The sequence below is a fragment of the Cohnella sp. 56 genome, from assembly GCF_037963805.1.
Taxonomy (GTDB): domain Bacteria; phylum Bacillota; class Bacilli; order Paenibacillales; family Paenibacillaceae; genus Cohnella.
Map to the genome: position 1 here is coordinate 57,672 of NZ_JAZDQE010000001.1, position 57,671 is coordinate 115,342.

The 57,671-nt window shown below is 59.1% G+C and carries 47 protein-coding genes and 4 tRNA genes (2 of these 51 cut by a window edge); 41 read left to right on the top strand and 10 right to left on the bottom strand.

The window, feature by feature from the left end; all coding sequences use genetic code 11:
- Both VQ071_RS00300 and VQ071_RS00305 read left to right on the top strand, forming a co-directional pair.
- Window positions 1-314, top strand: partial view of a class I SAM-dependent methyltransferase gene (locus VQ071_RS00300; protein WP_340511836.1) — the 3' end only. It extends 952 nt beyond the left edge of the window; 314 of the gene's 1,266 nt are visible here — the last part of the coding sequence; the start codon falls outside the window, past its left edge; it ends in the stop codon at window positions 312-314.
- A gap of 3 nt (window positions 315-317) precedes the next feature.
- Window positions 318-2,903, top strand: coding sequence for a metallophosphoesterase (locus VQ071_RS00305; RefSeq protein ID WP_340511837.1), 2,586 nt, complete (start codon window positions 318-320; stop codon window positions 2,901-2,903).
- 292 nt (window positions 2,904-3,195) lie between these two features.
- Here the strand turns inward: VQ071_RS00305 and VQ071_RS00310 are convergent, their stop codons facing one another.
- A complete protein-coding gene (locus VQ071_RS00310) occupies window positions 3,196-5,358 on the bottom strand; it encodes a heavy metal translocating P-type ATPase (RefSeq protein ID WP_445293240.1) in 2,163 nt (720 codons plus the stop codon).
- A gap of 212 nt (window positions 5,359-5,570) precedes the next feature.
- Between VQ071_RS00310 and VQ071_RS00315 the strand changes: the two genes are divergently transcribed.
- The 9 genes from VQ071_RS00315 to VQ071_RS00355 all read left to right on the top strand — a co-directional run bounded on the left by VQ071_RS00315 (window position 5,571) and on the right by VQ071_RS00355 (window position 23,701).
- Complete coding sequence (locus tag VQ071_RS00315) at window positions 5,571-5,936, top strand: ArsR/SmtB family transcription factor (protein ID WP_445293241.1); 366 nt, start codon at window positions 5,571-5,573, stop codon at window positions 5,934-5,936.
- 499 nt (window positions 5,937-6,435) lie between these two features.
- Window positions 6,436-12,474 carry a CBM96 family carbohydrate-binding protein gene (locus VQ071_RS00320; RefSeq protein WP_340511839.1) on the top strand — a complete coding sequence of 2,013 codons (6,039 nt, stop codon included), beginning with the start codon at window positions 6,436-6,438 and terminating at the stop codon, window positions 12,472-12,474.
- A gap of 257 nt (window positions 12,475-12,731) precedes the next feature.
- Window positions 12,732-15,029, top strand: coding sequence for a helix-turn-helix domain-containing protein (locus VQ071_RS00325; protein ID WP_340511840.1), 2,298 nt, complete (start codon window positions 12,732-12,734; stop codon window positions 15,027-15,029).
- 206 nt (window positions 15,030-15,235) lie between these two features.
- Window positions 15,236-16,210 (top strand): ABC transporter permease, encoded by a 975-nt coding sequence (locus VQ071_RS00330; protein WP_340511841.1) that lies wholly within the window; start codon window positions 15,236-15,238, stop codon window positions 16,208-16,210.
- 2 nt (window positions 16,211-16,212) lie between these two features.
- Window positions 16,213-17,097, top strand: a complete 885-nt coding sequence (locus VQ071_RS00335) for a carbohydrate ABC transporter permease (RefSeq protein ID WP_340511842.1) — start codon at window positions 16,213-16,215, stop codon at window positions 17,095-17,097.
- A 65-nt stretch (window positions 17,098-17,162) separates the two neighbouring features.
- The gene (locus VQ071_RS00340; RefSeq protein ID WP_340511843.1) at window positions 17,163-18,770 is read left to right on the top strand and encodes an extracellular solute-binding protein; all 1,608 of its coding nucleotides are present in this window, start codon (window positions 17,163-17,165) and stop codon (window positions 18,768-18,770) included.
- A gap of 71 nt (window positions 18,771-18,841) precedes the next feature.
- A complete protein-coding gene (locus tag VQ071_RS00345; RefSeq protein ID WP_340511844.1) occupies window positions 18,842-20,599 on the top strand; it encodes a hypothetical protein in 1,758 nt (585 codons plus the stop codon).
- A gap of 29 nt (window positions 20,600-20,628) precedes the next feature.
- Window positions 20,629-21,672 (top strand): glycoside hydrolase family 88/105 protein, encoded by a 1,044-nt coding sequence (locus VQ071_RS00350; protein ID WP_340511845.1) that lies wholly within the window; start codon window positions 20,629-20,631, stop codon window positions 21,670-21,672.
- A 580-nt stretch (window positions 21,673-22,252) separates the two neighbouring features.
- The gene (locus tag VQ071_RS00355) at window positions 22,253-23,701 is read left to right on the top strand and encodes a DEAD/DEAH box helicase (protein WP_340511846.1); all 1,449 of its coding nucleotides are present in this window, start codon (window positions 22,253-22,255) and stop codon (window positions 23,699-23,701) included.
- A gap of 198 nt (window positions 23,702-23,899) precedes the next feature.
- Here the strand turns inward: VQ071_RS00355 and VQ071_RS00360 are convergent, their stop codons facing one another.
- Both VQ071_RS00360 and VQ071_RS00365 read right to left on the bottom strand, forming a co-directional pair.
- A complete protein-coding gene (locus tag VQ071_RS00360) occupies window positions 23,900-24,751 on the bottom strand; it encodes a WYL domain-containing protein (protein WP_340511847.1) in 852 nt (283 codons plus the stop codon).
- Window positions 24,726-26,039: a helix-turn-helix transcriptional regulator gene (locus VQ071_RS00365; RefSeq protein WP_340511848.1), complete on the bottom strand. Its 1,314-nt coding sequence runs from the start codon at window positions 26,037-26,039 to the stop codon at window positions 24,726-24,728. Before VQ071_RS00365 ends, VQ071_RS00360 begins: the two co-directional genes overlap by 26 nt.
- Before the next feature lie 332 nt (window positions 26,040-26,371).
- On the opposite strand from VQ071_RS00365, the gene VQ071_RS00370 reads away from it, so the two are divergent.
- The 9 genes from VQ071_RS00370 (at window position 26,372) to VQ071_RS00410 (ending at window position 31,484) form a co-directional block, all read left to right on the top strand.
- On the top strand, window positions 26,372-26,569 hold the full coding sequence (locus VQ071_RS00370; RefSeq protein WP_340511849.1) for a hypothetical protein: 198 nt from the start codon (window positions 26,372-26,374) through the stop codon (window positions 26,567-26,569).
- 243 nt (window positions 26,570-26,812) lie between these two features.
- Window positions 26,813-26,887 (top strand) — tRNA-His (locus VQ071_RS00375).
- A 5-nt stretch (window positions 26,888-26,892) separates the two neighbouring features.
- A tRNA-Gln gene (locus VQ071_RS00380) sits at window positions 26,893-26,966 on the top strand.
- A gap of 23 nt (window positions 26,967-26,989) precedes the next feature.
- A tRNA-Glu gene (locus VQ071_RS00385) sits at window positions 26,990-27,067 on the top strand.
- A gap of 6 nt (window positions 27,068-27,073) precedes the next feature.
- Window positions 27,074-27,149: transfer RNA gene (locus VQ071_RS00390), tRNA-Asn, on the top strand.
- A gap of 50 nt (window positions 27,150-27,199) precedes the next feature.
- Window positions 27,200-27,796, top strand: a complete 597-nt coding sequence (locus VQ071_RS00395; RefSeq protein WP_340511850.1) for a ribonuclease H-like YkuK family protein — start codon at window positions 27,200-27,202, stop codon at window positions 27,794-27,796.
- 352 nt (window positions 27,797-28,148) lie between these two features.
- Window positions 28,149-29,648: a TROVE domain-containing protein gene (locus VQ071_RS00400; RefSeq protein ID WP_340511851.1), complete on the top strand. Its 1,500-nt coding sequence runs from the start codon at window positions 28,149-28,151 to the stop codon at window positions 29,646-29,648.
- Between the two features lie 66 nt (window positions 29,649-29,714).
- Window positions 29,715-30,941: an RtcB family protein gene (locus VQ071_RS00405; protein WP_340511852.1), complete on the top strand. Its 1,227-nt coding sequence runs from the start codon at window positions 29,715-29,717 to the stop codon at window positions 30,939-30,941.
- Between the two features lie 213 nt (window positions 30,942-31,154).
- Window positions 31,155-31,484 (top strand): helix-turn-helix domain-containing protein, encoded by a 330-nt coding sequence (locus tag VQ071_RS00410; RefSeq protein ID WP_340511853.1) that lies wholly within the window; start codon window positions 31,155-31,157, stop codon window positions 31,482-31,484.
- A gap of 373 nt (window positions 31,485-31,857) precedes the next feature.
- Here the strand turns inward: VQ071_RS00410 and VQ071_RS00415 are convergent, their stop codons facing one another.
- Window positions 31,858-32,025, bottom strand: a complete 168-nt coding sequence (locus tag VQ071_RS00415; protein ID WP_340511854.1) for a hypothetical protein — start codon at window positions 32,023-32,025, stop codon at window positions 31,858-31,860.
- Between the two features lie 86 nt (window positions 32,026-32,111).
- Between VQ071_RS00415 and msrA the strand changes: the two genes are divergently transcribed.
- The 11 genes from msrA to VQ071_RS00470 all read left to right on the top strand — a co-directional run bounded on the left by msrA (window position 32,112) and on the right by VQ071_RS00470 (window position 42,703).
- Window positions 32,112-32,741 carry a peptide-methionine (S)-S-oxide reductase MsrA gene (gene msrA, locus VQ071_RS00420; protein WP_340511855.1) on the top strand — a complete coding sequence of 210 codons (630 nt, stop codon included), beginning with the start codon at window positions 32,112-32,114 and terminating at the stop codon, window positions 32,739-32,741.
- Window positions 32,742-32,924: 183 nt separating this feature from the next.
- Window positions 32,925-33,125, top strand: coding sequence for a cold-shock protein (locus VQ071_RS00425; protein WP_090117032.1), 201 nt, complete (start codon window positions 32,925-32,927; stop codon window positions 33,123-33,125).
- Between the two features lie 104 nt (window positions 33,126-33,229).
- Window positions 33,230-33,469, top strand: a complete 240-nt coding sequence (locus VQ071_RS00430) for a cold-shock protein (RefSeq protein WP_340511856.1) — start codon at window positions 33,230-33,232, stop codon at window positions 33,467-33,469.
- Window positions 33,470-33,623: 154 nt separating this feature from the next.
- The gene (locus tag VQ071_RS00435) at window positions 33,624-35,012 is read left to right on the top strand and encodes an MATE family efflux transporter (RefSeq protein WP_340511857.1); all 1,389 of its coding nucleotides are present in this window, start codon (window positions 33,624-33,626) and stop codon (window positions 35,010-35,012) included.
- 201 nt (window positions 35,013-35,213) lie between these two features.
- Window positions 35,214-36,038: a ribose-phosphate pyrophosphokinase gene (locus VQ071_RS00440; protein ID WP_340511858.1), complete on the top strand. Its 825-nt coding sequence runs from the start codon at window positions 35,214-35,216 to the stop codon at window positions 36,036-36,038.
- The gene (locus VQ071_RS00445) at window positions 36,035-37,531 is read left to right on the top strand and encodes a nicotinate phosphoribosyltransferase (protein WP_340511859.1); all 1,497 of its coding nucleotides are present in this window, start codon (window positions 36,035-36,037) and stop codon (window positions 37,529-37,531) included. The genes VQ071_RS00440 and VQ071_RS00445 overlap by 4 nt, the downstream gene beginning before the upstream one ends.
- Window positions 37,532-37,556: 25 nt before the next feature.
- Window positions 37,557-38,324, top strand: a complete 768-nt coding sequence (locus tag VQ071_RS00450) for an NUDIX hydrolase (RefSeq protein WP_340511860.1) — start codon at window positions 37,557-37,559, stop codon at window positions 38,322-38,324.
- A 47-nt stretch (window positions 38,325-38,371) separates the two neighbouring features.
- Complete coding sequence (locus tag VQ071_RS00455; protein ID WP_340511861.1) at window positions 38,372-39,250, top strand: ADP-ribosylglycohydrolase family protein; 879 nt, start codon at window positions 38,372-38,374, stop codon at window positions 39,248-39,250.
- 210 nt (window positions 39,251-39,460) lie between these two features.
- Window positions 39,461-40,441 carry a cell wall hydrolase gene (locus VQ071_RS00460; RefSeq protein ID WP_340511862.1) on the top strand — a complete coding sequence of 327 codons (981 nt, stop codon included), beginning with the start codon at window positions 39,461-39,463 and terminating at the stop codon, window positions 40,439-40,441.
- Between the two features lie 122 nt (window positions 40,442-40,563).
- The gene (locus VQ071_RS00465) at window positions 40,564-41,463 is read left to right on the top strand and encodes an aldo/keto reductase (RefSeq protein ID WP_340511863.1); all 900 of its coding nucleotides are present in this window, start codon (window positions 40,564-40,566) and stop codon (window positions 41,461-41,463) included.
- Between the two features lie 229 nt (window positions 41,464-41,692).
- The gene (locus VQ071_RS00470) at window positions 41,693-42,703 is read left to right on the top strand and encodes an Rpn family recombination-promoting nuclease/putative transposase (protein ID WP_340511864.1); all 1,011 of its coding nucleotides are present in this window, start codon (window positions 41,693-41,695) and stop codon (window positions 42,701-42,703) included.
- Between the two features lie 70 nt (window positions 42,704-42,773).
- Here the strand turns inward: VQ071_RS00470 and VQ071_RS00475 are convergent, their stop codons facing one another.
- Window positions 42,774-43,586, bottom strand: a complete 813-nt coding sequence (locus VQ071_RS00475) for a YheC/YheD family protein (RefSeq protein ID WP_340511865.1) — start codon at window positions 43,584-43,586, stop codon at window positions 42,774-42,776.
- A gap of 191 nt (window positions 43,587-43,777) precedes the next feature.
- Here VQ071_RS00475 and VQ071_RS00480 point away from each other — a divergent pair, with 191 nt between their 5' ends.
- The 3 genes from VQ071_RS00480 to VQ071_RS00490 are packed head-to-tail and all read left to right on the top strand — an operon-like array spanning window position 43,778 to window position 47,008.
- Window positions 43,778-44,989, top strand: a complete 1,212-nt coding sequence (locus VQ071_RS00480; RefSeq protein WP_340511867.1) for a CoF synthetase — start codon at window positions 43,778-43,780, stop codon at window positions 44,987-44,989.
- A 13-nt stretch (window positions 44,990-45,002) separates the two neighbouring features.
- Window positions 45,003-45,998: a 2,3-diaminopropionate biosynthesis protein SbnA gene (sbnA, locus tag VQ071_RS00485; RefSeq protein WP_340511868.1), complete on the top strand. Its 996-nt coding sequence runs from the start codon at window positions 45,003-45,005 to the stop codon at window positions 45,996-45,998.
- Window positions 45,995-47,008, top strand: a complete 1,014-nt coding sequence (locus VQ071_RS00490; RefSeq protein WP_340511869.1) for a 2,3-diaminopropionate biosynthesis protein SbnB — start codon at window positions 45,995-45,997, stop codon at window positions 47,006-47,008. The genes sbnA and VQ071_RS00490 overlap by 4 nt, the downstream gene beginning before the upstream one ends.
- A 2-nt stretch (window positions 47,009-47,010) precedes the next feature.
- Here VQ071_RS00490 and VQ071_RS00495 read toward each other — a convergent pair whose 3' ends face one another.
- Window positions 47,011-47,145: a hypothetical protein gene (locus tag VQ071_RS00495; RefSeq protein ID WP_340511870.1), complete on the bottom strand. Its 135-nt coding sequence runs from the start codon at window positions 47,143-47,145 to the stop codon at window positions 47,011-47,013.
- Window positions 47,146-47,159: 14 nt separating this feature from the next.
- On the bottom strand, window positions 47,160-49,088 hold the full coding sequence (locus tag VQ071_RS00500) for a beta-N-acetylhexosaminidase (protein ID WP_340511871.1): 1,929 nt from the start codon (window positions 49,086-49,088) through the stop codon (window positions 47,160-47,162).
- Between the two features lie 263 nt (window positions 49,089-49,351).
- Between VQ071_RS00500 and VQ071_RS00505 the strand changes: the two genes are divergently transcribed.
- Window positions 49,352-50,353 (top strand): DUF4917 family protein, encoded by a 1,002-nt coding sequence (locus tag VQ071_RS00505; protein ID WP_340511872.1) that lies wholly within the window; start codon window positions 49,352-49,354, stop codon window positions 50,351-50,353.
- 212 nt (window positions 50,354-50,565) lie between these two features.
- Here VQ071_RS00505 and VQ071_RS00510 read toward each other — a convergent pair whose 3' ends face one another.
- A complete protein-coding gene (locus tag VQ071_RS00510) occupies window positions 50,566-50,796 on the bottom strand; it encodes a hypothetical protein (RefSeq protein ID WP_340511873.1) in 231 nt (76 codons plus the stop codon).
- A gap of 4 nt (window positions 50,797-50,800) precedes the next feature.
- Here VQ071_RS00510 and VQ071_RS00515 point away from each other — a divergent pair, with 4 nt between their 5' ends.
- The 3 genes from VQ071_RS00515 (at window position 50,801) to serS (ending at window position 54,362) form a co-directional block, all read left to right on the top strand.
- Complete coding sequence (locus VQ071_RS00515; protein WP_340511874.1) at window positions 50,801-51,631, top strand: Rpn family recombination-promoting nuclease/putative transposase; 831 nt, start codon at window positions 50,801-50,803, stop codon at window positions 51,629-51,631.
- Window positions 51,632-51,949: 318 nt separating this feature from the next.
- Window positions 51,950-53,047 (top strand): 3-phosphoserine/phosphohydroxythreonine transaminase, encoded by a 1,098-nt coding sequence (gene serC / locus VQ071_RS00520; RefSeq protein ID WP_340511875.1) that lies wholly within the window; start codon window positions 51,950-51,952, stop codon window positions 53,045-53,047.
- Between the two features lie 13 nt (window positions 53,048-53,060).
- Entirely contained in the window at window positions 53,061-54,362 is a 1,302-nt protein-coding gene (serS, locus tag VQ071_RS00525) for a serine--tRNA ligase (protein WP_340511876.1), read from the top strand.
- A gap of 22 nt (window positions 54,363-54,384) precedes the next feature.
- Here serS and VQ071_RS00530 read toward each other — a convergent pair whose 3' ends face one another.
- Window positions 54,385-54,981: a TetR/AcrR family transcriptional regulator gene (locus VQ071_RS00530; RefSeq protein WP_340511877.1), complete on the bottom strand. Its 597-nt coding sequence runs from the start codon at window positions 54,979-54,981 to the stop codon at window positions 54,385-54,387.
- An 87-nt stretch (window positions 54,982-55,068) separates the two neighbouring features.
- Here VQ071_RS00530 and VQ071_RS00535 point away from each other — a divergent pair, with 87 nt between their 5' ends.
- From VQ071_RS00535 to VQ071_RS00545, 3 genes are all read left to right on the top strand, one after another.
- On the top strand, window positions 55,069-55,608 hold the full coding sequence (locus tag VQ071_RS00535) for a hypothetical protein (RefSeq protein WP_340511878.1): 540 nt from the start codon (window positions 55,069-55,071) through the stop codon (window positions 55,606-55,608).
- Between the two features lie 104 nt (window positions 55,609-55,712).
- Complete coding sequence (locus tag VQ071_RS00540; protein WP_340511879.1) at window positions 55,713-56,804, top strand: glycosyltransferase; 1,092 nt, start codon at window positions 55,713-55,715, stop codon at window positions 56,802-56,804.
- Entirely contained in the window at window positions 56,801-57,421 is a 621-nt protein-coding gene (locus tag VQ071_RS00545) for a glycerol-3-phosphate acyltransferase (protein WP_340511880.1), read from the top strand. Before VQ071_RS00540 ends, VQ071_RS00545 begins: the two co-directional genes overlap by 4 nt.
- Window positions 57,422-57,503: 82 nt before the next feature.
- Here VQ071_RS00545 and VQ071_RS00550 read toward each other — a convergent pair whose 3' ends face one another.
- A protein-coding gene (locus tag VQ071_RS00550; RefSeq protein ID WP_340511881.1) for an MFS transporter crosses the window boundary here: on the bottom strand, window positions 57,504-57,671 show its end. It continues 1,095 nt past the right edge of the window; 168 of the gene's 1,263 nt are visible here — the last part of the coding sequence; its start codon lies beyond the right edge, outside the window; it ends in the stop codon at window positions 57,504-57,506.

A 57,671-nucleotide genomic window follows, 5' to 3' on the forward strand; every position in this document is an offset into this window, starting at 1 on the left:
ATGTAATTTTGACGGAAGTCATCGAACACATGGACGCGGCAGCGGCAGCGGCGCTTATTCGCCAAGTTTGCAGTCAAGTGAATTATGACCGACTGATCATCACAACGCCGAATGCCGATTTCAACCGTTACTATGAACTGGACGGATTCCGGCATGAGGATCACAAGTGGGAGATGGACCAGGAGGCGTTCCGGCAATGGTTCGCAGTCACGGTTAGCGGAGTGGATATGGTTTATACGTTTGTGATGATGGGCGATTGTGTGGACGGCGTTCACACGACACAAGGCGTCATCGTTCAAGGGAAGGAGGAATAGCGGATGGAAATTGTAACTCGAGTACACACCATTTTTATGCTTGTCGGAGCAACAGAGTGCGGCAAGTCTACGTTTGCCAAGGAAGTGCTGATTCCTCAGCTTCGTCTGGCGGACGCGTCGCGAGGACTACGTACGAATGTGCAATACTTGTCTTCGGACAGCATTCGTCAGGAGCTGCTGGGCTATGATTACGATAAATACGATCAGGTGATGCTGGAGGCAAGCTCGCATACGTTCCAACTGCTGTTCGAGCGGCTGAAGCTGGTCACCTCGTTCCCGCTGAATGCCGAGTTTGTCGTCGTAGACACGATCGGGCTTGCGGAAGACTTCCGTAGCAAGGTGCGCGAGATTGCCCAGGAGAACAACTACAATGTGGAGGTTATTCTGTTCGATTACCGCCAGCGCGACGATTATTATGCTTCGGAACGGTCGAAGAAGCTGATCTCGAGTCATCTGAACCGACTGCGGAAGGACGTTCTGCCCGTATTGTCCCGCGAGGGCTACGGCAAGATTCATAAGCTGCGGGCCAAGGACTTCTACTCTCTCGAGGATGGAGGGGCCAATCCGGATTACCGGGTGACGGTTGAGAACTGGAGCGACTACTTGGCCGCAGTGCTGCCGCAGGGACAGGCGTATATCGTTGTTGGCGATGTGCACGAATGCGTTCGCGAGCTTCAGGGGCTGCTGTGCGACTACGGCTATCGGATGGAGGACGGGAAGCTGTATGCTACGGACAAGGTGCAGAATACGCAAATCGTACTGGTCGGCGACTGGATCGATAAGGGGAAGCAGACGCGCGAGATCGTCGAGTTTCTGTACGAGAACCGGGAGCATTTTCTGTTCGTACTCGGCAACCATGAGAACTTCGTCTACAAGTATGTGAAGGGTGAAATAGCGGGCGTGGATCCTGAACTGCTGCAGACGTATTTCGATTCGACGCAGGTGCTCATGAGTGATCCTGCATTGTTCGGGAAGTTCGCGCAGCTGGTGGAACGGTCACAGCCATTCTACCGCTTGGTTGGTATGAACGGGCCATCCTTCTATGTCACGCATGCGCCCTGCCGCAACAAGTATATCGGCAAGCTGGATGCCAATTCGGCCCGCCACCAGCGCAGCTTCAGGCTTGATCGCGATGTGTCCATTGAAGAGCAGCTTGCGTTTTTGCGGGAAGAGGCTGTGGGTAATCACCCGTTTCATTTGTTCGGTCACGTGGCGGCCAAGCAAGCCTTTCGAATCAAGAACAAGATTCATCTCGACACGGGCAGCGCGCACGGCAATGTGCTGACGGCTGTACGTATTTCGAACAGGCCGATTTTCAGAAGTCACAAGTCGCAGTCCGCAGCGGTTCAGGAGGAACTGCCGGTACTGTTCCGGGAAGAGAAGAAGGTGTCTCTACAGGAGCTGGATGACGAGGCGATTCGCCGGTTGAATTATTGCTCGCGGAACCGGATCAACTTTATTTCGGGTACGATGTCTCCGGCGGACAAGGATGTTGCGGCCGAAGAGCTGGAGTCGCTGCGCAAGGGGCTCGACTACTTCGCGGATCGTGGCGTCACTGAAGTCATATTGCAGCCGAAGTACATGGGGTCGCGTTGCAATGTGTACCTGTATCGGGAGATCGATCAGTGCTGCGCGGTCAGCCGCAATGGGTATAAAGTGCAGGCGGTCGATATGACGCCCGTGTACGAGCAGTTGCAGCGGAAGTTCGGGACGTACATGGCTGAACGGGGAATTGAAGTGCTGCTGCTCGATGGAGAGCTGCTGCCTTGGAAAGCGCTTGGAGACGGGCTTATTGAAAGGCAGTTCCGTCCGATCGGGAAAGCACTGGAGACGGAGTTGGGCTTCTTACGCCAGCATGGCTTTGAGGAAGCATTCGGCAAGCTCGCTAGGGATGCCGAAGCAAGCGGATTCGAGAAGGATCAGCATCATCTGTCCAAGGCGGCGCTTAGCGACAAGTACGGCGCGCATGCCTATCAGAACTATAAATATGTGCGGGAGATTCGCGAGGCGAGTGTTCCGCTCGATCGGCATGATGAGGCGTACGAGGTATACAAGCGTCAATTGGAATTGTACGCCGGGGAGGCGGAGCTTGCCTACAAGCCCTTTGCGATTCTGAAAGAAGTGCTGGCGGATGGACAAGAACGCATGGCGGATGGCCGGACGTCGGAGATGTACCGTTTGCTGACGGATGACGAATATTTGGTGCTTGATCTGCAGGAGTCGGACGCATATGAAAAGGCTGAACGCTTCTTCTCCAGGTTAACGTTGGAGAACGGGATGGAGGGTATCGTCATTAAGCCGGAACAGGAAAAGCGAGGCGTAGCTCCTTACTTGAAAGTTCGCAATCCCGGCTATTTGTCGATCATTTACGGGTATGATTATAAGTTCCCGCGTAAGTATGGGAAGCTGTTGAAGCAGAAAAATACGGCTTCCAAACTGCGTACCTCCATGAACGAGCATCGACTGGGCGGGCAAATGCTGGCGGTCAAGCTGAGCGACATCACGCCGGGGAATGAAACCTACAAGCAAATCGCGGCGAATCTGCTGTTCGAGGTCGCCAAGGAGAAGGAGATTGATCCTAGACTATGAGACTGCGTCTGGGGCAATTAAAATAAAAGGGGTGATCCGTATGGACAAATCGCCTTACAATCCATATAAGGATGATTCACTTCATACAACCGTCGATGGGAATACCTCCGCCCAAGAGGATCGAACTGCATTTAATGATGTAATCAAAAATGCGGATATCATATCCGGATTCCAACGACCCAAGCAAATGAATCAATTCCCCAAATGGTATCGAACGTATTGTTGTGTCCAAAGGTGAATGAATAGAAACAGCAAGCCCTGACGATGCTTACGCATGCCAGGGCTCTTTGTCTTATGAACGTTTCTGAACTAAGATTGTCAGGCTGACCAGGGTGACAAAGATCGTAGCGCCCATGTCGGATAGTATCGCGATCCACAGCGTCAGCCATCCGGGGATGGTGAGCAGCAGGGCAATCAGCTTAAGTCCCAATGCCACGCTAATATTAAAACGAATAATCCAGTTCACTCTGCGCGCGATACGGACCGCTGCCGGCAGCTTGCCCAGATGATCCTGCATCAGTACGATATCAGCGGTCTCGATGGCACTGTCCGTTCCCTTGCCCATGGCAATTCCGAGCTGCGCGGAGGCCAGAGCAGGGGCATCGTTGATGCCGTCGCCGATCATGCCGACCGTTCCCGTGGCGGCCAGCGCTTTAACCTTCGTTACTTTGTCCTCCGGAAGCAGGCCGCCGTAGTATTCGCTCACGCCGACTGCTTTTGCCACCTTTTCTGCGGTTCTCTGGTGATCCCCGGTGAGCATGACGGTGCGGCGGATGCCGCTTCGGTGAAGCGCTCTGATCACGCCGGCGCTCTCCTCGCGAATCTCGTCTGCAATGCCGAACATGCCCAGCACATTGCTTTCGTCAGCCAGCAGGACGAGCGTCAATCCGTCTTCTTTCAGGCTTTGAACGGCGGAGCGCACTTCTTCCGTGAAGGCGAGATGGGAGATGCTCTTCTCATTGCCCAGCCAGTACTTGCGCCCTTCATACTTCGCCGTTATCCCTTGGCCGGAGACGGTTTGGATGTCGTCAGCTTCGCCGGCAGCTATGCCGAGCCGATCCATTTCCTTCATCACGGCTTTGGCCAGCGGATGAATAGAGGACTTCTCGATCGCGCCAGCGATGACGAAGAACTTTTCTTTGTCGTATACGACAGTCTTCTCTACATGCGGCTCTCCTTTGGTCAGCGTACCGGTCTTGTCGAAGGCGAGCGTGTCCAGCTTGCCCAGCTGTTCCAGGAAAACCCCGCCTTTAATTAAGATTCCGTTCCGAGCATTGCGGGTAATGCCGGACACGATCGCTATCGGCGAGGACAGAATCAGTGCGCACGGGCATCCGACAATCAGAACCGCCAAGCCCTGATAGAGCCACTTTTGCCAATCGCCCCCGAACAGCAGGGGAGGAATGAGCAGAACCAGAAGAGCCACCATAATGATCAGGGGCGTATAATACTTCGAAAACTTGTTGATGAACAATTCCGTAGGCGTCTTGGTCTCCTGTGCCTCTTGGACGAGGTGCAGTATTTTGGCCAGCGAGGAGTCCTGATAAGCTTTATCAATACGGACTTGGAGGACGCCTTCGTTATTGATGCTTCCGCCAAAAACGGACTGTCCGTTTGTTTTCTCCACCGGGAGGGACTCGCCTGTGATCGCGGCTTCGTTAACGGAACTCTTGCCGCTTGCGACGGTGCCATCGGAAGGTATCTTCTCGCCGGGCCTCACGATGACGATATCGCCGACCATCAGGCTGGCGATAGGCACCACGGTCTCGATGCCGTGTTCCAGCTTCACAGCTTCTTTGGGCGCCACTTGCAGCAGGGTCTCCATCGACTTGCGCGCCTTCTCCATGCCCATGCCCTCAAGCAGCTCGTTGAGTCCGAATAAGATGGCGACCAACGTCGCTTCTTTCCAATCTCCGATTGCCGCCGCTCCGATGAGAGCTATCGTCATGAGCGTGTCGATATTGAACTTGAACTTCGCAAGATTTTTTAAGCCGCGCCAAAATGTCGAGTAACCGCTAAGGAGCGAGGCAACGATATAAAGCGAGATGGAAACGGCCGTCGGCAGCATGTCCTGTGTGGACATCGTGCCAATGTACAGAACGGTAGAGATGCCCAGCAGCCGGATCATTCGTATGGTGCCACCGGCGCCATGTTCATGGTCGTGTCCGTGATCATGGCCTTCATGATCTGCATGGGCCTGCTGTCCATGGTCGTGATGATGGTTATGGTTATGATTATGGGTATGGTCTTTCTTAGGGGGGAGCTCCAGAGAAGCACCGTCCGATTTCAGGATTTTTTGTATTTGGTCCAGGTCGATCTGCTCATCCACTGTCAGTTTGCCGGAGTTGTAGCTTAGCTTTGCCGTCTGCCCGTGCTCAAGCTGCTTGATTTCCTGTTCGAGCTCGTTCGTACAATTCGGACAGGATAATCCTTTTACCCGAAGCTCCATCGTCATCTATGCCCAACTCCATTCTCATTGCCAACGTATGAGTATATGTTCATATAATATGCTGAATAAATGAAGATGTCAAACATTTCACTCCAAGCATGAACAAATAATCATTTGAATGAAGCCCCGCGATAAACGCGGTTAATTGTAAACTTTCCTAATTAAATGACCGTCTGTTATAATGAAACATCGCTTGTGAAATTCAAGAGGTGATGAGCATGCAGCAGCATATAGCGGATGAGTGCGAGGTTCCATGCGGAGGCTCTGATGCAGACCTGGCTCAAATAAAATCTGAGATGATCGAGGAATCGCGGATTCACGATATCGCAGATTGGTTTAAGGTTCTCAGCGATCCTACCCGGGTTAAAATGATAAGCGCGCTAATTCGCCGTGAATTATGTGTTCACGATTTGTCGCGATTGCTTGAAATGGGACAATCCGCAGTCTCGCATCAGCTGAGGTATCTGAGGAATATGCGAATGGTCAAAAGGCGAAAGGCCGGAAAAACCGTCTATTATGCTTTGGACGATTCACATATCGAGGAAATCATCCAGGCGACCTTGGCACACATGGATCACAAATAAGACGCTTTCAGTATAAGCGATACGAAGAAGAGGTGCCCACGCCATCGGAATGGCTGGGGCGCCTCTTTTTGCTGCTGCGCATCACATTAAGCCACCAACCATAGAAATTGTCGCCTTACTTTTCAATGAAATGAAACCTAGCGCATAACGCGTCTCTTCTCGCAGCGCCGGAGCCTGCCATACAATTCATCTCGTACCGCACAACAGGGAAGGCGTGGCTCACGGTAAAAGGAGGGAGGTCGGCTCATCTTTGAAAATGCGCTTATGTAAGCGTTTGCCGTTAAATTTTCCTTTGCCGCGGGTTGACCAGCAAGCTACTACAAAAAGGAGGTAATAAAAGATGCCATTATCGGCAATCAAACAAATGCACCTGAATCGCGCGTTAAGAGCGAGAATCGCAGTCCTGCTCTGTGTGACTTTACTGTTCGCAAGCTGGTTCGGCGCATATCCAGGCCGGGTGTCCGCTGCTGCAGGCGGAGCGGAGCCGACCTCTGTCACCATGCAAGTCTATGCATCGGACGATGCCTTCGTCAGAGGCGGCACCAATGCGGATACGAAGTTCGGGACAACGACGCCCAATGAGCTGCAAGTCAAGAACATCAACACAAGCATTGACAATGACAAGCGGGAATCGTATCTGAAATTTGACCTAAGCGCCGTTCCGGGATTGATCACCGGCGCGAGCCTGAACCTGTACGGCGCGGTCAACGATGGCGGGCAAGCGACCGGCAAGTCGGTCAGCTTGGCCGTCTACAGCGTAGCCGACGATACATGGTCGGGAGCCGGGATTACCTGGAGAACAAAACCTGCCAAGGACGCTGCGATCGCGAGTCCGATGACGCTGCTGAACAAGCAAGCGGCGAAATGGTACTCCACCGACGTGTCGGCCTATATGGGCGCGCAGCAGCTCGCCGACATGACGGCAAGCATCGGATTGATCGACGAGAGCGTGGCCAACTGCCTGATCTCGCTGAATAGCTCGGAGGCTGCGAACAAGCCTTACCTGACGGTTACATACTTGCCGGCCGCAGCGGGGGACGTTCAGTCTCCGACCTGGGCGAACAACGCTCAGCTAAGCGCCGTCCTTCAAGGGACGAGCACCGTGCGCCTGGAATGGCCGCAGGCGGATGACCCATCGGGAATAGCCGGTTACCGCATCTATGCCAACGATGTGCTGAAGGCCAGCGTTCCGGCGTCGGTCAACACATATACGGTCGCCGACCTGCTGACAGGCACGGACTACAGCTTCCGCATCGAGGCTGCCGACTATGCCTGGAACTGGACGCAGGGTGGACTGCAGAAGCAAGTCTCTCTGTCGCTCACGGAGCAGAAGCTGTCCCCGACGGATGACGCCTACGTCAATGCCGGTGCCAAGGCGGACCTCAATTTCGGCAGCGAGCCGACGATGATCGTTAAAAAGAACAACGCGGAATTGACCCGGGAAACGCTGATGAAATTCGATCTCGACTCCGCCATGGAGGACATGGGATCGGCCGTCTTGTACGTTTATGCTACATTAACAGATTCCGCCGGTACGGATATCGTGAACCATCTGTACAGCACCGATACGGAGCAGTGGAGCGAGCAGGAGGTAACCTGGAATACGCGGCCTGGCGTGCGCGACTATCTCCAGGCCTTCACCGCGAACCGCACGCCTCAATGGTATGCGCTGGATGTCACCGCGTACGTGAAGGGGCAGCGAGCGGCGAACAAGGCTGCCAGCTTCCTCATTCGCCAAGAGGTGGAGGCCGGACTCAATGTCGGCATCAACAGCAAGGAGAATGCGGCCAACAAGCCTTATCTTCGCATCACCAGGACAAAAGCGAATCCGTCGGCTCCGGTGTGGGGCGCAGCCTCGAAGTTGACGATGAACCATGTCGAAGAAGACTTGATTGAGTTCAGTTGGGCGCCTGCAACCGGTGCCGATGCATACCGCGTGTATGCGAACGGCATCCTGGTCGACACGGTAGGCGCCGACACGACGAGCTACAAAGTATCCGGTCTTGCCGTCGGCAAGTCGTATACGATCAGGGTGGAAGCCGGCAAAGGCGCGGACTGGAGCGCCGACGGTCCGTATGCCACGGTGAACACGCTGGAAACGAAGCTGCTGCAAAGCCATCTCGGCAACGTCTATCTGAGCAATGAAGCGCTGAGCATGAAGGTGCAGACAGGCAGGACGTCCGTCTCGTGGACCGCAACCGACGTGTGGGGGAGCGCAGCGGCATCCGGCGTCGCATTGACGCAGAACGGTGAAGCCTTGATCACTTTCCCGTCGACGCTTCGCGGCTACTTCACGCTGACGGCTTCGGCCGAAGCGGACGGCCGCACGCCGATCGTGCTGGAGACAGCCTTTGCGGTATTGACGCCATTCGATATGAGTCAACTCAGCGATTCCCCGTTCGGCGTGAACTCCCATCTGGCGAGAACGTCGACAGGCTGGGATGCGAGCTTGACGGAGCTGGTCGTCAGAGCCGGCATCAAAAACGTCAGAGACGCCTCCGAATGGAATTCCGTCGAGCCGCAGAAGGGCGTCTACACCGTCCCGTCGTCGCCCGCGGCAGCCGCGTACATGGACGCTTTCCGCAGAGAAAAAATCGATCAGCTATGGGATGTAGCCTTTAACAATCCTTTGTACGACCAGAACAGCACGCCGTATACCGATGAAGGCCGCGAGGGCTTCGCGAATCATGCCAGAGCGGTTCTGGACGCGTACAACGGGGCGAATCCCGCAGATCCGGGATATACCCGCTTTTTGAAACAAATCGAGGTGTTCAATGAATTTAACATCGGGTTCGGGGACCGAGGGACGGGGCCGGCAGATTCCAAGCCGGAGTATTACTTCCCGCTGCTCAAAAAAACCTATGAAACGGTGAAGGCCTCTCATCCGGATACGACCGTCGTGGGGATGTCGACGGCAGGCGTGCCGTTGTCCTGGATGGAGTCCGTCATGAAGCTGGGCGGATTAAACTATATGGATGTCGTCTCGTTCCATCCGTATGTGTATCCGAACGATCCCGAGCTGATCGTGAAGTCGATTGACGATGTGAACGCGCTGGTCCGCAAATACAACGGCGGGAAAACGAAGCCGCTCTGGATCTCCGAAATTGGCTGGCCGACCCACGCGACGCTATCGGGCGTCAGCGAGAAAAAATCGGCCGACGATCTCGTGCGCGCCTTCGTGCTGTCTCTCGCGAACGGCATCGAGAAAGTATATTGGTACGATCTGATGAACGACGGTACGAATGCGACGTACAACGAAGACAACTTCGGGCTCGTGCGCAATAAAAACGATAAGCTGGGCGTCTACACGCCTAAACCGTCGTACACGGCATTTGCCGTCATGATCCGTCAGCTGTCGGAAGCTGTATTCGATAAAAATCTGTCGGCGGCGGGCTCGTACTATCACTATTTGTTCAAGCAAAAAGGCGAGGATGTGCGCGTCGTCTGGGCGACACAGCCGAAATCCGTCGTCATTCGCTCGCAGTCTCCGGTTCGCGTCGTCGATTTTATGGGCAACGAGACGGTCTATACGCCGGTTCAAGGCAAGGTGTATATGACGCTGAACGGAGAACCGTCCTACATTCGCGGCGCGATCGACGGCATCGCGGAGAACGGCACCTTTAAGCTGACCGGCGAGTCGTCCCTGATGCGGGAAGACGGCAAGCTGAAGCTGACCGTCGACAACAAAGAGAGTGCCGCGGTCTCGGGAACGTTTGACATCGGCGGACACAGCTATCCGTTCGATGTGGCGGCGGGCGCCGTGAAGACGATTGACATTCGCGTACCCGGCATGGACGGGGAGGGCAGTCTGTCCGTCCGCGGGAAGCTCATGTCCGCAGAGGGGAAACAAATCGGTCTGCTTACCGCGGACATTCCGTTCCGCAAGCCTTACAACATTCAGGTGAAGCCGGTCGTGGCGGCAACGCCGGGAGCGGATCCGTCCGTGCAGATCCTGATCGACAACAATTCGGCCGATATGCCGCTCGGACTGGCCAAGATCGATTGGTCGATCGGCGGCGCATCCGGTTCTATTCCGTCGAAGACGATTGCGCCGACCCAAGTTGACGTGCACACCGTCGTCCTGCCGGGCCTTCAGGAAGGGAAGTCCTATCCGCTGGACGTGACCGTCTATTTGGACAGCTACAATCCGGTCCATATCGTCAGCTCGATCGATTTCAACCGGGTCGTCTATAAAGAGGAGGGCGCGGTGCCTGCTCCGATCGATGTGACGACCGGCACGAATCGGATTGCGGCGGACAGCTACACGGGCAAGGACGATTTGAGCGGTACCTTCAGTCTGTCCTACGACGAGACGAATTTCTACTTGGACGCGGATATCGTGGATGACACGTTCCAGTATCCGTTCGTCGGGCAGGAGATTTGGAAAAACGACAGCATTCAATTCGGCGTAGAGGACAGCATTCCGGGAATGGCGACCTTCTACTACGAGATCGGGATCTCGATGACGAACCAGGGGCCGCAAATTTACTTCTTTAACGGACCTGCGGGCACGACGCTGGGCGTACACGACAACGGCGATATGGATCTGAAAATTACCCGCGACGAGGAGCAGCATATTACAAAGTATCGGCTGAAAATGCCTTGGCGGGAGCTCACGCCGATCGTGCCCGCAGCAGGCAACACGCTGAGCTTTTCGATGCTGGTCAACGAAAACGATAACGGCATCCGGGACGGCTATTACGAATGGGGCTCCGGAATCGGAGGCGGGAAGGACCCGACACTGTTCCGTGCCTTTCAATTGATGGCGCCAGTCGGCGGCAAGGAGCCCGAGACGGAGCATAGCGCCGAGCTGAAGGCATTGTCCGTCTCGGCGGGCGAGTTGACGCCGGCCTTCGACGCGGCGCAGCTGAGCTACTCGTTAAGCGTAGCGAACGACGTAGACAAAACGAGCGTATCGGCGAGCAGCGTCGATCCTACAGCGATGATCGGCATCAATGGCGCCAGCCCGGCCGTCGGTGCGGCAACGGCGCAGGTCGACCTGCAAGAGGGCGACAACTCGATTACCGTTGCCGTCACGGCGCAAGGGCAGCCAAGCAAAACCTACACAATCACCGTAAACCGTAAAGCCGGCGAAGACAACGGCAACGGCAACCCGGACAACGGCAACGGCAACCCGGACAACGGCAACCCGGACAATGGCAACGGAAACCCGGACAACGGCAACCCGGACAATGGCAACGGCAACCCGGATAACGGCAACGGTAATCCGGACAACGGCAACCCGGATAACGGCAGTCCTGGCCCAGGCTCGAGCGGCCCGGCAAGCACGCCTGCACCTGATGCGCCGACCAGCGTCGAGCAGCCGGACCAGGTAATCACGACAACCGAAGTCAAGAGCACGACGGATGCCGAAGGCAAAGCTACGGCAGCCGTCTCCAATCAGCAAATTACGGATGCCCTAGCGAAGCTGGCCGCCGTACGCAACAAAGACAAAGCCGCCGTGCTGGAAATCAAGGCGACGGTCGATGCGGCCGCGAAGCAGGCCATCGTGCGCGTGCCCGCGGAAGCATGGACCAAGATCGCCGATAGCGATGCGGACACATTGACGATATCCGCGGGGCTTGCCCGGCTGTCGCTGGACACAGACGCGCTGAAGGCTGTTCAAAGCAGTGCGGGCAGCGGCACGGTCGACGTATCGATTCAGAAAGTCGATGCCGCCGCCGTCGCGCAAGGATGGACGCCGCAAGCGAAGCAAGCGCTGGAATCGGCCGTAGGCGGCCGTCCGATCTTCGACTTGACGATTACCGCCGGCGGCACCCAGGTAAGCTCCTTTAACGGCGGCTCGGTCAAGGTGAACATCCCTTATCAGCCGGCAGCCGGCGAAGATGTCAACGCGATCCTGGCCTACTATGTGGCAGCAAACGGCGAGCTCGTCAAAATTACGAACAGCATTTACGACGCAGCCGGCGGCATGCTGATGTTTAACGTCACTCATTTCTCGCCATATGCGGTAGGCTACGACAAGGTGCGCTTCCGCGATACGGCGGCAAGCTTTGCCCAAGACTTCATCACGTATCTGTCGGCACGCGGCATCATCAACGGCACGGCGGCCGGTCAATTCTCGCCTGCGGCCTCGATCACCCGCGCCGACTTCACGCTGATGCTCGCGCGCATGGCCGGCGCGAAGCTGGACGGCACCGAAGCGTCCGCATTCCGCGACGTGGCGCCGGGCAGCTACTATGCCCAATCCGTGCGATGGGCGACCGCCAACGGCATTACCAATGGCGTGACCGCCGACACGTTTGCGCCGACAGCGAACATCACGCGCGAGCAGATGGCGACGATGCTCGTTCGCTACGCGGCGCTGATGAAGCTGAGCCTGCCGCAGGCGGTGCCTGCGAGCGACTTCGCAGATCGCGCCGACATTGCCGCCTTCGCAGCGGAGGCGGCCCGGACGATGCAGCAAGCCGGCATCATCGGCGGCAAGTCCGGCGGCCGCTTCGCACCGAAGGATATGGCTTCGCGCGAAGAAGCCGCGAAGCTGCTGGGCATGCTCCAGCAGCTGACGATCCGTTAAGCAGCGCCGCAGAACCCTTTAACAGAGAAGGTACCGCTCCTCGATTCCATGGAGAGAGCGGTACCTTCTTTATGTCTATGACCTAAAAATAATGCACGCAGTGCAAGTTCTGTGAATCGATCATTTTCAAATTATGGGACACGCCTCATAATGAGTCTATTCCATACGGTCATCATCCGCATTAGAGTGATTACAATGATCTATATTTAAATCACGCCTGGATTTGACAAACTTTTGTAGAATCGAGGTTTTGTTCATTGAAGCTTAGCATATCAAGCAAAAGCATGCTCATCTACGGCATCGTACTTTTTACGATCATTTCGCTGACGTTTTTGTTGTCTTACCGGGGGGCTGTCGGGCCCCTGCAAGGTCAGCTAAAAAACACGAATATCGCTTTGCTCAAGCAGATCGATCAGAAGCTGGATATGGAGTTTCAACGGGCGGAGGAGGATCTGCTTCAGCTCAGCAACGAGCTCGAGATCGTCTATTACATGAACAACAGCTACAACGACGACTCGCATCGGTACACCAACTTTTACGCGCTGAACACGAAGATCGGCACCTTCATGAACCGCAATCTCCGGTTCTCGTCGATCATGCTGTACTCGGATGTCAGCGGTCAGATCTTGACGGAGACGACGTTCGAGCAGAAGGAAATGTCCGAATACGGATGGTTGACCGACTATATCGATATGTCCGGCTATTTCAAATGGCTGCCGACCCATCCGATCTCGAACGGGGCGGTGAAGCAGGATGTGGTCACGCTCATCCGCCCGTATCCCGCGCTGAGCGCGCCCGGATTCAGAAAAGGCTTGCTGGCGCTTAATATGAAGGAAGACGTACTGTATCAATTGGTTCACGACGTCTTCGACCGCAATTTTGAGGGCCATGTGTTTGTTTTGGACAACAAGGGCAATGTCGTCACCCATGACGACAAGAGCAAGCTGTACAGCAATATGAAGGAACTGCCTTACATACAGAAGCTGCTGGCTGCACCGGAAGACGGCTCGATTAATATTAAGCTGGATGGCGTGAACCAATCGGTGTTTTATCACCATTCTCTGAAGACGGGCTGGAAAATTGTCAGCATCGTGCCCGAGAACCAGGCCTACCGTCCGTTAACGGTGATGAGAAACTTTCTGCTCGTATTTGCGGCCATCATATGCGTGTTTGCGTTCGGTCTGCTTTTTTACGTCAACCGCTGGACGTTCAGACCGGTGGATCGTCTGCTTCGCAAACTGTCGAAGACGCATGCGGGGAAGCAGTATGGCGAACGGATGTCCGATCTGGAGCATATTTTTGAGCAAATGTTCGAGGATCGGGCGAATCTGGAGCATCAGGTGCGGAACTCCAGGCCGATCTTAAAATGGCGAATGATCATGGACATTCTGGTCGGTTACCGGAAAGAATACGCGGTAGTCAAGCATCAGTTGGATTATATCGGCGTTCGTCTGCTGCCCGAGTGGTTCGTCGTAAGTACGATCGAGATCACCAAAGAAGGCGGCATGAAATCGAAGGACGAAGCCCTGTATACGTATGCGGCCTGCAACGTCGCCGAAGAAATCATTAACCGGGAAGTGTCGTGCGCGGCCATCGACGTCGGCGAAGGGCGCGCCGCGATCGTCTTCAGCTTTCCGGACGGGGACGAGGCGCACAACCACCTCCGGGCCATCGCGCTCCTCGAGCAGATTCTGGATGTCATGCACAAGCAGTTCGGTCTGATCGTAACGGCGGGCGTCGGCAAATGCTACAAGGAGATGGAGCATGTCCCCTTGTCCTATGAGGAATCTCAGCAGGCCCTGAGGTACAAAATGCTGACAGGCAGCCACACGGTCGTCTCCATTGAGGACTTGCAGGTGCCGGACAATCAGGATTACTACAAAATCATGCAGTTGATCGGCCAGATCCAGGACGCGCTGAAGCTGACCGACGCGAAGAAGCTGTTGTCTTTGCTAGGCAGCATGTACCAGGAAGCCGTGCGGGTCAATCTCTCTCCGGACCTGATTCGCCAGTTCTCCTTCGAATTGGTCATGCGTTCCATGCAGACGGCGGAGTCGGTCGGCATCGATCCGGGGGCGCTGCTGGCCGAGGCCGGCAATATGTACGAACGAATCCTGCAATGCGAGAGCTGGCGGGAAACCGAGCAATTCGTAGGCGGCGTCCTGACCGACTTGTCGGGCAGCATCGAGAAGAGGCGCAGTCAACGCGGAAAAAACGATACGATGACCAAAATATTGGCGTACGTGCAAGCGAATTATCAGGATAGCGGCCTCTCTCTCGATCTGCTGGCGAATGAATTCAATCTCAATCCGACGTATATCAGCAAGCTGTTCAAAGAGCATGCGGAGGGCAACTTTATCGATTACCTCATCGAGATCCGCATTGAAGCTTCCAAGCTGCTGCTGAGGGATCGCAATATCAAGATCAATGATATATCGGAGTCCGTGGGTTACGCGAACAGCCGAAGCTTCATGCGCACCTTTAAAAAGGTCACGGGGATGACGCCTACGGAGTACAGGGAATGGGTTCTTAGCCACAGCGACAAAGCGAACTGAACGATATTTGCGGGACAGCTCTTCTCCAAAGAAGGGCTGTTTTTTTGTCAGACGATAAAAATGAACCTAGCGTAAGTTTTGTTACACGCCATTTATTCAATTTTTGCGACCGACCTCATAACAAGTCTGTATCGCACAGCTCCGATCTTGCCTATGATTAGGCTCGTTGGCAGAGGAATTCCAACCAGCCGAAAGGAGGATCATGCATGCAAGAGGGCTTGCCTGTATCCACAAAAGAATCGTTGATCATACATAAAGGTTCCACGCTTTCCAAAGGGCAGCTCATGCGGCGCAGATTGATGCGGGACAAAAACTTGTATCTCATGCTGCTGCCAGTTGTCGCGTTCTACTTCATTTTCAAATACGCGCCTTTGGCTGGCGAGATCATCGCGTTTAAGGATTACCGGTTCGCGGACGGCATCTGGGGCAGCGATTGGGTCGGCCTGAAGCATTTCCGCTCGCTGTTCCATAGTACGGACTTCTGGCGAATTTTGCGCAATACGCTGCTGCTGAATGTGTACAGTCTCGTATTCGGCTTTCCCGTTCCGATCGTGCTGGCCTTGCTGCTCAATGAAGTCCGCATCGAAGGCTACAAAAGAATCGTGCAAAATTTGCTGTACGTGCCTCACTTTATTTCCTGGGTCGTGCTGGGCGGCATCCTGATCGCCATGCTGTCCCCGAGTACGGGTGTCGTGAACGGTCTCCTGAAGCTGCTGGGGATCGAGCAAATCTACTTTATGGCGGATTCGACCTGGTGGCGGGTATCGTATACGGCGTCTTCCATCTGGAAGGAAGCGGGCTGGGGCACGATCCTGTATCTGGCTGCGATGGCTTCGATCGACCCTCAGCTCTATGAGGCATCCCGTATCGACGGCGCGTCGAAGCTGCGGCAGATTTTCCACATTACGCTGCCCGGCATCAGAGGCACGATTGCGATTCTGTTGATCTTGCGCATGGGCAGCATGATGGACGCCGGGCTTGAGCAGACGCTGGCGCTTCAGAACGATGCCGTTCTGGATGTGGCGGACGTCATCAGCACCTATGTGTACCGGATCGGTCTTCAGAATATGAACTACAGCTATACGACCGCTCTGGGGCTCTTCCAGTCGCTGATCGGACTGATTCTGATTGTCGGCGTGAACAAGATTATTCGTTTGTTTGGTGAAAGGGGGCTATGGTGACCGTGGGACTATCGAGAAAAAGCGTGTCGCTATGGGAATGGGGCAACTATGTGTTGCTCGGTCTGCTCTCTTTAATCGCACTATTTCCATTCTGGTACGAAATCTCCGCATCGTTCAGCAGCAGCCGCGCGATCTCCTCGGGCGAGGTATTGTTCAGGCCGGTCGAGTTTAACGTAGAGGCGTACAAACGGCTTTTCGAAGACGGTCAACTGCTGCGCTCCATGGTGAACACGGTCATCGTTACCGTCGTAGGCACCTTTCTGAATATGATTATGACCGTGCTTGCCGCATTTCCGTTGTCCCGCCGCAGACTGTACGGCCGCGGTCCGCTGCTCATGTTCATTACCCTGACGATGATCTTTAGCGCGGGCATCATTCCGAGTTTTATTTTGGTCAAGTCGCTTGGGCTGATGGATTCCTTCTGGGCCTTGTGGCTGCCTGCGCTGATCAGCACCTATAACATGTTCGTCATGAAGTCGTTTATGGAGGGCCTGCCGGAAGAGATTATGGAATCGGCCTCCATCGACGGCGCGGGGGATTGGAGAATACTGCTGCAAATTGTCCTTCCGTTATGCAAGCCGATTCTGGCGGCCCTGTCGCTCTTCTATGCGGTCGGCTGGTGGAACTCCTATTTTAATGTGATGCTCTACATCACCTCTTCGAACCTGCAGACGATGATGCTCAAGCTGTATCAGATGATCAAGCAAGTAGACGCCAGCCTGCTGAACGGCGGAGCGGGCAGCGAGGGCGCTGCGCAGGTGATGCTGACCCCCGAAGGGATCAAGGCGGCGGCTGTTGTCATCGTGCTGACCCCGATCCTGTGCCTCTATCCGTTTCTGCAGAAGCACTTCGTCAAAGGCGTATTGATCGGCTCTGTCAAAGGTTGATATCATGATGAGGATAATCTCCTCACTAGATATAGATTCTAACAAATTTAAAGGGGATGAAGGGTTTGAAGACTTCTAAAAAGGTGCTCACCATGCTGATGGCTGCCGGGTTGACCGCTTCGGCACTGACAGCCTGCAGTTCGAATTCGAATGGCAATGACTCGTCTTCGCCGTCCGCAGGGGGAGCAAGCAGCGCGGCAACGAGCGGTGGGGGAAAGGCAAGCGGCAAAAAGGTCGATATCAGCGTCTCCATGTTCGACAGAGGCCAGGTTGCGGCTGACGAGGGAAGCTACGAGAACAACCGCTGGACCAAATGGATTAACGAAAATGCGCCCGCCGCCGTCAAGTGGGTGCCCGTCCCCCGCAACGAAGCGCAAACCAAATTAAATACGTTAATCGCCTCCGGCAGCGCGCCCGATCTGATGTGGGACTATGACCGGAACTACATCGCGCAGCTGGCGAACAACGGCGCCATCCAGCCGATCGGCGATTATATCGAGAAGTACAGCACGACGTATAAGAGCTACCTGAATGAGCATCCCGAGCTTAAATCGTATCTGAACATCGACGGCAAAATGTATGCGGTTGCAAGCGTTCGCGGACCGGAATCGATCGCCAATCACGGAATTTGGATTCGGCAGGACTGGCTGGATAAGCTGAACCTGAAGGCGCCGACGACGATCGAGGAACTGATTGAAGTCGCCCGCAAGTTCAGGGACGGGGACCCGGACGGCGACGGCAAGAAAAATACCGTTCCGATCGTGTTCAACGGCAACGGCAACACCATTATGCGATCGTTTTTCCAAACCCACGAGAACCAGTGGTACCTGGAAGGGGACAAGCTGGAGTTCGGCAGAGTAAACGACCGGACCAAGGATTATCTGGCATTCCAGAAGCAATTGTTCGACGAAGGCTTAATCGACAAAGAGTACATTACGGACAAAAACTTCCAGCGCGCCACGCAATTTTGGACGACCGGGCAAGCGGGCATCATGTTGGGCGCCTGGAACATGGAAAATGAATTTATGGACTTGAAGAAAAACGTGCCGACCGCCAAGATGACGGCCATGGAGCCGGTCGCCTCCAAGTACGGCAAGTCCGGCCTGTATCAAGAGACGCCTGCCAACATCTATGTGACCTTCAACAATCAGATGAAGGAAGACAAGATCGAGGCTGCCATCAAGTATTTGGACTGGATGCTGGACGAGGGCTGGAAGCCGCTGAAGTACGGCGAGGAAAACGTGCATTACAAGCTGGTCGACGGCGTGCCTCAAACGATCGATGCCGCGAAGTTTAAACAAGAGGTCGCCTATGCGTCCGAATACGCGGTCGTCAATCAGTATGCGCTGAAGCCCGAATGGTTCCCGACGATGGCGGCTGCCGATGCGATCTCCCAGGAATATGCGCAGGAAAAAGCCAATTCGCTCAGCGTCGCCATGAAAAACAAATATCGCCGCGATATCGCGTACAATCCGTCTCTGCCGGAAGTAAGCGAACTGGTCGCCACCTTCGCGCCGATCGCCGTGCAGATCGAGACGAAGGTCGTGACCGGAGCCATGACCCCGGATGCCGGCATGACCGAGATCCGCAAGGAATGGAACCGGCTGGGCGGCGAGAATGTGGAGAAGCTCGTGAACGAATGGTATCAAGCCAATAAGGATCAATTGAAGTAAACCAATAAAGTAAACCAGAAAGTGAGCCGATCTGCCCTTCGGCTCACTTTTCTATAGGAGCGGAGCCAAAGATGACATTTAACAACGGGAATATAGAAAACCTTGAATCCGATGCAAAATGGCTGCCGTTTTTTGAAAAAGAGCTGGTCAAGCTGCACGATCGGTACAATTCCGACAACCGGATGCTGCGCTGTCCCTTTTCCAGTCCGGGCTACCATACGACGATTAAGAGCGCGGAGCATATTCATCCGACGAGAGAAACGACGGATTATGCGCTTGCTTTATTGGATGCGGGCGGGGAGAAGTACGAACAGCGCGCGTTCGACATCATTAATGAGATTGTGGGCCTGCAAGATCAAAATCCCGAGTCCCCTACCTATGGGATATGGTCATGGTTCTGGGAGGAGCCGCTCGCGCGCATGGCGCCGCCGGATTGGAACTGGGCCGACTTCATCGGCAAAAGACTGCTGTTCGTGCTCATTCGTCATGGCGAGCGGCTGCCGGAAGATTTGCATGCTGCGGTCCGTCAGGCCATTTGCCATAGCTGCGAAGCCATCATAAGACGCAATGTCGGTCCCGCGTATACCAATATCGCGATCATGGGGGCATTCGTCACGCTCATTGCCGGAGAAAGGTTGGGTGTCTCCCGTTATTTCGAATACGGCTTAGCCCGTTTGCAGCGATTGTATGCGTATACGATGGAAGCAGGCGCTTTTTTAGAGTACAATAGCCCGCCCTACAGTACGATCGCCATCCTTGAACTCTCGGCGCTTGCCACGTATACGCTGACGGAGTCGGCTTACCGCATGACGTCCGAGCTGCTGGAATCGACATGGCAGATGATTGCCGAACACTTCCACCCCATCCTCAAGGAATGGTCCGGTCCTCATGCGCGTTCGTATTCCTCCTTTTTGGATCCGACGCATTTGTCGTTTTTGTACGCGGCTTGCGACGGAGAGGTCCCGCTTATTCGCGAGGCGGATTTCCGGTACAATCCCGAATGGTTCGGCCACGGCGTGCATTGTCCGCACCCATTCAGAAGCTTGTTCACCGACTTGCCCTCGGCACGCGAGCTGAGCCAGGACCTGCCGCCGAGCCCGGAATTCCGGACGCGTACGGCTTACACGTATATGGCCGAAGCATATGCGCTGGGAACCTTCAATCATAATGTCATGTGGAATCAATGCCGCAATCTATTGGCTTATGCGGGAGCGGAGAATAACGAACGCAGCTATATTCGTCTGCGCGTTCTGCATGACGGCTACGATTTCTGCTCGGCTGTATTCAAGGGCACGCAACAAGGCGGTTCCGTGCTGTACGGCATTCAGTTCGCGCTCGATGGCGGCGACACGCATGTCAATCTCGATCCGATTCACGGGAAGATGAACGCCGCCGATCTGCGAATAAGACTGGAGATCGGCTGTACGGGGCGGGCCCCTGCGTGGACGCAGCGCGGTGAAGACATGTATGAGACGGTCATCGGGAAGACGAGTTTGATCGTCAGCGGGCTGTACGGCGCGATGTCGGGCTTTGGTCCGTTCCGGTGGGAGACGCGTACGGAAAACGGGACTTCATGTCTCGATTTGGTCCTGTACGAGGGAAGCGTCAGAGAGGTTGACTTCCACGGCATGAACGAAGCGCTGTTTCTTTTTGCACTGTCCTTATCGGATGAAGCGAATGAAGCGAATGAACGGCCGGCGGGTCCGGAAGTATTCCTTCTTCCTCGCGAACTTACCGTGCAGGCAACGAGACAAATGCCGGAAGGCCAGACTGCTCTAAGTCTTGAATTAGCCAAAAAACCGGCCAGTCGTCTTGAGCTGTTGGTGTAAGTGTCGCAATATTAAGAAGGACGGTGGGCATGATGGTTGAAGCTTATGCGGAAAAAGTATGGCGGCAAATGATACAGGATCATTCGGGTAATTGGGGCATGGATATCGATCACTGGGATTGGGTCCCGGGCGTGGGTGTGGTCGCGCTGCTGGAATATTACGAGGCGACACGCGACGAGCGGGTGCTTGCGTACTTGCTGGATTGGGTGCAGCGCAATGAGGCGAAGGCCAAAGGAAAAGCGGTCATCAACGCCATCGCACCGTTTGCCATCTTCCCGGGCCTGTACCGGCTGACGGGCGATGCCGGATTCAAGGAGGAAGCGGTGCGCGTCGCCGAATGGCTGCTGCATGAAGCGCCGCGTACGCGTGAAGAAGCGTTCGAGCATACGGTGACGGAAAACGTGGCATTTTCCGAGCAGGTGTGGGCGGATACGATCTTCATGGCCGTGCTGTTCCTGGCGCGAACCGCTTCGCTCCTCGACAGCAAGGCTTACGCCGAGGAAGCGCTGAAGCAGGTGCTCATCCATCTGCGCTTGCTGCAGGACCCGCAGACCGGCGTGCTGTTCCACGGCTGGAACTGCACCTCGGGCGACCATATGTCGGGCGCGCGCTGGACGCGGGCGAACGCCTGGATTGCCGCAGGCGTCCCGCTGATCGTAGCGGAGATTGCCGGACTGGTGGACATGCCGCAGGAGCTGAAGGAGCGATTCGGCCGTTTGATGAGCGGGCTCATCAGCTGCCAGCAGCCGGATGGGCTGTGGAGCACGGTGCTGGACCGGCCCGACTTTTACAGGGAAGTGTCGGGCAGCGCCGGCATCGCTTATGGCCTTCTGAAGGCGATCGAGGTGGAGCTGATTCTCCATGAAGAGGAATACGCGGCCCGGGCGGAGCATGCCTATCGCGCGATTGTTCCTTACATTACGACAGAAGGATTGGTCACGGGAGTATCCGGCGGCACGCCGGTAATGCCGACGATCGAGGCCTATCAGAATGACGTCCCGAGATATCCGACGCTGTACGGGCAAGGCCTGGTGCTGATGCTGCTCGCCCAAATGTCGCAAGAGCGCGAGTAGACCATGCAACGTTATCAACAGGATATAAACAGCCTATGCACATGGTTGTGCACAGACTTATGCACATGTGGACGCAGTTAAAAGCGCCGCCTCCTTTCAGCTGTGTACGCCTTATCCATTCTTCGCCTTACAAACTCGACTACGTCGGCGAAAAACACGATTTTATTCATCGGCGATTGAGGCGCTTCGGACCGCTACAAGCTGGCCAATATGCATCTCCTCGTAAAAACGAGAAAGGTCCTCCCGCAAACGCGGCTTGTGCTGTGTGAGCCTTTTATTTTGCGTACGGGTTCCCTTGATGAGAAGTTGGCGGCCTGGGAAACGAAAATGTCGGCATACCGGCAGATCGTGCGAGAACCGGCGAAACGCTACTCGGCGATGTTCGTACCGCTTCAGCACCTGTTCGGCGAAGCTGGCGAGCGGGGGCGCCCCGGGAGCACTGGGATGCCTTGATCGAACAGGCCCGGCAGAGTCGGTGGTAATCGTTAAGCAGCAGCTTGTCCGTCTTTAGATGGTAAAGCACAGGGATTTATCGTATCATGAGGAACCGACAATCGTAGATTTACAAAGGGGAATCAGTATGAGCGAGCCCAGCTTTAACGACTATAAACTAAGCGATGACATACGCCGGGCTTTGGACAGCATGGGTTATGTCAAGCCGACCGAAGTGCAAAGCAAAGTCATTTCCGTCGCACTGCAGAAGAAGGATATGACCGTTAAGTCTCACACAGGCAGCGGAAAGACGGCCGCGTACGGGATTCCGATCTGCGAGATGGTGGAGTGGGAAGAGAATCGTCCGCAAGCCTTGATCCTGACGCCGACGCGCGAGCTGGCCGACCAGGTCAGGGAAGATATGATGAACATCGGCCGATTCAAACGGATCAAGGCGACCGCGATTTACGGCAAACAGCCCTTTGCCAGGCAAAAGATTCAGTTGGCGCATAAAAATCATGTCGTCGTCGGGACGCCGGGGCGGGTCATGGATCACATCGAGCGAGAAACGATCGACCTCGAGCAAGTGAAATACCTGGTCATCGACGAAGCCGACGAGATGCTGAGCATGGGGTTCATCGAACAGGTAGAGAAGATCATTCGCGAGCTGCCCAAGGATCGTGTGACGCTGCTGTTCTCGGCGACACTGCCGAAGGATGTCGAACGCCTGTGCCACAAGTATATGAAGCAGCCGCTCGATATCGAGATTCGGACGGAAGGCAGAACGACAAGCCAGATCGAACACGCACTCTACACGGTGAAGGACGACGACAAGCTGAATCTGCTCAGGGACGTCGCCACGGTTGAGAACCCGGACAGCTGCATCATTTTTTGCCGGACGCAGGTCAGGGTTGACGTCGTGTTCAAGGAACTGCAGAAGCACGGATACCCCTGCGACCGAATCCACGGGGGCATGGAGCAGGACAATCGCTCTCAGGTAATGAGCGAGTTCAGACGCGGAGCATTTCGTTATCTTATAGCGACGGACGTTGCCGCGAGAGGAATCGACATCGACAATATTAGTCTTGTGATCAATTACGACTTTCCCCAGGAAAACGAGAGCTATGTGCATCGGACCGGCAGAACCGGACGCGCCGGCAACCGGGGGAAAGCGATCTCCTTCGCCACGCCGAACGAAGAGAAATTCGTAACCAACACGGAGCGGTATGTCGGCTTTGAAATTCCAAGGAGAAACAACCCCTCCAAGGACGCGGTCGCGTATGCCAAGGCGTCTTTTGAAGCGAAAATCAGGAGCAAAGCAGGCGTCAAAAAAGACGGGAAATCCCGGTTGGACGAGGAGATCCTGAAGCTGTACTTCAACGGCGGGAAGAAAAAGAAAATCCGCGCGGTTGACTTCGTGGGCACGATCGCCAAGATCGAGGGCGTAGCGGCGGAGGATATCGGGATCATCACGATCGAGGACAACATGTCCTATGTGGATATTCTCAACGGCAAAGGCCGCCTGGTGTTGAACAAGATGCAGGAGACGACAATCAAAGGCAAATTGCTGAAGGTTGGCGTAGCGAACAAGAAATAGAAAGACGCTTCAGCTTCGCAGCTTATAAAATTTGAGCTTTCCAAGCGCGGGCGAAGCGCGGGCGAATAAGGTTTGATGTAGTTAATATTTCCAGCGGTGAAGCACACCCTGACAGAACGTCTGCGGACGTTTTGTCGGGGTGTTTTGTTTTGCCCGGGACATTGTGAGGAGGCGTGCGGTATGGCTATACCCGTTGCGTCATGATGCGGAGCCGGCATCTCCTTGCGGCTGGGAGTCAGGCTGGGAGTCAGGCGACCCCTCGTACCTCGCCAGCGCCCATGCAGCCGATTCGCGCATGCGCCTCTGCAGCTGCTCGCCCTCGACGATGCGGACCCGGCGTCCGAGGAAGCGGATCTTGGACAGCAGGAACTCGCTCTCGTCGGCCAGGCAGGAGATCCGGATATGATACAGATCCCGATCCTCGTCATAGCTGACGGTTTTGTCAAAGCAGGAGAAGGCATACAGAATCCGTGACAGCTCCGCGTTGTACTCGCGGACGATCTCGATCACGGCGCAGGTCCGGCGCTCCTCGAGAATAGCCGATGCCAGGTCCCGCAGCGCCGCGGCGCGTGCCGGTTCGAGCACGATAGGTTCAGCGGCGACGATATGCTGCAGCTTGGTCGACATGAGGCCGCGGCCGCGCATGCTGAGCCAGAGCAGGTACCATTCGCGCTTGACCATATTGTACTCCAGCTTGATGGGCAGTCCGCTCTGGTTCGCCTGTACGCCGCCATGCTTGAGTTTTGACGTGAGCCGTATGCCGTGCCCTTCCTGGATCATGCGGCGAAGGGGGCGAAGCAGGGGATGATAGACCTGCCTTTCCCGGCTTCTGGCTTTCTCCGCGATATATTCGCGGCTGTCGATGGCGGTCTCGCCCCGCAGCAGGTCGCGCAGCCCGGACAGCGTCTCCGCGGCGAAGGCATCGCTTGAAGCGGGATGCTCCAGCATCGTCTTGAGCCACGAACGCTCGTGGGCGGTGAGCGCGATGGAATCGGCCGCATCCAGCCGCGACAGAATCTGATAGTTAAAGATCTTCTCGAACGGGTTCATAATAAGCCTGAATCTCCTTCCACTCGGCGATCAGCTCCCGACGCAGCCATACCGGCTCCAGCACCTCGCAGCTGGAGCCGAAGCTGCGCAGCCACGGCTTGATCTCGTAGATGCCGTTGACCTCGATCTCGTACAGGAATGTCGCGTCCGACTCGTCCGTCACGACGCCCCATTGGCCCTGCGCCTCGACGCGCTCGCGCACGAAGTTCGCGCCAGCCCGGCCGGGATTGTAGAACCGCGCCCGAATTTTCACGCGCCGGTGGGTGTCCGTCACCCAGCTGTGCGCCAGCTCCTGCTCAACGACTTCAAGCCGCCGGTCGAAGGCTTCCGCATCCGCGGCATCGCCCAACTCTATCTGCGTGACGCCTTCCATGCGGTATTTCATCGTGCCGAGCCTTGCGTTATGTCCGATCAGATACCAGCGTCCGTATTGATGGTCGTAGATCACGCGCAGCGGCAGCGTCGTCTCCACCCGGCCCTCCGTCTCTCGCTCGAACAGCGGATTCGTGTTCTTGGAGGCATAGTTTTTCCCCTTCTTGGGCGACAGGTAGAGGAAGGTGAGCTGCCTGCGTTCTCGAATCGCCTCGAACACCGTGTACAGATGCGCCTCGTCGAGAATCCGCGTGTGATAGTGATATTTGTACAGATGGACATCGAAGACGTCGGGGCCGAAGCCACGCCTCGCCAGCGCTTTTTTCAGCGTATCCCTCAGCAGATAGCCCTGTACGGCCGGTACCTGCGTATTGGCCATCACATCGACGAAGTCGTACAGATCGAGCAGCTCCTCGTCCGCCAGCCGATCGATCAGATCGATGTCGGCCCGGTACCTGTACGGCCGTCCGCCGTCCAGGCGGCGGATGACGCCGACCTCCTCCAGATACTTGAGGTCGCCGCGCACCGTCTTCTCGTCCGGGCAGGCATACTCGTCCGGCATGCCGTCGCTGCAGGCGTCCAGCAATTGCTTGGCGGTCAGCGCTTCGCCCTGCATCAAGCCGATCAGCACCGCGAGCCGGACGCTCTCCGAATCCTTCAGCGATTTGGACCTGAACAGGAAGAGCAGCACCGGGTCCGCCGATTCGTAATGGTTGTAGCGCAGCCCTTCGGCCAGGTCGCCGCTTGCGTCCGAGGACAGCGTCGTCCGCATATCCTTGATATAGCGCAGCGTCTTGTCGTACGTATGCACCGAGATGCCGAGCCGGTCTGCGAATTGCTGCCTGCTGTAGGCGCCGCCCGCCAGCGCCAGCATGCGAAGAAACTGAACCTCTTTGTCGAAGCTTTCCCGTGCCATGCGCGCACCTCCAGCCGTTCTTTGCTCCATTGTAACAAGCGGAAGATCAGGGGAATATGGAAACTTTTTACGCGTTGCCATACTTTCACCCTGTTCGAACGATACGAATGCTGAGAAAATCAGGTTGTGAAGCCGGGCCGAGAGGCAGCGGGGTCACGGCATCATGGAGGCGCACGGAAGGGTTACTTCGTCCACCGGCAATGTTAGGTTTGACACCCTAACCGCTTCGATCGCAGTTGCAAGGTCGAGGCGCGCACCACCTTTCCAACCTATTTCCTCCGTGATATCCGTTAAATCCATTGTTAATTTCATTAAAGAAAGGAGTGCAAACCATGCGCGAGCCAAACTTTATTTATGAACGCAACGAACATCACGAACATCACGATCATCTCAGCCAGATGTCCCGCATCAACGGAAGCCAGCGAGAGACCAATGAATGGAACCCGCACAATTTTGATTTCCAATCTCATAAGGGCATTCTTTACAGGCGCAGCCCCGCTTCGGTTCGTCGGTTGTTATCTACAGCCTGACGCCTCCGGCGACGGCATACATATGCGTACCCGTAAAGACTGCTTGTAGCCGAGCGGTCTTTTTCTATGGCTGAATCCAGCCTTAGAGGAAGATCCGAGGGCGACAGGGGTCTTTTTTTCATACCCAATGGCCCCTGCAAAGTACATACCGCTCCAAGCGATATTAAAAACGTAGAAAGGAGGCGGCGCGCTCCTGCCATCGGGCAGGGGCGGGGCCGACGGCAGCAATCGCATTTTATTATGGAGATCATGGCGAAAAGGCGAACGCAGCGGACTGTGAATCCGCCAGTACCGGTTCGAGTCCGGTTGGTCTCCCCATACGATGCCCGGTAGCCAAGCGGCAAGGCAGATGACTTTGACTCATCCACCGCAGGTTCGAATCCTGCCCGGGCAGCCACTTGATTTATGCAAGACCGCCGCGGCGTGGTGGTGAAACTGGTTGAACACACGGGCCTTTCAAGTCCGGATGTGCGGGTTCGAGCCCCGTCCACGCCTCCACTTCATAGGGTTGTAGCTCAGCAGGTAGAGCGCCCGACTGTTAATCGGACGGTCGCAGGTTCGAGCCCTGCCAACCCTGCCAATATGACAAACAAGAAAGGAAGAAGCCGCATTGCGCTACAGGTGACTCTTATGAAAAGACACGCCTATCCCATGCTTCACGAGCAAGTCTTCCGCAATCTCTCCGAACAGAATCTGCCGCTGGACGAAGTCTTCGAACGCATCCGAAGCTTCATGGCGCGCGACCCGCGCGCAGCGTACCAGCTCGTCGTCGGGACGGACGCGCAGGTGCACGCCGGACATACGAAGTTCGTGACATCCGTCGTCATCCTCCGGCCGGGCCGGGGCGCCTGGTTCTGCTACCGCCAGGTCATCGTCCCGCGAGAGCTGCGCTCGCTGCGGGAAAAGCTGAGCCTGGAGACGACGTACAGCCAGGAGATTGCAGCCTACTTCGATACCGGGAGACGGGCGGCATTGGAGGATATCCTGCTGCCCTATGCCTACCACGGCGCGAGCCTTGCGATGTTCGTCGATATCGATGCAGGTACCGACGCGAGGCGCAACCGCACATCGGCGATGGTCGCGGAGCTGGTCGGAAGGATTGAGGCGATGGGGCTGTCGGCCAGAGTGAAACCGGAGGCGATCGCGGCTTCGTCCGTTTCCAACCGCTATACGAAAACGCCGTACAGAGGATCGTCGATCCCGAAGGCGGCAGCGAATTGCACATAAATATGGCAGTCGTCATACTTGCGCCATGTTCGAAATGCCGGGCATGCGCGATGATAAGAGCAAGGCAAGTGCAAAATGGTACGCATTCGTTGAGGCGTATGGAAGGGCTACTTCGACTTCTAATCGGCCTGTCGTTGGTTCGAGTCCAACTCCCGCTGCGGCGGGATAGCTCAGATGGTAGAGCAGCATGCCTTTCCGCACCTTTTCCTCAACGATTGTAATGAACAGACGGAGCGAGGCGAACGAGAGGGATACTTCGGTATAAGGGACGGACGCGGCCTTTAGCAGGCCTTCCGTGAACCTTCTCGGCCACTTTCCTCGTCTCCGCTCTCTTTTAGGAGGTTGAATTTCCATGAGTTTTGCAAAAAAGCTGTTCTCGGCCGTCAGGCCGACGACGCTCAACAGAGAAGGCTACCCGGCTCACGAACGTTCCCCCGAGGAGCGGTACGTGCAGACGCTGGTCACCAATACGATGGGCAATACGTTCTACGCGGACGGGCAAACGCTGCTGGCGGAGGCCGAAGCGCTCCACCGCGAGATGGCGGAGCGCGATCCGCAGTTCATGGCCAAGGCGCTCGTCTATGCGCGGGGCGAAGGCTACATGCGGCTCCAGCCGCTGCACGGTCTGGCGATTATGTCGCTGTACCGGCCCGACCTGTTCGCGAGAATCTTCCTCAAGGTCGTGCAGATTCCTTCCGACCTGTCCGATTTCCTGACCATCCTTCAGGGAATGGGACGGGGCGAGGGCGGCCGGGCGGTGAAGCGGCAGGTGAACCGGTTCCTGGCCGGCGTATCCGAATATTGGGCCGTCAAGTACAACGGCCGGGGCCGGGGCTACAGTCTCGGCGACGCGATCGCGACGGCGCATCCGAAGCCGGCGGATCTGAAGCAGCAGGCGCTCTACCGCTACCTGCGCGGCATGGAAGCGAACTTGTCGCTGCTGCCGCAGGTCCATGCGCTGGAGCAGCTGAAGCGGGCGGCGACCGAGGCCGAGCGGCTGTACTGGATCGAGACGGGCAAGCTGCCGCACGAGGTCGTGACAGGGGCGGTGAAGCCGACCAAGGCGATCTGGGAAGCGCTGATCGCCCAGCTGCCGACGTTCGCGCTGCTCCGGCACCTGAACGCGCTCGAGCGGGCAGGCGTGCTGGAGGATAATCACCATCTGCAGACGGTGATCGAGCGGCTGACCGACCGGCGCGCGCTGCGCAAGGCGAGGATCATGCCGTTCCGGTTCGCCAAGGCGTACCGGCAGGTGGCGAACCCGGTGCTGCGCGATGCGCTGCGTGACGCGGCGGAGTATACGTTCGACCATCTGCCGGATCTCGAGGGCCGCACGGCGATCTTCCTCGACATCTCGGGCTCGATGAACGGCGATTACTTGCAGATCGGCTCGGTATTCGCGCTGGCTTTGTACAAGAAGACCGAAGGCGACTCTCTGTTCTGGCTGTTCGACACTGTCGCCGAGGATGCGAGGCCTTCGCGCAGGGACAGCATTCTGTCGCAGGCGGAGCGCATTCATGCCCGAGGCGGCACGGATACGGGCGCGCCGTTGCGCAAGCTGCTGGCGGAGCGCCGCAAGGTAGAGCAGATCGTCATCATCACGGACGAGCAGCAAAATACGGGCAGTCCGTTTTACGAGGCGCTGGCGAAGTACAGGGCGAAGGTGAACCCCGGCGTGAAGGCGTTTATCGTCGATGTCTCGCCCTATCGCGGCGCGATGGTGCCGCAGCGGGATGCGGGGACATTCTACATCTACGGCTGGAGCGACACCGTGCTGAGCTACATCGCGCAGTCGGCCAAGGGCTACGCGTCCATGGTCGAACGGATCGAAGCGATCGCTATCGACAGCTAACCAACATCGATGACGAGCAGACGGTGCGGGGAGCATAGAACACGCCCGTAAAAGGAGCTAACTGCAATGACATATCAAACGATAGACGGCGTGCGCGTCTGGGGGAAGCCCGACGAGAGCGCGCTGTCGCAAGCCGTAACCTGCGCCGGGCACGGGAACGTCGTCCAGGCGCTGCTCATGGCCGATCATCACAAAGGCTACAGCCAGCCGATCGGCGGCGTGGTCGTATACGACGGGCAAATCTCGCCTTCGGGCGTGGGCTACGATATCGGCTGCGGCAACAAGGCGGTGCGGACGAACCTTATGGCAGCGGATGTGATGCCGCGGTTGTCTGCGATTATGGATCAGGTTGCCCGTAAAGTGTCGTTCGGCGTAGGGCGCGTCAACAGCGAGAGAGTAGACCACGAGCTGTTCGACGATCCCGCTTGGGACGTATACGCGGCGGTCGGACGCCAGGAGCACGACAAGCTGAAGCGGCTGGCGCGCGACCAGCTCGGCACGGTAGGCAGCGGCAATCACTTCGTGGACCTGTTCGAGGAACCGGAGACGGGCAGGCTGTGGATCGGCAATCACTTCGGAAGCCGGGGATTCGGTCATCGGACGGCCAGCGGATTCCTGAATCTGGCGGCAGGGCGCGCGTTTTTCGCGAATGCGCCCGGCGAGAAGATGGATCAGCCGCCGGTGCTGCTTCAGCTGGACAGCGAGCTGGGGGATATGTATTACCGCGCGATGAAGCTCGCCGGACGGTACGCATATGCCGGCCGCGACTATGTGCTCGCCCAGGTGCTGGCGATTGTGGGCGCGGAGGCCGACTTCGAGGTGCACAATCATCATAACTACGCGTGGCGCGAGACGCATGGCGGCAAGGATACGATCGTCGTCCGCAAAGGCGCCACCCCTTCGGCTCCGGGCCAGCTCGGGTTTATCGGGGGCAGCATGGGCGATATCTCGGTTGTCGTGCGCGGCAAGGATACGGCAGACAATCGCGATGCGTACTACAGCACGGTGCACGGCGCGGGCCGAATCATGAGCCGGACGCAGGCCGCCGGCAAGATGAACTGGAAAACCCGCACCCGTACCGGAGGCCAAATCTTGCCGGCGCGAATGCTGCAGGCGGTCCGCGACTACGGCGTAGAGCTGCGGGGCGCGGGCACAGACGAGAGCCCGTTTGTGTACCGCAAGCTGCAGGAGGTGCTGGACGCGCATGCCGGGACGATCGAAGTGCTGCATGTTCTGAAGCCGATCGGCGTGTGCATGGCGGGCGCGGACGAATACGATCCGTACAAGGATTGATCGGCAGCTCGCACACGCACGAGTGCTCCAGGCTTTTCGTCTGCGGGAGGCCGGCCGGTTTCATGGATAAAAAGCGATAAGACGCCAGGAGTCCTGCCTGAATGGGAGCCTGGCGTCTTATGTTGCGAATTAATCAACCTATAAGTAGATGTTGACGCAACGTGCATGTTAACCTCCGTCCTGCCTTGCTATAGTCGGGTTGGGTGATGACGATTGAGCTTCGACGATCAAGCCATAGGCAGCAGAATTCGCAAGGCTAGAGAAGAAAAAGGGATAACGCAGGATTATCTTGCGGAGCGTCTCGAAGTATCCAACGCATACATAAGCAAGATTGAGCGCGGCAAAACGACGGTCAATCTCGCAAACCTGAATAAAATATGTACCGTGCTTGAGAAGCCCCCCGAATATATTCTGAGCGGGACGAACAAATCGTCGGGCGATTATTTGCGCAATGAGATCATGGAGATGCTGGACGGTTGCCCGCCCGCCAAGATCAAGCTTATCGCATCGGTAATCAAGCAGATTCTCGAATACGAGGACTGACGCACAGGCAGAGGGCGCAGCATGACCGACACCCGCGTCTAAGATCGGGCAGGGTGGGCTTCGTTGCGGCGATCGTTCATGGAGGGGCGCCGTGCCGGACGGCCTTGTTTACTTGCGGCGATAGCAGGAGACGATGCGACAACCGAACATGCATTTCTTGTCCACAACCCGACGAGGTTGTGGATTTTTTTGACGTTATTAACAAGATACCCACAGCGTGTGCACAGTGTTATGCACATGTGGATGATTAGCAAGCCCCGCTGCGCTATGATACAATGATCGTCACCGCGCGGCGAGCATGCCGAATAAGACACAGGAACCCCTTCGCATGAAGGTAGCCCGGTGTCTTGGCAATTGGAGAAGGCAGTCCGTGTTACGAGCGGTCGTTATGCCGGTTGTCGCCGGCGGATTGACCTTGCTCGAACGCTTCGGCCGCTTCTTCTGCGGAGAATTCGGTATCGTCCTGTCCGGGGACCGGCAGCTTGTTCAGCTTGGTTGTCTGGACTTCCGCTTTGGTCGGTTCGTTGTGGTTGTTCGTCATAGGGCACCTCCGTGAGTAATTGACAACTGTTCCAGCATTCCACTTCTCGAACCGGATTATGTGCACACTTCAAGGGAGGCGGCGCAATGCGCGGTAAACAAACCCTCACGCTCGGCATGGGCTGCTTCTGGTCTCCGGAGGCGCTGTTCGGCGCGCTGCCCGGGGTGGACGGGACATCGGTCGGGTACGCAGGCGGCACGACGAATCAGCCGACTTATCGCGATATGGGAGATCATTCCGAGACGGTTGAGGTCGAGTTCGACACCGATCTGATCTCGATCGACACCCTGCTGGAGACATTCTGGAGCAACCATAATCCCGTTAATATTAACGGCTATAAAGGAAGGCAGTATCAGTCCCTGCTGTTGTACCGCGACGAGCGACAGGCGGAGGCGTTTAACCGGGTTAAAGAACGGATGGAGGAGGAGGAGGGGCATCGGCTAGATACCGAGATCGCGCCCTGCGCGGCATTTTACCCGGCCGAGGCGCGGCACCAGAAGTATTATTTGAAACGATACCCGGATGCGCTGGAGAAGCTGGGCGGACTGTACGGCTCGGAGGAAGCGCTCCTGCGCTCGACGCTGGCGGCGCGGCTCAACGGCGTGGCCAAAGGGTATGCGAATCTGGCGCCCGTCCTGAAGGAGATTCAGGGATGGCCGATCGGCCCCGACGAGCGGGAAGCCATGATCGAACGCCTCCGACGGATTCGCTGGTAGCGGGGGATGAGTTCCGATTTGCTATTGGTGCTCCTTTTGTGGTACAATTCATTTATTAGAGTTATGACCTTAAATTCATCTATTGCAGAGGGTTATTATTTTAATGACTAACCTTGTGCAATATATGAATTTTTTATTTTGTACCTAAAATGAGAAGCTCATGTAAAAATTGGAGGTGTTTCTATGCAAACCGGAACTGTAAAATGGTTTAACGCAGAAAAGGGCTTTGGTTTTATCGAGGTTGAAGGCGGCGAAGACGTGTTCGTACACTTCAGCGCCATTACCGGCGAAGGCTTCAAGTCGCTGGACGAAGGCCAGCGCGTCGAGTTCAATGTAGTGCAGGGCAATCGCGGCCAGCAAGCCGAGAACGTCGTAAAACTGTAAACGAGCTCCGAATCCCCGAACGTATCGTTTTGGGGATTTTTAATTGGCGAGACTTTGTACGCGGATAAAGATAACAGTACGTCCATTCTAAGGGGGACAATCCATTGAATTATTCTTGGAATAAACCGCTGGACAATTTGCCCGAGGAACTGACCACGATCTGGTCCTGTACGAAAGACGGCTGCAAGGGTTGGATTCGGGACAACTTTTCGTTCGAAGACGTGCCGACTTGCATGATCTGCAAGTCGGTCATGGAACGCAGCGAGAAGGTGCTGCCGATTCTGATCTCGTCGGATCATCAGCTCAAGCAGCACCGGAGAAACCAACGGAAAGCCGCGCTGTAACCGAAACCCGCGCGTAAACCGGCGCTTGCTCCGGGCATACCCTCCCAATCCGCAACCTGCAGAGGTTGTGGATTTTTCCATTTGCCACTAGAATAAGACCCGCAACCGCATCCATTCGCATGTCATGACAAAATATCAGAAAAGATGTGATGAAGTGAGACCGCTTCGGTTAAAGGCGCGAACGCATGCATACCTGGACAAGCGCTTGACCGGGGCGTCCATGGATTACCGCAAAGTGATCGCGCTGTTTATCCCGATCTTGATCGACCAGGCCTTCATCGTCGGCTTGAATCTGGTGAATACGGCCATGATCAGCTCGTCCGGCGTCGCTGCGGTCGGCGCGGTCAGCTCTGTCGACTCGCTGAATATTTTCTTGATCAATGTCTTCGTCGCAGTGGCGACCGGAGGTACGGTCGTCGTGGCCCAGTACAAGGGCAGCGGCGATGAATCGATGGTAGCCAAGGCGGCCGCCGGCACCGTCGCTTCGGTCGCGCTGCTGTCGCTCGGCATCGGCCTCGCGGTGGCAGCGCTGCACGCGCCCGTGCTCCAAGTGCTGTTCGGACGGGCATCTGCCGATGTTCTGGACAATGCCCGCGTATACCTGATCGGCAGCAGCCTGTCTTATCTGGGCATCGGCATCGTGCAGGCGGTATGCGGTGCGATGCGGGGGATCGGCCGGTCGCGGGTATCGTTGATCTTGTCGCTGATCATGAATCTGCTCTATGTGCTGCTGAACATTCTGTTCATCAATGTGCTCGACATGGGCGTGCTCGGCATGACGATCGCCGTGAATATTGCCCGCTACACGGCTGCGTTGTGCGCGATCGTCTACATATTGCGCATCGATGTGTCGCTGCGTCTGCGTCTGGGGCAGCTGCTCCGCGTGCCGTGGAGCATGCTGAAGAAGATTATGGCGATTGGCGTTCCGTTCGCGGCGGAGCAAATGTTTTTTAACGGCGGCAAGATGCTGACCCAGGTGTTCATCGTCAGCATGGGAACGTACGCGATCGCGACCAATGCAATCGGCGGCACGATCGCTTTGGTCTATCAGATTCCCGCCGGCGCGCTGTCGCTGACACTCGTCACGGTCGTCGGCCAATGCATCGGCGGCCGGAACGTCGAGGACGCCCGCAAGTTCATCAAGTCGTTTCTGTGGCTCTCAACCTATTCTTTTATTTTGATGACTGCCATCCTGCTCCCGCTTTTCCACCCGATGGTGAGCCTGTTCAACCCGCCTGCCGACATCGTCGACGATATCTTCTGGGTTACGCTGATCAATGCAATCGCCCAGATCCCGCTCTGGGCCATCAGCTTCGTTCTGCCGGCAGGGCTGCGGGCGGCGGGAGACGCGCGCTTCACATCGATTGCTTCAATGCTGTCCATGTGGCTGTTCCGGATCGCCCTCGGCTATGTGCTGGGCATCGTGCTCGGTCTCGGCATCATCGGCGTCTGGCTGGCGATGAACTGCGAATGGGGCGTTCGGGGATGGTTGTTCCTGAGAAGGTTCCGGGGCGACAAGTGGTACGCGAAGAGATTAGTATAGGGCTGCAAGCGCATGGATAATAAACGCTCCGCAAGGCGATGTCTCGTTTGACACGTCATGCGGAGCATTTTTTTTTGCGCAGGGCGGACTGCCACTTGACAATTCTTTATATTATCAATATTATAATATCAAAATGACAATATTAAATGTCGCAAAGCATCTTTGCCGCACAGCCAACACGAAGCGAGGAGCGTGGACGTCATGATCAGGTTAAACGGGGAGACGCTGGTTTTCGAGGCGTATCCGAACGGAGAGACGCGAGTGGACGGAGAGCAGATTCTCGCGCTGACAGAGGCGGGAGCGGTTCATCGCATCGGCTTCAAGTATGAGACGGACGCGGACCTGATCAAGCTGATGTTCGTCAAATGCTTTTTGGACGAACGGCAGCCCGGCCCGGCGGCGCTCGACATCTGCTACATGCCGTACAGCCGGATGGACCGGACGGAAGGCGCGTCGGCTTTTACACTGAAGTATACGGCGCGAATGATTAACGCCATGAACTTCGACCAGGTGACGGTCGTCGAGCCGCATTCGGACGTCACCCTGGCCTTGCTCGACCGCAGCCGCGCGGTTTACCCGACGCTTGAGCTGCTGGGCCGGGTGACGGCGGAGACGGGATTCGATCCGTCGGCGGACTATCTGTTTTTCCCCGATGCGGGGGCGCACAAGCGGTACGGCCGGGTGGAGGGCTTCAGGCAGCTGGTCGGCCGCAAGGAGCGGGACTTCCGGACGGGACGCATTCAGAAGCTGGATATCGCGGGCGGCGTCGACCGGCAAGGGTTCAAGGCGGTTATCGTCGACGATCTGTGCTCGTACGGCGGCACGTTCCTGCTCGGCGCCGAGCGGCTGCGCGAGCTGGGGGCTGCGCACATTTACCTGCTCGTCACGCATTGCGAGAACGCGATTCATCAGGGCAAGCTGCCGGCTTCGGGCTTGATCGACCGCGTATACACGACGGACACGATTCTGGACGGGCCAAGCACGGACTTTATCCAAATTTATCCGATCGGAGGTTTGCTGCCATGACCGCTATCGCCAACAATTACGTTTACCCCGCCACACTGCTCTGCGACTTTTACAAGGTGAGCCACAAAAACCAGTATCCGCAAGGCACGGAGCTCGTCTACTCGACCTGGACGGCACGCGCGAGCCGGCTTGCGGACGTCGATCGGATCGTGGCATTCGGCTTCCAGGCTTTTATCAAGGAATATCTGATCGATTACTTCGATGCGAACTTCTTCGGCAGAACGAAGGTTGAGGTCGTTAACGAATACAAGCGCGTCATCCGCCATGCACTCGGCGATCCGAACCCGGACGCGACGCATATCGAGCGCCTGCACGAGCTGGGCTACCTGCCGATCAAGATTAAGGCCGTTAAGGAAGGCAGCCTCGTGCCGGTCAAGGTGCCGATGCTGACGATCGAGAACACGCAGCCCGCGTTTTTCTGGCTCACCAATTACCTGGAGACGCTCATATCGTGCCAGCTGTGGGGGCCTGCGACGAGCGCGACGCTCGCCTTCGAATACCGCAAGCTGCTCGAGGACTTCGCGCGCCGGACCAACGGCGACGCTTCGGGTGTACCGTTTCAGGGACACGACTTCTCGATGCGGGGCATGGGCTCGCTCGAGGCGGCCAAGGCCAGCGGCGCGGGCCATCTGCTCTCGTTCACCGGCACGGATACGATACCGGCGATCCTTTATCTCGAGGATCATTACGGCGCCGATATGGAAAAGGAGCTGATCGGCACGTCGATCCCCGCCACCGAGCACAGCGTCATGTGCGCGCACGGCCGGGACGAGGCGGCGTCGTACCGGTACCTGATCAAGGACGTCTATCCGAGCGGATTTGTCTCGATCGTGTCGGATACGTGGGATCTGTGGACCGTGCTCGACGTCGTCATCCGCGGACTGAAGGACGATATCATGAGCCGCGACGGCAAGGTCGTCATCCGTCCGGACAGCGGCGATCCGGTCAAGATCATCTGCGGCGATCCCGACGCGGAGGAGCCGCTCGCCCGGCGGGGCGTCATCGAGATTTTGTGGGACATCTTCGGCGGGACGACGACCGCGCGCGGCTACAGGCAGCTCGACAGCCACATCGGCGCCATCTACGGGGACGCGATCACGATCGCCCGCTGCCGGGAGATCTGCGAACGGCTCGAGGCCAAAGGCTTCGCATCGACCAACATGGTGTTCGGCATCGGCTCGTTCACGTACCAGTACAACACCCGCGACACCTTCGGCTACGCGCTCAAGTCGACCTACGCGATCGTGGACGGCGAGCATCGCAAAATTTACAAGGACCCGAAGACGGACGCGGGCAAAGTCAAAAAGTCGCAGACGGGGCTTGTGCGCGTCGTGCCGCAGGGAGATACGATGGCCTGTATTGATAATCTGGACAAGGAAGAATACGATCAATACAGCGGGATCGATCTCCTGGAGGACGTCTTCGCAGACGGGCGGCTCGTGCGCGAGCACACGCTTGGCGACATACGCCAGAGACTCCTCGGGAACCTGTAGGACGAAGCGATAGGAGCATGCGCGTATGAACGATTCTAATGCCGGACATTATTCGGCCGCGGGGTTCCGCACGCCCGACGGCGCGCCGACGGACATCGTCGTATTCACGATTACCAAGACCGAGCGGCCGGGGGCCAAGAAGGCGCTCCCGCTGCGCCGGCTGGAGGTCATGCTGATCAAGCGCCAGCAATGGCCCTGCGAGGGCATGTGGGCGCTGCCGGGCGGATTCACGCGCGAAGGGGAGACGGTCGAGGCATGCGCCAGGCGGGAGCTGCTGGAGGAGACGGGCGTAGCGGACGTGCATCTGGCGTACTTCAACGTGTACAGCGCGCCGGGCCGCGATCCGCGCGGCTGGATGATCTCCCATGCATTTTTTGCGCTCGTCGAGGAGCGGTGCGTGGCAGACCGCAGGACGTCGGACGAGGCGTCGGACGTGCGGCTGTGGCCGGTCGAGGAGGCGCTCGCCATGGAGCTGGCTTTCGATCACCGGACGATTGTGTCCGATGCGGTCGACCGGATCCGCAGGCAGATGCTGACGACGACGATCGCCAGGGAGTTTCTGCCCGAGACGTTCACGATCGCGGAGCTGTACCAGGTGATCACGACGGTCGTGCCGACCTTCGAGGAGAAGAACTTCATTCGCAAGATCACCTCCACGCAGAGCCGCAGGGGCATTCTGGAGGAGGTCCGCGATGGTGACGGGCGGCCGATGATGTCCAACCGGTACTCGCAGCGGCCGGCGCAGCTGTACCGGTTCACGGACTATGCGCCGGAGCTGTCGATATACGGATAAGAGCTAGGGCTGTCGATTGGCGGAAAGCAAAGACGGGGGCGATGGGCATGGAACTGGCAGAGCGGATACGGGGCGGTCTGTACGGCGTAGCCGTCGGAGACGCGCTGGGCGGCACGACCGAGTTCATGTCGCCGCGCGAGATCGCGGAGCGGCACGGCTATCTGACCGAGATCGTCGGGGGCGGCGTATGGCGGCTCGAGCCCGGCGAGGTGACCGATGACACGATGATGACGCTGTGCGTGGCGGACGGCATCCTGGCATCGCCGGGTGATCCGGTACAGGCGATCGGAGAGCGGTTCCTGCGCTGGTATGCATCCGATCCCAAGGATATCGGGAATATCATCCGCCGCGTACTGAGCACATACGAGGACAACTGGTTCGAGGCCGCGCTGCTTGCTGACCTCGATCTCGGACAGAGCGCTGGCAACGGCTCGCTCATGCGGTGCCTGCCGGCGGCGCTGGGTTATCCGCGATGGGAGGATGTGTCTCGCGTGTCGCACATGCAGTCGAAGATGACGCATTACGACGAGCGCTGCGGCGAGGCATGCGAGATCTACAACCGGATCGCGTTCGCCATGCTGGCGGACGACGTCCCGCTGCGGGAAGCGATCGAACTGGCGGTTGCGGGCACCGACTACGAGGAGATGCTGACGGCGGAGCCGGCTTGCGAGCCGAGCGGCTATGTCGTGCATACGTTCCGCTGGGTGCTGCATCTGCTGCTGACGTCGCGTTCCTTCGAAGAAGTCGTGCAGCGGGCGGCCAACCTCGGCGGCGATTCGGACACGATCGGCGCGATTGCAGGCGGGCTGGCCGGCGTGCATGGCGGTTATGGAGGCATCCCCCCGCGATACACTTCGCGGATCTTGATCGGCGATCGGCTGGACCGGACCGCCGATCAACTGGCGGCGCTGCGGACCGCGCGATGAGGGACTAGGGAAGAGGCGAATTCAGCCGTTCGATGACAGCGCATGCTGTCCGAACGGCTTTTCGGCATGTTGTCCTTCTTGTCGCAAGCGCTTTCCCAGAATGAAAAATCACTCATTTTTAAATTTTTCCTTTTTATTGACTGTATAATAGCGAGCAGTGCAGGTGACGAATCTCGATTGTTCGATAAGGAGATGAAGCCCATTAACCGGTTGTCTAGAATCGCTTTGCTGGCGATGGCGCTGTTTCTGGCGCTGGGCGCGGGCGCTGCGTACGCAGATGCGAGCGGCACGAATAAAACGATATACATAGCGGACACCAAGATCGAGCTGACTCAGGAGCTGTGGACGATAGGCGGCTGGACCTACGCGCCGGTCAAGGAGTTTGCGGACCTGATGGGCTGGACGCTCGTCCACGACGCGGGTTCGGGGGAGATCACGCTAAGCGGCGGACTGGAGGATTCGCTTTCCTTTCGCGCCGGATCTTCCGAAGTAGTCTTCAACGGCCGTACATACGATATCGGTGGCACGATCAGGGCCAAGGACGGGATTACCTACGCGCCGCTGCGCATTCTCGCCGAGTCGATGCATGCGAGCGTCGGCTGGGAGCCGCGCGACAAGGTCGCCATCGTCCGGCAGGAGGAGGCGTACGCCGTCGCGGCCGGCGATACGCTCTCGAGCATCGCGGGCGCTCACGACACGTCGGTCGCGGCGCTTAAGGCGCGCAACGGTCTGACCGGCGACGCGCTGCAGATCGGCCAGCGGCTCAAGGTCGTCGCGCCGGACTTCCTCGATCCCGACAGCGCGCCCAAGGCGGCGCCCGCAGCCGAAGCTGCGATCGACCAGGCCGAGCTGACGATGCTCGCGAAGCTGGTGGAGGCCGAGGCGGGCAGCGAGCCATACGCGGGCAAGCTGGCCGTGGCGAGCGTCGTGATGAACCGGCTCCACAACGACAACTATCCCGATACTGTCAAGGGCGTCATCTACGCACCCGGCCAGTTCTCGCCCGCGGGCAACGGCAGCCTCGAGCGCGAGCGGCCGTCCAGGGACAGCCTGAAGGCGGCGAAGGCCGCCCTGTCCGGCGAGAACAACGTCCCGGGCGCGCTGTTCTTCTTCAATCCGCGGCTCGAGCCTGCCAAGGCCAAGCGGGTGAAGGCGATCAAGAAGATCGGCAATCACCTGTTCGCCAAGTGAAGAAGCATGCGGAAGGCGGGGCTGCGGCTCCGCTTTCTTTTTTGCCGTCTGTCGCTCCGACAGGACAAACGCGTCCGAGAGTGGGTAAACTGTTAAAAAAGCGATGGAAAGAGGCGATCGTCATGGAAAAAAGAACGTACGGCAAGACGGACATGCAAGTGAGCGTGCTCGGCTTCGGCGGGGCGGAGATCGGCTTCGAAGGCGCGGACCAGCGCGAGGTGGACAGGCTGCTCGGCAGTGCGCTGGATGCAGGCCTTAACTTGATCGATACCGCCGAATGCTACAAAAACAGCGAGGAGCTGATCGGCCGGGCCATATCGGGCAGAAGAAGCGACTATTATTTGTTCACCAAGTGCGGTCATGCGGCCGGGCTCGACTTGCCCGACTGGGACCCGCGTATGCTGGAGCAGAGCATCGATCGCAGTCTCGCACGGCTGAAGACGGATTACGTCGATGTCATCCACCTCCATAGCTGCTCGGAAGAAGTGCTCAAGCGGGGAGATGTCATCGACGTGCTGAAGCGTGCCAAGGAACAGGGCAAGACCCGGTTCATCGGCTACAGCGGGGACCATACGAACGCACTCTACGCGGTCCGTACCGGCGCGTTCGACTCGCTCATGACGTCGTTGAACGTCGCCGATCAGGAGGCGATCGACCTGACGCTGAGCGAAGCGGCCGAACGGGGGATGGGCGTCGTGGCGAAGCGGCCGGTAGCCAACGTCGCCTGGCGGCATGCCGCCGAGCCGGATGCCAAGGCATACGAGTATCCATATTGGCAGCGGCTGCAGAAGCTGAACTACGGTCTCCTGCAAGGCAATCTGGAGGAGACCGTCGGCCGGGCGCTTCGCTTCACGCTGTCGACGCCCGGCGTCCACACGGCCATCGTCGGCACGGCGAAGCCGGACCGCTGGGCCGAGAACGCCCGGCTGCTGGAGCGGGGCGCGCTGCCCGAGGCGGAATACCTGGCGATCCGCGAACGCTGGCAGGCTGTCGCCGAAGCGGATTGGATCGGATTGGAATAGACGAGAGAGGGCCTTCTCTTATCCTCCGGGATATGATTAAATAGAATAAAATATGCCAGTGGTGAAGCACACCCCGGCAGACCGTTCATGACGGTCTGCCGGGGTGTTTGCTTTTCCGGAAGGAGACAATGAAAATGGACCCGAACATGCTTTTGCAACACGTCGCCCTGATTTATAATAAGGATAACGAGCGCATCGCTGCGCTCCGGTCGGATGGTGAGGCGACGCGATGAACGGCGGCCGTCAGCCGTCTGTCCCATTTCCGCACGACACGTCCTACCGTTACCTGCTGTCGAGCAAAAAGCTGTTCGTCGAATTGCTTCGTTCCTTCGTCAGCCGCGGCTGGGTGGAGGAGATCGACGCAACAGAGCTTGAAGCGATCGATCACTCGTTTGTGCTGCCGGACTTCAGGCGCAAAGAAGCCGACCTCGTCTACAGGCTGCGGATGAAAAATCGCGATATTATTTTTTACTTGCTGCTGGAGCTGCAATCGACCGTGGACATGGCTATGCCATACCGCCTGCTGCAATATCAGATGGAGATCTGGCGATACTTGCAGCGCAACCGACAGGTCGAGGAAGGCGGCATATTTACGATACCGGCGATCGTGCCAATCGTTCTGTATAACGGCCAACGTCCTTGGACGGCTCCGAGACAGCTGCGGGCATTGATGGAGGGCGAGCAAGCCTTCGGCCCGGAGCTGCTCAACTTCGAATACTTGCTGATTGACGTAGAGCGCTACACGGAGCAAGAGCTGCTGGAGCTATCCAATACGATCGGCGCCGTGTTCCTGCTCGATCAGACTGCGGACCGGCAGCAGCTGCACGACCGGCTGGGCAAGCTGATGGGCACCGTCCGCGCGATGTCCGAGGATATGCAGAGCCAATTCCTGAATTGGCTGGCGAACATGGTGACCAAGCAACTGCCGAACGGCCATGAAGCGATCGATGAACTTGTAACTCAACTGAAATTGGAAGGAGAGAGCACCATGGGACTGCAGCAGAATCTGGAGGCGATTCGCCACAGCGGTGTGGAGGAAGGAATCCAACTGGGCATCGCCAAAGGGATAGAGCAAGGAAGGCAAAGGGGGCTGGAGGAAGGGCTCGAGAAAGGGCTTGAACAAGGCCTTGAGCAGGCCGCGCACCGGATGATCCTGCTGGGGCTCGACGACGAGGTCATCATGCAGGCGACGGGCATTGCGGAAAAGCGGCTGCGGGAGTTGCGCAAGCAGACGAACTGAGCCGCGTTATGGAAGGCAAGAGGCAATTTTGCAGGCAGGCTCCACTCCTTTGCCGGATGGAGCCTGCCTTTTATATGCCGCTTCCTTTCTTCGCTTTGCCGCATTTCAGGCAGTAGCGTCTGCCGTATGACCGCGCATAGCGGATAATGGTGCGGAGCGCTGTCCGATCTTCCAGCTTGGCGAAGGGGCAGGGATCGGGGCGCGTATTGACCTCCAAGATCCACGGTTCGAGTGTGCGGTCGACGGCGATATCGATGCCCAGCTCGTTCATGGCCGGGTACGAGGCGCCGAACCTGGCTGCGGCGAGCAGTGCCAGTCTGTTCATGCGGCCGAGCAGCTTCATCGCTTGCCTGCGTCCCGCGACAAGTCCGAGCAGCCGCCCGGCGTCGTATATCGTTCCTCCTTGGCTGCCGTTGGAGACGATTTTGGCCGGGTGGGCGACACGGGCGGCGATCCCGGTGTTCTCCCACTTTCCCGCCGGGCTCTTTTGAACCATGATGCGAAAATCGAACGGTCTTCCCCGGTAACGAAGCGTATGGATGCCCTGTTGGACGAGATGACGTCTGGCCCCGACATGCCGAAGCAAGGACCGGTACATGGCGTCGTACGACCCCAACTTGAGGCGCCGCGTGCCCGTCTGATAGCGATACCCGTCCCCCGCATCCCGCTCGACCCTGCACACGCCGATTCCCTGGGAGCCGGTATCCGGCTTTACGTACACCATCCCGTATGCTTCCAGCATCGCCCTCAGGCGCTCCCGGCTTAGCGCCGCCGTGCGCGGTACGCGCCTGGCGAGCTCGCCGCCACCCTCCAGCAGCAGCCGCGTTTTAACCAGCTTGCTGGACACCGTCTGCTTGAGCGCGCGCTGCTCCTGCTTGCTCATATGATCCCTCCTTGTCACGCCGTATCCCTCTTCCATCATACGAAGCAGCGCGGATATTTGCGCATGCGAAGCGCTAATGGCGCGCCTGGCGCATCCCGATGCGCTTATCGGCGAACCCGCCGCAGGCGGCGGGCATATGCTGACAGCATCAGCAAGCAGGCCCGAGCCGCTTGCGGGCAGGAGGGAAGCGCATGTCCGAGCCCGAGAACTGGAAGACCGTCGCCGAGCGAACGGTCCGGCATTTCCCATGGTACAGGCAACTGCCGGGCTGGGACGCAGCTGCGTTCGCACGGCTGCCGCTCATGACGGCCGCCGTGCTGGAGCAGCATTACTATACGGCGGACAATCCGCTCGCCGGCAGCGGCGATCACAGCGGCTACAGAACCTCCGGCACGAGCTCCGGGCTGCGCAAGACCATCTACTATTCCGCCCGGGACGAGGCCGACTATATGCGCATCAAGCTGGATGCGTTCCGCGCGCTATTGGGAGACCGGCGCTATCGGACGGCGGCCTCCGATATGGGGACCGGCCATGCGGAGGCGACGGCCGCGGACGTCTTCCGCAGCCTCGGCATGGACGTCCATACACTGTCCTACCGCGAGCCGATCGGCATGCACGTCGACCGGCTGAGGCGTATCCGTCCCGAAGTGCTGTATACGATGCCCTCCATTCTGGAGCGGATTCTGCTCACGGCGGACGATCCGTCCTCCTTCGGCATCCGCCAGGTGATCCTGGTCGGAGAGACGGCGGCCCCGGGCTGGATCTGGCGGACGGCGGAGCGGCTGGGCATCGCACCGGAGCGGATCGCCGATACGTACGGCTCGATCGAGATCGGCACGATTGCGTATTACTCCGCCCGACACGGGCGTTACCTGCTGACGGAAGGCTTGTACGCCGAAGGCATCGGCGCCGAGACGCTCGGAGACGGCTACGCGCCGCTATCGGACCCGGATGAGCAAGTGCTCGTGCTGACCTCCGCGGTCCGGGAATCGTTCCCTGCGCTGCGCTACGTCACCTATGACGTCGTGCGCGACCTGCGCCCGATTGTGGTGGACGGCGCGCCGCGTCAGAGCTTCCGCAGCATCGTGAAGCGGATCGGACCCGACCTGAAGCACGGCGAGAAGATCAGCATCTACGACATCGAGGACGTCGTCTACCGGCATGTCCGCGACGCGGGCGTGCGCGTGAATGTGGCGGGCAACGCGCTGCGCATCCATCTGCACGGCGCGGAGGCGGACGGCCGGCTGCTCGGGCGCATCCAGGAGGAGCTGCAGGAGCGCATACCGGAGATCGGCGCCATGATCCGGGGCGGCATGCTGGGCGGCATTGAAGTGCTGGCGGAGACATACGACGACGCGAAAAACCGCGGAGCCGTGAAGAACAAAAAAATATTTTATACGTAAAGGTCGGATCAAGATGAGGCTCGAGGAAGGCATCGCCGGCGCGATCGGCGGTACGCCGCTGATCCGGCTGCGGCGGCTGTACCGCGACGAGCCGTTCGAGGTGTACGGCAAGCTGGAATGGATGAACCCGGGCGGCAGCGCCAAGGACCGCTCGGCGCTGTACATGCTGCGCGGGGCGATCCGGCGCGGCGAGGTGAAGGCGGGCGGCACGATCGTGGAGTCGAGCTCCGGCAACCTCGGCATCAGTCTGGCGCAGCTGTGCGCCTATCTGGGGCTGCGGTTCGTCTGCGTAGCCGATCCGCGGACGACGGCGCGCCATCTGCAGATCATCCGCAGCTACGGCGCGGAGATCGAGCTGGTGACGACGCCGGACCCGCAGACGGGTGAGTATCTGCCGGCCCGCATCCGGCGGGCGCAGGAGCTGGCGCGGGAGATTCCCGGCGCATACTGGACCAATCAATACGCGAATCGGGACAATGCGCTGGCACATGCGGAGACGACGATGCGCGAGATCGGAGAGCGGCTGGGCGCCGCGGACTATCTGTTCTGCGGCGTCAGCTCGTGCGGCACGATACGCGGCTGCCGGGATTATATTCGGGCGCAGGGCTGGCCGACGCGGATCGTGGCGGTCGACGCGGAGGGAAGCCGCCTGTTCGGCGGTGCCCCGGGCAGGCGCAGATTCCCGGGGCTGGGCGCGGCGCAGGTTCCCGCACTGCACGACGAGGGCCTCGCCGACATCGTCGTACGCGTGTCGGACGCGGACTGCGTGCGCGGCTGCCGGGAGCTCGTGCGGCACGAGGCGATTCTGGCCGGCGCCTCGTCCGGCGGGATCGTCGCGGCCGTGCATCGGCTGCGTGCAGAGATTCCGCCGGGCGCGGTATGCGCGGCGATACTGCCGGACCGGGGCGAGCGGTACCTGGACACCGTATACGACGACGAGTGGGCGAGACGCGAGCTGGGACCGGAGACGGCAGCGCCGGACGACCGGGACGGAGGGGGCGGCATATGATTTATTTGCACGATGGGCATATCAGAGCGCTCGGGATCGACTGGCGACGGCTGACGGATATCGTCGAGGCGGTCGTCCGCACACGTGAGGCGGGCGAATGCGTCCATCCGTCCAAGACGTACCTGCGGTACGGGGATGCGCGCAACCGCATCATCGCGATGCCGGCTTATGTCGGCGGGGCGTTCGGCCTCGCGGGCATCAAGTGGGTGGCGGGCTTCCCCGGCAATCCCGATCTGGGACTGCCGCGGGCGCATAGCGCGATCGTGCTGAACGATGCGCAGACGGGGCGGCCGACCGCCGTGATCAGCGGCGGATTGCTGAACGGCCTGCGCGCCGCCGCCGTCAGCGGGCTGATGCTGCGCGCGTATATGAAGGCACGCCGGCCGTCGGCAGTGCGTCTGGGCATCGTCGGCTGGGGACCGGTCGGCCGGCTCCATCTCCAGATGTGCGCCGACCTGCTGGGAGAGCGGCTCGCGCGGGCGACGCTCTGCGATCTGCGTCCGATCGACCCCGAGACGGTGCCCCATGATCTGCGCGGCATCACGGAGATCGCCGGCGGCTGGCGGGAGCTGTACCGCGGAGCGGACGTGGTCGCGACCTGCACCGTGTCGGCGAAGCGGTACATCGACGAGCGCCCGCCCGCGGGCGCGCTGCTGCTCAACGTGTCGCTGCGGGATTATGTGCCGGACAGCGTGTTCAAGACGACGGCCGCGGTGGTCGACGACTGGGCAGAGGTATGCCGGGAAAACACGGACATCGAACGGCTGCATCTCGAGCGGGGGATGGAGGCGTCGGAGGCCATGACACTGGCGGATGTCGTATGCCGCGGAGGCTTGGAGGAGACGCCGGCCGATGTGCCCGTCTTCTTCAATCCGATGGGACTCGGCGTCTTCGACATCGCGATCGCGGGCTATTATGCGGAGCAGGCGATGGAGCGGGGCATCGGTATAGTATTGGAGGCGGACGGCGGAGAACATGATCGGCTGCCGCCGCCCACCGGCAATAGCTAATCTCAATCGTTGTAGCGGCCTCTGTCCCGGCGGGCAGGAGCTTGCTGCATGAAGCCGGCCAGGCAGCGCGCGGCCGCCATGCGCCTGGCGGGATCGTGCCAATAATGCGGTCCGTGCTGGCAGGCGATAGGCCGCATGAACCGACGCTTCGTCAGAACGGATTCAGCACATGATAGAATACGTTCGGCGAAGCCATGCGGTAATAATGGCTGCACCAGCCGGCGCCTCTGTTGTTGAAGCGGTTGGCCGTGCTGAAGACAAGCCGTGCCTGCTCCAGCTCCTCGATGCGGCCAAGCCGCCCGTCCGCATAGGCGATCAGCCGCTGCGCAGCCGTATCCAGACGGTTCGCGACGCCGCCGTAGCGGATGTCGAGCACCTCCCAGCCGAACGGCTTGAACATCCGCATCCACTGCTCGCGGTGCGCGGAGCGCAGCGCCTGCACGCCGGCCGCGATCGCAGGGAGCGCCCCTGTCGCCAGCGCCCGCAGCGTGTCCTTGTCCCCCGCGTCATAAGCCCGCTTCAGCGCGATGCCGAGCTCGCTCTTCAGCTTCAGCACGGCGCACAGCCGCTGCGGCACCTCGAACAGATAGTCGAGCGCCGCGTCCGGATCGCGTCTCGCCGCGATGACGGCCTCGAGTCCCGCATAGTGGGCGGCCATCGGCAGGCCCTCGATCTGACGGTCGAACAGGCCGAGCAGCACATCCTGATACAGCAGGAACTTGGACGGATTGCTCTGCTTGGCATTGTCCGGCTCCGCGCCCGGCGTCTCGTCGAGATACCGCAGCTGCAGATAGGCGTCCGCTTCGAGGCCGGTGACGAAGCGGGCGCGCTCCGCAACCTTTTCCCAATCGGGACTGCCGTCCGTATAGGCGTGCTCCGCATAATACTGCAAGCCGAGCAGCGCGATATACGGATTGCTCTCATTGCCGTCGTCGCCCCACATCGTCGCGTAGATCTCGTCGATGCCCTCCTGCTTGCATACGGTCAGCGCGACGTCCGTCGCCCGCAGGGACATGCCGTAGTTGACGCCGAACGTATTGAAGATCCACACCGCACCCGCGAAGACGAGTCTGCAGCCGAGCGGCCGGTGCCGGTCGATGAGCTGTCTGTAGTCGTCCTGCTCCATATGGGTGTAGTCCCAGTACACCATGTCAACATCCTTGGGAATCAGCCGGGCCATCTCCTCGGGGATACGGATGTTTTTGTCATAGTAGTCGCCGCCGTCCGTCGAAGCCATCTTGAGGAACATGTCGCTCCACATCATGGCATCCAATCCTTTGCGGCGGGTGACCGCCAGCACGCGGTCCAGATGGCCCGCCATAATCTCGAGCCGGCGCTTGAAGCCGTGCCGGTCCAGATACTTGCCCCGTCCGACCTCCTCCGCCTCGTCCATGCCGATATGAATCTTCCGGCTGCGGAACGGCGCGGTCGCCGCCTCGATCATGCGTTCGATCAACGCCCCCACCCGCTCGTCCTCCGCGAGCAGCGCGCCCTTGGTATCCTTGTAGGCTGCGACGGGCTCCCACTTCAGGAACTCCTCCAGATGGGCGAGCGTCTGAATGCTCGGGAACGCTTCGATGCCGAACCGGTGCGCATAATCGTCTATCTCCCGCAGCTCCGCGGCCGAATACCGTCCCCGCATATATCCGAAGTACGGTTCGTTCTCGATCTCGTAGGTATCCTCCATGTACAGCATGACCGTATTGAGTCCCATGAGCGCCATCTTGCGCAGCAGCTCGCGCCAGGCCTCGACCGTCAGCACCGCATTGCGCGACAGGTCGAACATCGGGCCTACCGTGCGGAGCCGCTGGCGTTCCTCGATATGAAAAGGCGCCCCGGCGCGCCCACGCTGTACGAACAAGCCCAATCCCCGGTAGAACTGATGCCTTCGTCCATACCGGATATAACCGCGCGCACCCTGCGGCCCGTATTCCAGCCCTACGGTCAGCTCGTCCTCGTCGCCGGACCGTTTGACAAGCACGGGTATTCCGTCGGCAGCCGCTGCGATCCCAAGCTCGGGCGTCAGCGCGTCGATGCCGTCGGCCAGCGCCGTCCAATCGCCTTCCCAGCGTATTCTCATCGTCAGACCCCACCTCGATTTTCCAATTCATACACCATTCCACTATTATACAGACAGCGGCCCGGCTGTCGGGAGGGGCACCTTTCGGGAATAAGGGATGTAAATCCGCAGTATCGTGCCTGCCAAGAAAGAGGCCCGCCAAGAGAGACGCCCGCCAAGAGAGGTGCCGGGCAAGCATGCGCGGGCTTTGGTATACTCGAATCAACGCCCGGCGTGCCGGGTCTCTGCAGTCGGGTGAAGCCCTTCGGAAAGGGGAGCCGGTCATGTCTCTGCATTATGAGCTGTATACTTATCGCGATATTCAGGCGGCGCACGGCGATGCGCTGCTTGCGGGCAACGGGCTGTCGATTTCTTTTTCGCCCAGGTTCAGCTACGGGTCGCTTTTTCAAGCCGCCGTACCCGGCATGGAGCGCACGGTGTCCGCCATATTTGAGGCGCTTGGCACGACGAACTTCGAGCTGGCGCTGCGCGAGGTCAATCAGGCGATCGCCCTCAACGGGCTCGTCGGCAACGACAGCGGCAGGCTGCCCGAGGTCTATGCGGATATCCGGCAGTCGCTCGTGCGCGTCGTGCAGCGGGTGCATCCGGAGAAGACGGATATCGACACGCCCTCGGAGGACGCGCCGCTCACGCCGACGGGCAGGAAGCACGGCAGACTCGCCGAGCTGGGTCTTCAATTTGCAAGGTGCGGCGCCATTTTTACGACTTCGTACGATCTCATTCCTTACTGGGCGATCTTGACTTCGCCTTCTTCCTTCAAGGACTTCTATTTTGAAGCCTGCACGTTCTCGCCTCATGTGCCGGAGCCGTACATCGACCGGATCCCGCTCTACTTCCTGCACGGCGCGCTGCATCTGTACACGGCGGACGGATTCACCCGCAAGATCGTGGCCGAGAGCCGCCAGCTGACGCTGCCCCGTACGCTCGATCAGCTCTACCGGAGCCGTGAAGCGCTGCCGCTGTTCGTCTCCGAAGGGCGGAGCCGGCACAAGCTGTCCCGTATTTTGGACAACGAGTACCTTTCTTTCTGCTACGAGGCGCTGAAGCGCAGGTCCGGCGGGCTCACGGTGTTCGGCTTGTCCCTGGACGGCGACGAGCATATTGTGGACGCTGTGCGGGAATCCGGCATCGCGCGCATTGCCATCGGCATCTATACGCCGGGATTGACCCCGGAGCAGATCGTGCTGGAGCAGGCGAGATACGCAAGCAAACTGGGCGGCGACCGGGAACTTGTGTTTTTCGACTCGGTGACGTTCGGGAGATAAGGCTAAGCGCGCCTGCGGACTGCGAAGCCGACCTTCTTGGCGCATTCTTCTTTATTTTGCGGCCGGTTTGTGATTTAATGGTCGTAATACAGTTCCGCGGCGAAGCACGCCTCGGCAGGACGGTTCAGACCGTCCCGCCGGGGCGTTTTGTTTTTCCGGGGACGAAGGGAGGTTCGATCTGTTGCGTATGAACGGTTTGGATTATAATAGGCTTAAACGCATGAAGGCGGCGCTTCGCCGATCGCTTCGCATGCGCCGGAGACGCCCGAAACGCCCGAATGGACGCTGAGCAGAACAAGCCGCCGTCCGTCGCTTTTCCGCACGATACGTCCTACCGTTATCTGTTGTCCAGCAAAAAGCTGTTCGTCGAGCTGCTTCGCTCCTTCGTCGTCCGCGAGTGGGTGGCGGAGATGAACGAATCCGATCTGGAGACGATCGATCATTCGTTTGTCCTGCCGGACTTCAAGCGCAAGGAGGCCGATCTGGTCTACCGTCTGCGGATGGAAGGAAGGCGAGATCATCTTCTATGTGCTGATGGAGCTCCAGTCTACGGTCGATCCCTCGATGCCTTACCGTCTGCTGCTCTATCAAGCGGAGATATGGCGTTACCTGCTGCGCAACCGCGCAGCAGCACAGGGCGAGGGCTTCTCGCTCCCGGTCATCGTGCCGATCGTATTGTACAACGGGCAGAAGCCGTGGACGGCCGCCAGACGGCTGCGGACGCTTATGCCGGGGGAGCGCGCTTTTGGATCGGAATTGCTGGACTTCGAATATGTTCTGATCGACGTGGAGCGCTACACCGAGGAGGAGCTGCTGTCGCTGTCGAACACGATCGGCGCCGTCTTCCTGCTGGACCAGACGGCCGATCGGGAGCAGCTGCTCGCACGACTGTGGAAGCTGATGGGCATCGTCCGCGCGATGTCCGAGGATATGCAGAGCCAGTTCGTCAACTGGCTGGCGAACATCGTCTCGCTTCGCCTGCCGCCGCACGCGCCGGAGGTCGGGGCTCTGATCGAGGATCTGAAGGATAAGGAGGACGGCATGATGGGACTGCTGCAGAACCTGGATGCGATCCGTCGCAGCGCGATGGAGGAAGGCATTCAATTAGGCAAGGAACAGGGGCTGGAGCAAGGTTTGGAGCAGGGCCTCGAGCAAGGCCTGGAGCAGGCCGCGCTCCGGATGATCCGCTTGGGGCTCGGAGACGAGGTCATCCTGCAGGCGACCGGGATCTCGGGCGCACGGCTTCGGGAATTGCAGCGGCTTGCGAGCGCGCAATGATTGATCCTGGCGCCGGCGTTGACAAGCGCGCCGTTCGACGCTAGAATAATCAGACAATTGCAAATCGGAATTATGCCTGTGAAGAGCATCCAACTCGGAGGCGTTCCCGTCAAGAGCAGACCCGCGCAGCGCCCGAAGCGCGCGGCTGCATCCTAAGTTTACCGGCCCCGCCCGTTACCGCGGAACCAAGAGGACGAAGTCGCGCCCAGAAGCGCGAATTCGTCAAGTTGGGTGGCACCGCGAGCTGACGCTCCTCGTCCCAATTCGGACGAGGGGCGTCTTTGCGTTTTTAACCCACTTGGAGAGAGGCGATGGGCAATGAATCGACAGTACAATTTTAACCCGGGACCGGCGGCGCTGCCGCTTGAAGTGCTGGAGCAAGGAAGGGACAGCTTCGTAGAGTATGGCGGACAGGGCATGTCGATCCTGGAGATGTCCCACCGCAGCAAGCCTGTGGAGACGATGGTCGAGGAGACGGAGCGGCTGCTGCTGGAGCTGATCGGGCTTCAGGGAGCGGGGTATCGGGTGCTGTTCATGTCGGGGGGAGCGAGCGCGCAGTTCGCGCTGCTGGCGATGAACTTTCTCTCGGGAGGCAAGGCGGGGCGTTATGTGCTGTCGGGCAGCTTCTCGGAAAAGGCGTACGAGGAAGCGCTGGCTGTCGGCGCGGCGGAGGTGCTGGCGAGCGGAAAGGCGTCGGGCTGGGCAAGGTTGCCGAATGTCGATGCAGCGCTGGGGAACCTGACGGAGAGGGATACCGCGTATGTGCACCTGACGACCAACAATACGATCGAAGGCTCGCAGTTCAAGGCGCTGCCGGATACGGGAGATATCCCGCTGATCGCCGATATGACAAGCGATATTTTAAGCCGCCGTCTCGATTGGACGAAGCTGGCGATGTTCTATGCCGGCGCGCAAAAAAACCTGGGTCCTGCGGGCGTGACGGCGGTTGTGGCAAGGGAGGATCTGCTGACGGAGGCGAATGCGAAGCTCCCGACGATATTCCGGTATGGCACCTATGCCAAAAACAACTCGCTCTACAATACGCCGCCCGTACATGCCATCTACATGATGAAGCTGATGCTCGAGTGGACCGCCGCCCAGGGCGGCGTCGCGGCGATGGAAGCGCGGAGCGCGGAGAAGGCGTCGCTGCTGTATGACGCGATCGATGCGAGCGGCGGCTTCTATCGGGGCATCGTGGAGCAGCCGGATCGCTCGGCGATGAATGCCACCTGGCGGCTGCCGGACGAAGCGCTGGAGAAGGCATTCGTACAGGAGGCCCGGAGCGCGGGCTTCGCAGGACTCGCAGGCCACCGAAGTGTCGGGGGCATCCGGGCATCGATCTACAACGGCGTAGAGGTCGAGGCATGCAGGGCGCTCGCGGGGTTCATGAACGACTTCAGGAGCCGCTGGGGCTGAAAGGGGGAGCGGCATGCTGGACCTGACATTTATCCGCGAGCATGCGGAGCTGCTGCAGCGTACGGCAGACCGCAAAGGGATCGCAGTGTCGATCCCGGCTCTGCTGAAGCAGGACATGTTGCGCAAGGCGCTGCTGCAAGAGGTGGAGCAGCTCCGGGCGCAGCGCAACCGCCGCACGGAGGAGATCGCCGCGCGCTTCAGAGCGCCGGGGGCGCGGGAATCGCAAGCCGCAGCTGCGGGGGTCGAAGCGGCGAAGCGGGAGGTGAGGGCAGTCAATGACAGGCTGGCTGTGCTCGAGGGACAGCTGGCGGAGGTCACGGCCGAGTGGCGGTCGCTGCTGGCGCTCGTGCCGAATCCAGTGTCGCCGGACACGCCGGACGGGCGTTCGGATGCCGACAACGTCGAGCTTCGGCGGGTCGGAGAGGCGCCGGCGTTCGCGTTCGAGCCGCTGGATCATGTGCAGCTCGGCGAGCGGCTCGGCATGCTGGACCTGGCCCGCGGGGTCAAGCTTGCAGGTACCCGCAGCTATGTGCTGAAGGGCATCGGCAGCCGACTGCATCGCGCCGTGCAGCAGTTGGCGCTCGACGCGCTGGAGCGGCGCGGCTTCACGCCGCTGGAGGTGCCGACGCTTGTGCGCGGCGAGGCGTTCGCGCATACCGGTTTTTTCCCGCTGGGACGCGACCAGACCTATGCCTTGGCGGAGGATGACAAATACTTGATCGGAACGTCCGAAGTATGCCTGGTGTCGTATTATGCCGGCGAGATCGTCGAGCTGGAGCAACCGATCCGGCTCGCGGCAGCGACCGCCTGCTACCGGAGCGAGGCGGGTTCGGCGGGACGCGATGTCCACGGCCTGTACCGGGTGCATCAGTTCGCCAAGGTCGAGCAGGTCATTGTCTGCAGGGCTGACGAGGCGCTCGCGGACGCGCTCCTGCACGAGATGACGGCGAATGCGGAGGAGATCCTGCGGCTGCTGGAGCTGCCCTACCGCGTCGTGGCGGTCTGCGCAGGCGACATGTCGCAGAAGACGCACAAGCAGTTCGACATCGAGACCTGGATGCCGAGCCGCGGGGCATACGGGGAGACGCACTCGTCGTCGAACGTGCTGGACTTCCAGGCGCGGCGGGCGGGCATCCGCTACCGCGACGCGGACGGGGCGCTGCGATTCGCGTACACGCTCAACAATACGGCGGTGGCGACGCCGCGCATTCTGATCCCGCTGCTGGAGAATCATCAGCGGGAGGACGGCTCGGTCTACGTGCCCCTGGCGCTGCGCCCTTACCTGGGCGGGGCGGAGGAGATTCTACCGTTTTAACCCAATGTGATACCGGGGGCGGTTACTCGGCCTTGAACAGTCCATCCAGATGGCTGGAGACGATCCGCATGAGATCGGCGCGATCCAGGTGCTCGGCATAGGTCGTATAGTGGACGACGAGCCCGTCGACGAGCGCGTGCAGCAGGCGAGCCTCCAGATCGATGTCGATGCCCGGCCGGGTGAGTCCGCGTTCGGACAACAGGTCGATCGAGCGCCTGAAGCCGGCGTACAGCTCCTCGTGGACCTCCTGGCTCAGTGCGCGGATGGCGGGATCGGACACCGCCTTCCCTGCGAATGCCAGCCATACCTCCGCTTCTCCGAGGCGCTCGTCATCGAGCGGCGCGAGCTGCTCGATGACTTTTTCCATGTCCGCGCGCGGTTGTCCGGTGAAGGCGAGACTGTCGATGCGCGCGTTGACCCGCCGCACGAGCAGCCGCATCGCATAGGCGAGCAGGTCGTGCTGGGCGTCGAAGTAATGGCGCAGCGCGCCGAGCGATATACTCGCTTCCTCGGCGGCCCGGCGCACGGATACGCCGTCGAGGCCTTCACGCCGGACGAGGCGCAGGACAGCATCGGCAATATGTTCTTTTCGTTTTTCGTGATCGACGATTTTTGGCATATCCCCATTATAATACGATTGTATTATTTAATGTAGCTGTTATAATGACATTTAAATAATACGGTTGTATTGTAAAGGGGTGTCGCCATGATCGGCTTCATTATCGGCTGCGAGATTGCGTTTTGGGTGCTGATCGTTGCCGGACTCGCCTGCCGCTATTTGCTGGGGCAGCGGAGGACGGGCGCAGCGCTGCTCCTGCTGACGCCCGTCGTAGACATCGTCCTGCTGGCGGCGACGGTCATCCATCTGAGGGGGGGCGCCGAGGCGAGCTACACGCACGGCCTCGCCGCCGTCTATATCGGCGTCTCGGTCGCGTTCGGGCATGCGATGGTCAAGTGGGCGGACGAACGGTTCGCCCATCGATTCGCGGGAGGCCCGGCGCCGGTACCGAAGGCCCGCTACGGACGAGAGCACGCCAGAGCGGAGCGCCTCGGCTGGTTCAAGCATCTGCTGGCCTGGGCGATCGGCTGCCTCTGTCTGGCCGGCATGGTCTATCTGGTCGACGACCGGGACGGCACGCAGACGCTCGCGCAGATCGGCCGGGTGTGGTCCATCGTGCTGGGCATCGATTTTCTGATCAGCTTCAGCTACACGCTGTCTCCAAGGAAGGCCAAGCGCAAATCATAGCGCTACACGCTTGCTTCTCCCGCATCGATCATGTTTTGCCCCGTTTATTAATAGGATGATATAACGGCGCATTGCCGAATGATCCGGGCGAAGGCGGGAGCGGCATGTGGATATGGCTTGCGTTTATGATAGCGGCTTGCGCGGCGGGTTTTATCCTTTTTCGCAGGAACACCGTGCCGGCTGCGGCGGCGGATATGGCCTTCGCCAGGCTGTCGGTCGTCATCCCCGCCAGGAACGAGGAGGCGAACCTGCCGCATCTGCTGTCTTCTCTTGGGGAACAGCATTATCGACCGTACGAGATCATCGTCGTGGACGACGGCTCCACGGACCGGACAGGCCCGATCGCGCGCGCATTCGGGGCGACGCTCGTCGAATGTCCGCCGCTGCCGGACGGATGGACGGGCAAGAATTGGGCGGTGTGGAACGGGTATATGCGGTCGACGGGCGAGCTGATCGCTTTTCTCGACGCGGACGTGCGGCTGGCGCCGGACGCGCTCGGCGCGCTCGTCGCAGCCAGGTCGCGGACCGGCGGAGTCGTGTCCGTCGTGCCCTATCACTATACGGAGAAGCTTTACGAGAGGCTGGCGCTGGTCCCGAACCTGCTCGGCCTTTTTGCCTTTACGTCTCCCTTCGAGCGGGCGAATCCGCGCAAAGGTCTGTACGGCTCCTGCATTCTGACTTCACGCGAGGATTACGAGCGGGCGAAGGGACATGAGGGCGTGAAGTCCGAGCTGCTGGACGATCTGTCGCTCGGCGCGCGATACGCGGAGGCCGGCATGCCGGTCACGAACTATACCGGGCGCGGCATGGTCTCGTTCCGCATGTATCCGGGCGGCATCCGCAGCCAGGTCGAAGGCTTCGGCAAAGGCGCGGTCCAGAGCACGGGCAAGCTGAGCAAGCCGACGGTGCTGCTCGTCGCATTCTGGCTCGTCGGGCTGATCTGCGCCGAGGCGGCGCCGTTCTTGCTCCACACCGCCTGGGCACCCGTCTGGGCGGTCGGCTATGTGCTCTATACGCTGCAGATTTACTCGTTCTCCCGTCATGCGGGCAGGTTCGGACATTGGCTTCCGGTCCTTCACCCGATCAGCACGGCGTTTTTCCTCTACATCATGCTTTATTCGTCGTATCGCGTTCTATTCGTAGGCCATGTTCCTTGGAAAGGGAGAAAAATCCGCATTGGGGGCGGGGCTGAGTGACGCTTCTTCTCTGGTCGGCGGGACTGTTCCTGTGCGGGTCGCTCATGTTCTCCTATTGGCTCGGGCTTGCGGCCAGGCGGAATCTGCGCGAGGTGGGGGACGGCAACCCCGGCGCCCTCAATCTGTGGAGGTCGGCGGGATATGCGTACGGCATGGCCGGCATCGCGCTCGACTTCGCCAAGGGCTGCGCGCCTGTCGCGATCATGCTCGGCGCGGGCCGCGTGTCCGGGTACGGTGCCGCGCTCGCGTCGCTGATGCCCGTGCTGGGCCACGCATTGTCCCCGTTCCTGCGCGGACGGGGCGGCAAGGCGATCGCGACGACATTCGGCGTCTGGTGCGGGCTTGCCTTCGAAGGCGCGCTCGCGTACGCGGTCATACTCGCGATCCTGCTCGGCGTGAGCCGCCTGCCTCGCATCCGCAGCGCGAAGAGGACGTCCGCCGAAGCGGACGCCCTCCAGGTCGTGCTGGGTATGCTGCTGCTGTTCGTCTACGCGGCGGCGCGATCCTGGGCCGCGCCGGTCGCGGCCTTCGCGCTCGCGAATATGCTGCTGCTCGCCTGCACGCACAGGCGCGAACTGCTGCGGATGTATGCGCGCAATCGCCGGCAGCAGGACTAGATCGCGCTCGCAGCCCGAACGATGCGAGCTTGCCGGCGTGAGCCGCCGGCATTCGGCCACCGCCGGCGGCCGATGTTCGCAGTCAGACGCTCGCCTGCGCGAGCGTCTCCTCGGCATGCACGGGCGGCCGCTGCCGGACGATCGACAGCATCGCGACCGTGCCGATCAGGAAGAGCGCGCCGGAGACCGAGAAGATGGCCTCGAGCGGGAAGTGCTTCTTGAGCGCCCCGGCCGCCGACATCGAGATGAC

Coding starts and splice junctions, on each gene's coding strand:
- VQ071_RS00425 (WP_090117032.1), top strand. CDS start 32,925: ATGCAAACCGGAACTGTAAAATGGTTTAACGCAGAAAAGGGCTTTGGT.
- VQ071_RS00365 (WP_340511848.1), bottom strand. CDS start 26,039: ATGGCACGGGAAAGCTTCGACAAAGAGGTTCAGTTTCTTCGCATGCTG.
- serS (WP_340511876.1), top strand. CDS start 53,061: ATGCTGGACCTGACATTTATCCGCGAGCATGCGGAGCTGCTGCAGCGT.
- sbnA (WP_340511868.1), top strand. CDS start 45,003: ATGAGGCTCGAGGAAGGCATCGCCGGCGCGATCGGCGGTACGCCGCTG.
- VQ071_RS00305 (WP_340511837.1), top strand. CDS start 318: ATGGAAATTGTAACTCGAGTACACACCATTTTTATGCTTGTCGGAGCA.
- VQ071_RS00315 (WP_445293241.1), top strand. CDS start 5,571: ATGCAGCAGCATATAGCGGATGAGTGCGAGGTTCCATGCGGAGGCTCT.
- VQ071_RS00320 (WP_340511839.1), top strand. CDS start 6,436: ATGCAAGTCTATGCATCGGACGATGCCTTCGTCAGAGGCGGCACCAAT.
- VQ071_RS00465 (WP_340511863.1), top strand. CDS start 40,564: ATGGAAAAAAGAACGTACGGCAAGACGGACATGCAAGTGAGCGTGCTC.
- VQ071_RS00535 (WP_340511878.1), top strand. CDS start 55,069: ATGATCGGCTTCATTATCGGCTGCGAGATTGCGTTTTGGGTGCTGATC.
- VQ071_RS00540 (WP_340511879.1), top strand. CDS start 55,713: ATGTGGATATGGCTTGCGTTTATGATAGCGGCTTGCGCGGCGGGTTTT.
- VQ071_RS00455 (WP_340511861.1), top strand. CDS start 38,372: ATGGAACTGGCAGAGCGGATACGGGGCGGTCTGTACGGCGTAGCCGTC.
- serC (WP_340511875.1), top strand. CDS start 51,950: ATGAATCGACAGTACAATTTTAACCCGGGACCGGCGGCGCTGCCGCTT.
- VQ071_RS00355 (WP_340511846.1), top strand. CDS start 22,253: ATGAGCGAGCCCAGCTTTAACGACTATAAACTAAGCGATGACATACGC.
- VQ071_RS00345 (WP_340511844.1), top strand. CDS start 18,842: ATGACATTTAACAACGGGAATATAGAAAACCTTGAATCCGATGCAAAA.
- VQ071_RS00480 (WP_340511867.1), top strand. CDS start 43,778: ATGTCCGAGCCCGAGAACTGGAAGACCGTCGCCGAGCGAACGGTCCGG.
- VQ071_RS00395 (WP_340511850.1), top strand. CDS start 27,200: ATGAAAAGACACGCCTATCCCATGCTTCACGAGCAAGTCTTCCGCAAT.
- VQ071_RS00310 (WP_445293240.1), bottom strand. CDS start 5,358: ATGACGATGGAGCTTCGGGTAAAAGGATTATCCTGTCCGAATTGTACG.
- VQ071_RS00415 (WP_340511854.1), bottom strand. CDS start 32,025: ATGACGAACAACCACAACGAACCGACCAAAGCGGAAGTCCAGACAACC.
- VQ071_RS00500 (WP_340511871.1), bottom strand. CDS start 49,088: ATGAGAATACGCTGGGAAGGCGATTGGACGGCGCTGGCCGACGGCATC.
- VQ071_RS00495 (WP_340511870.1), bottom strand. CDS start 47,145: ATGCGGCCTATCGCCTGCCAGCACGGACCGCATTATTGGCACGATCCC.
- msrA (WP_340511855.1), top strand. CDS start 32,112: ATGCGCGGTAAACAAACCCTCACGCTCGGCATGGGCTGCTTCTGGTCT.
- VQ071_RS00470 (WP_340511864.1), top strand. CDS start 41,693: ATGAACGGCGGCCGTCAGCCGTCTGTCCCATTTCCGCACGACACGTCC.
- VQ071_RS00405 (WP_340511852.1), top strand. CDS start 29,715: ATGACATATCAAACGATAGACGGCGTGCGCGTCTGGGGGAAGCCCGAC.
- VQ071_RS00350 (WP_340511845.1), top strand. CDS start 20,629: ATGATGGTTGAAGCTTATGCGGAAAAAGTATGGCGGCAAATGATACAG.
- VQ071_RS00360 (WP_340511847.1), bottom strand. CDS start 24,751: ATGAACCCGTTCGAGAAGATCTTTAACTATCAGATTCTGTCGCGGCTG.
- VQ071_RS00370 (WP_340511849.1), top strand. CDS start 26,372: ATGCGCGAGCCAAACTTTATTTATGAACGCAACGAACATCACGAACAT.
- VQ071_RS00530 (WP_340511877.1), bottom strand. CDS start 54,981: ATGCCAAAAATCGTCGATCACGAAAAACGAAAAGAACATATTGCCGAT.
- VQ071_RS00445 (WP_340511859.1), top strand. CDS start 36,035: ATGACCGCTATCGCCAACAATTACGTTTACCCCGCCACACTGCTCTGC.
- VQ071_RS00490 (WP_340511869.1), top strand. CDS start 45,995: ATGATTTATTTGCACGATGGGCATATCAGAGCGCTCGGGATCGACTGG.
- VQ071_RS00400 (WP_340511851.1), top strand. CDS start 28,149: ATGAGTTTTGCAAAAAAGCTGTTCTCGGCCGTCAGGCCGACGACGCTC.
- VQ071_RS00475 (WP_340511865.1), bottom strand. CDS start 43,586: ATGAGCAAGCAGGAGCAGCGCGCGCTCAAGCAGACGGTGTCCAGCAAG.
- VQ071_RS00450 (WP_340511860.1), top strand. CDS start 37,557: ATGAACGATTCTAATGCCGGACATTATTCGGCCGCGGGGTTCCGCACG.
- VQ071_RS00510 (WP_340511873.1), bottom strand. CDS start 50,796: ATGATCGATCGTCTCCAGATCGGATTCGTTCATCTCCGCCACCCACTC.
- VQ071_RS00440 (WP_340511858.1), top strand. CDS start 35,214: ATGATCAGGTTAAACGGGGAGACGCTGGTTTTCGAGGCGTATCCGAAC.
- VQ071_RS00505 (WP_340511872.1), top strand. CDS start 49,352: ATGTCTCTGCATTATGAGCTGTATACTTATCGCGATATTCAGGCGGCG.
- VQ071_RS00330 (WP_340511841.1), top strand. CDS start 15,236: ATGCAAGAGGGCTTGCCTGTATCCACAAAAGAATCGTTGATCATACAT.